Annotated in this window: 57 protein-coding genes (1 of these 57 running past the window's edge); 28 read left to right on the forward strand and 29 right to left on the reverse strand. The window is 63.0% G+C overall.

The genetic code is table 11. The annotated features are described in order from the left end of the window. Nucleotides 1–24: 24 nt before the first annotated feature. On the reverse strand, nt 25–1,359 hold the full coding sequence (locus tag AC6H4Z_RS18900; RefSeq protein WP_497543519.1) for a thymidine phosphorylase: 1,335 nt from the start codon (nt 1,357–1,359) through the stop codon (nt 25–27). Nucleotides 1,360–1,411: 52 nt separating this feature from the next. Here AC6H4Z_RS18900 and AC6H4Z_RS18905 point away from each other — a divergent pair, with 52 nt between their 5' ends. Then, the gene (locus AC6H4Z_RS18905; RefSeq protein WP_497543520.1) at nt 1,412–2,086 is read left to right on the forward strand and encodes a hypothetical protein; all 675 of its coding nucleotides are present in this window, start codon (nt 1,412–1,414) and stop codon (nt 2,084–2,086) included. A 3-nt stretch (nt 2,087–2,089) separates the two neighbouring features. On the opposite strand, the gene AC6H4Z_RS18910 is transcribed toward AC6H4Z_RS18905, so the two are convergent. Then, nucleotides 2,090–2,323, reverse strand: a complete 234-nt coding sequence (locus tag AC6H4Z_RS18910) for a YtxH domain-containing protein (RefSeq protein WP_497543521.1) — start codon at nt 2,321–2,323, stop codon at nt 2,090–2,092. Between the two features lie 280 nt (nt 2,324–2,603). Here AC6H4Z_RS18910 and AC6H4Z_RS18915 point away from each other — a divergent pair, with 280 nt between their 5' ends. From AC6H4Z_RS18915 to AC6H4Z_RS18935, 5 genes are all read left to right on the forward strand, one after another. Continuing rightward, entirely contained in the window at nt 2,604–2,999 is a 396-nt protein-coding gene (locus AC6H4Z_RS18915) for a response regulator (RefSeq protein WP_497543522.1), read from the forward strand. After that, complete coding sequence (locus AC6H4Z_RS18920; protein ID WP_497543523.1) at nt 2,986–4,050, forward strand: diguanylate cyclase; 1,065 nt, start codon at nt 2,986–2,988, stop codon at nt 4,048–4,050. The genes AC6H4Z_RS18915 and AC6H4Z_RS18920 overlap by 14 nt, the downstream gene beginning before the upstream one ends. 22 nt (nt 4,051–4,072) lie before the next feature. Then, nucleotides 4,073–4,801, forward strand: coding sequence for a GAF domain-containing protein (locus AC6H4Z_RS18925; protein ID WP_497543524.1), 729 nt, complete (start codon nt 4,073–4,075; stop codon nt 4,799–4,801). Nucleotides 4,802–4,929: 128 nt separating this feature from the next. Beyond that, entirely contained in the window at nt 4,930–6,960 is a 2,031-nt protein-coding gene (ligA, locus tag AC6H4Z_RS18930; RefSeq protein WP_497543525.1) for an NAD-dependent DNA ligase LigA, read from the forward strand. A gap of 15 nt (nt 6,961–6,975) precedes the next feature. Next, nucleotides 6,976–7,530: a V4R domain-containing protein gene (locus tag AC6H4Z_RS18935; RefSeq protein ID WP_497543526.1), complete on the forward strand. Its 555-nt coding sequence runs from the start codon at nt 6,976–6,978 to the stop codon at nt 7,528–7,530. A 100-nt stretch (nt 7,531–7,630) separates the two neighbouring features. Here AC6H4Z_RS18935 and AC6H4Z_RS18940 read toward each other — a convergent pair whose 3' ends face one another. Beyond that, nucleotides 7,631–7,993, reverse strand: a complete 363-nt coding sequence (locus AC6H4Z_RS18940; protein ID WP_497543527.1) for a four helix bundle protein — start codon at nt 7,991–7,993, stop codon at nt 7,631–7,633. A gap of 169 nt (nt 7,994–8,162) precedes the next feature. Continuing rightward, nucleotides 8,163–8,693, reverse strand: coding sequence for a phosphoribosyltransferase (locus tag AC6H4Z_RS18945; protein WP_497543528.1), 531 nt, complete (start codon nt 8,691–8,693; stop codon nt 8,163–8,165). A 187-nt stretch (nt 8,694–8,880) separates the two neighbouring features. On the opposite strand from AC6H4Z_RS18945, the gene AC6H4Z_RS18950 reads away from it, so the two are divergent. Genes AC6H4Z_RS18950 through AC6H4Z_RS18965 form a run of 4 tightly spaced genes read left to right on the forward strand, consistent with a single transcriptional unit; the run spans nt 8,881 to nt 12,809 of the window. Beyond that, a complete protein-coding gene (locus AC6H4Z_RS18950; RefSeq protein ID WP_497543529.1) occupies nt 8,881–9,333 on the forward strand; it encodes a tetratricopeptide repeat protein in 453 nt (150 codons plus the stop codon). A 1-nt stretch (nt 9,334) separates the two neighbouring features. Continuing rightward, nucleotides 9,335–10,102 carry a ParA family protein gene (locus AC6H4Z_RS18955; protein WP_497543530.1) on the forward strand — a complete coding sequence of 256 codons (768 nt, stop codon included), beginning with the start codon at nt 9,335–9,337 and terminating at the stop codon, nt 10,100–10,102. Next, a complete protein-coding gene (locus AC6H4Z_RS18960; protein WP_497543531.1) occupies nt 10,099–11,004 on the forward strand; it encodes a hypothetical protein in 906 nt (301 codons plus the stop codon). Before AC6H4Z_RS18955 ends, AC6H4Z_RS18960 begins: the two co-directional genes overlap by 4 nt. Continuing rightward, nucleotides 10,959–12,809: an AMP-dependent synthetase/ligase gene (locus AC6H4Z_RS18965; protein ID WP_497543532.1), complete on the forward strand. Its 1,851-nt coding sequence runs from the start codon at nt 10,959–10,961 to the stop codon at nt 12,807–12,809. Before AC6H4Z_RS18960 ends, AC6H4Z_RS18965 begins: the two co-directional genes overlap by 46 nt. 88 nt (nt 12,810–12,897) lie before the next feature. Here AC6H4Z_RS18965 and AC6H4Z_RS18970 read toward each other — a convergent pair whose 3' ends face one another. The 3 genes from AC6H4Z_RS18970 to AC6H4Z_RS18980 are packed head-to-tail and all read right to left on the reverse strand — an operon-like array spanning nt 12,898 to nt 14,679. After that, nucleotides 12,898–13,545, reverse strand: coding sequence for a hypothetical protein (locus tag AC6H4Z_RS18970; RefSeq protein WP_497543533.1), 648 nt, complete (start codon nt 13,543–13,545; stop codon nt 12,898–12,900). 7 nt (nt 13,546–13,552) lie between these two features. After that, a complete protein-coding gene (locus tag AC6H4Z_RS18975) occupies nt 13,553–14,269 on the reverse strand; it encodes an SDR family oxidoreductase (RefSeq protein ID WP_497543534.1) in 717 nt (238 codons plus the stop codon). Beyond that, nucleotides 14,266–14,679: a 6-carboxytetrahydropterin synthase gene (locus AC6H4Z_RS18980; protein ID WP_497547064.1), complete on the reverse strand. Its 414-nt coding sequence runs from the start codon at nt 14,677–14,679 to the stop codon at nt 14,266–14,268. Before AC6H4Z_RS18980 ends, AC6H4Z_RS18975 begins: the two co-directional genes overlap by 4 nt. A gap of 278 nt (nt 14,680–14,957) precedes the next feature. On the opposite strand from AC6H4Z_RS18980, the gene AC6H4Z_RS18985 reads away from it, so the two are divergent. Beyond that, entirely contained in the window at nt 14,958–15,128 is a 171-nt protein-coding gene (locus AC6H4Z_RS18985) for a hypothetical protein (RefSeq protein WP_497543535.1), read from the forward strand. On the opposite strand, the gene AC6H4Z_RS18990 is transcribed toward AC6H4Z_RS18985, so the two are convergent. The 12 genes from AC6H4Z_RS18990 to AC6H4Z_RS19045 form a co-directional block, all read right to left on the reverse strand. Continuing rightward, entirely contained in the window at nt 15,123–16,355 is a 1,233-nt protein-coding gene (locus AC6H4Z_RS18990; protein ID WP_497543536.1) for an anion transporter, read from the reverse strand. The two genes, AC6H4Z_RS18985 and AC6H4Z_RS18990, sit on opposite strands and share 6 nt — an antisense overlap. 6 nt (nt 16,356–16,361) lie before the next feature. Continuing rightward, nucleotides 16,362–16,808: a hypothetical protein gene (locus AC6H4Z_RS18995; protein WP_497543537.1), complete on the reverse strand. Its 447-nt coding sequence runs from the start codon at nt 16,806–16,808 to the stop codon at nt 16,362–16,364. A 96-nt stretch (nt 16,809–16,904) separates the two neighbouring features. Further along, nucleotides 16,905–17,876, reverse strand: coding sequence for a GNAT family N-acetyltransferase (locus AC6H4Z_RS19000; protein ID WP_497543538.1), 972 nt, complete (start codon nt 17,874–17,876; stop codon nt 16,905–16,907). Beyond that, nucleotides 17,876–20,326: an AAA family ATPase gene (locus tag AC6H4Z_RS19005; RefSeq protein ID WP_497543539.1), complete on the reverse strand. Its 2,451-nt coding sequence runs from the start codon at nt 20,324–20,326 to the stop codon at nt 17,876–17,878. The genes AC6H4Z_RS19000 and AC6H4Z_RS19005 overlap by 1 nt, the downstream gene beginning before the upstream one ends. Next, the gene (locus AC6H4Z_RS19010; protein ID WP_497543540.1) at nt 20,327–21,526 is read right to left on the reverse strand and encodes a metallophosphoesterase family protein; all 1,200 of its coding nucleotides are present in this window, start codon (nt 21,524–21,526) and stop codon (nt 20,327–20,329) included. Between the two features lie 82 nt (nt 21,527–21,608). After that, nucleotides 21,609–22,430 carry a hypothetical protein gene (locus tag AC6H4Z_RS19015; RefSeq protein ID WP_497543541.1) on the reverse strand — a complete coding sequence of 274 codons (822 nt, stop codon included), beginning with the start codon at nt 22,428–22,430 and terminating at the stop codon, nt 21,609–21,611. Nucleotides 22,431–22,444: 14 nt separating this feature from the next. Beyond that, nucleotides 22,445–24,430 carry an ATP-binding protein gene (locus tag AC6H4Z_RS19020; protein ID WP_497543542.1) on the reverse strand — a complete coding sequence of 662 codons (1,986 nt, stop codon included), beginning with the start codon at nt 24,428–24,430 and terminating at the stop codon, nt 22,445–22,447. Between the two features lie 29 nt (nt 24,431–24,459). After that, nucleotides 24,460–25,473: a hypothetical protein gene (locus tag AC6H4Z_RS19025; RefSeq protein WP_497543543.1), complete on the reverse strand. Its 1,014-nt coding sequence runs from the start codon at nt 25,471–25,473 to the stop codon at nt 24,460–24,462. Between the two features lie 54 nt (nt 25,474–25,527). Further along, complete coding sequence (locus AC6H4Z_RS19030) at nt 25,528–26,157, reverse strand: O-methyltransferase (RefSeq protein ID WP_497543544.1); 630 nt, start codon at nt 26,155–26,157, stop codon at nt 25,528–25,530. Nucleotide 26,158: 1 nt separating this feature from the next. Next, nucleotides 26,159–26,437, reverse strand: a complete 279-nt coding sequence (locus AC6H4Z_RS19035) for an Lrp/AsnC family transcriptional regulator (protein WP_497543545.1) — start codon at nt 26,435–26,437, stop codon at nt 26,159–26,161. After that, the gene (locus AC6H4Z_RS19040; protein ID WP_497543546.1) at nt 26,434–26,937 is read right to left on the reverse strand and encodes a hypothetical protein; all 504 of its coding nucleotides are present in this window, start codon (nt 26,935–26,937) and stop codon (nt 26,434–26,436) included. The genes AC6H4Z_RS19035 and AC6H4Z_RS19040 overlap by 4 nt, the downstream gene beginning before the upstream one ends. A 118-nt stretch (nt 26,938–27,055) precedes the next feature. Then, the gene (locus AC6H4Z_RS19045) at nt 27,056–28,237 is read right to left on the reverse strand and encodes a pyridoxal phosphate-dependent aminotransferase (RefSeq protein WP_497543547.1); all 1,182 of its coding nucleotides are present in this window, start codon (nt 28,235–28,237) and stop codon (nt 27,056–27,058) included. Nucleotides 28,238–28,407: 170 nt separating this feature from the next. On the opposite strand from AC6H4Z_RS19045, the gene AC6H4Z_RS19050 reads away from it, so the two are divergent. Continuing rightward, nucleotides 28,408–29,952 carry a DbpA RNA binding domain-containing protein gene (locus AC6H4Z_RS19050; RefSeq protein ID WP_497543548.1) on the forward strand — a complete coding sequence of 515 codons (1,545 nt, stop codon included), beginning with the start codon at nt 28,408–28,410 and terminating at the stop codon, nt 29,950–29,952. Beyond that, nucleotides 29,952–30,569 carry a thymidine kinase gene (locus AC6H4Z_RS19055; RefSeq protein ID WP_497547065.1) on the forward strand — a complete coding sequence of 206 codons (618 nt, stop codon included), beginning with the start codon at nt 29,952–29,954 and terminating at the stop codon, nt 30,567–30,569. The genes AC6H4Z_RS19050 and AC6H4Z_RS19055 overlap by 1 nt, the downstream gene beginning before the upstream one ends. A 51-nt stretch (nt 30,570–30,620) precedes the next feature. On the opposite strand, the gene AC6H4Z_RS19060 is transcribed toward AC6H4Z_RS19055, so the two are convergent. Genes AC6H4Z_RS19060 through AC6H4Z_RS19075 form a run of 4 tightly spaced genes read right to left on the reverse strand, consistent with a single transcriptional unit; the run spans nt 30,621 to nt 34,803 of the window. Continuing rightward, nucleotides 30,621–32,630, reverse strand: coding sequence for a hypothetical protein (locus tag AC6H4Z_RS19060; protein WP_497543549.1), 2,010 nt, complete (start codon nt 32,628–32,630; stop codon nt 30,621–30,623). Between the two features lie 11 nt (nt 32,631–32,641). Further along, complete coding sequence (locus AC6H4Z_RS19065; protein ID WP_497543550.1) at nt 32,642–33,820, reverse strand: PilW family protein; 1,179 nt, start codon at nt 33,818–33,820, stop codon at nt 32,642–32,644. 12 nt (nt 33,821–33,832) lie between these two features. After that, entirely contained in the window at nt 33,833–34,264 is a 432-nt protein-coding gene (locus AC6H4Z_RS19070) for a type IV pilus modification PilV family protein (RefSeq protein ID WP_497543551.1), read from the reverse strand. Further along, a complete protein-coding gene (locus AC6H4Z_RS19075) occupies nt 34,261–34,803 on the reverse strand; it encodes a GspH/FimT family pseudopilin (RefSeq protein ID WP_497543552.1) in 543 nt (180 codons plus the stop codon). The genes AC6H4Z_RS19070 and AC6H4Z_RS19075 overlap by 4 nt, the downstream gene beginning before the upstream one ends. A 387-nt stretch (nt 34,804–35,190) precedes the next feature. Here AC6H4Z_RS19075 and AC6H4Z_RS19080 point away from each other — a divergent pair, with 387 nt between their 5' ends. After that, complete coding sequence (locus tag AC6H4Z_RS19080; protein WP_497543553.1) at nt 35,191–35,886, forward strand: helix-turn-helix domain-containing protein; 696 nt, start codon at nt 35,191–35,193, stop codon at nt 35,884–35,886. Between the two features lie 3 nt (nt 35,887–35,889). On the opposite strand, the gene folE is transcribed toward AC6H4Z_RS19080, so the two are convergent. Beyond that, nucleotides 35,890–36,492, reverse strand: coding sequence for a GTP cyclohydrolase I FolE (gene folE / locus AC6H4Z_RS19085; protein WP_497543554.1), 603 nt, complete (start codon nt 36,490–36,492; stop codon nt 35,890–35,892). A gap of 99 nt (nt 36,493–36,591) precedes the next feature. Between folE and coaE the strand changes: the two genes are divergently transcribed. Together coaE and gcvH are read left to right on the forward strand one after the other, a co-directional pair. Further along, nucleotides 36,592–37,230: a dephospho-CoA kinase gene (gene coaE, locus AC6H4Z_RS19090; protein WP_497543555.1), complete on the forward strand. Its 639-nt coding sequence runs from the start codon at nt 36,592–36,594 to the stop codon at nt 37,228–37,230. Nucleotides 37,231–37,299: 69 nt separating this feature from the next. Then, entirely contained in the window at nt 37,300–37,686 is a 387-nt protein-coding gene (gene gcvH / locus AC6H4Z_RS19095) for a glycine cleavage system protein GcvH (protein ID WP_497543556.1), read from the forward strand. 178 nt (nt 37,687–37,864) lie between these two features. Here the strand turns inward: gcvH and gcvP are convergent, their stop codons facing one another. Continuing rightward, the gene (gene gcvP / locus AC6H4Z_RS19100; RefSeq protein ID WP_497543557.1) at nt 37,865–40,771 is read right to left on the reverse strand and encodes an aminomethyl-transferring glycine dehydrogenase; all 2,907 of its coding nucleotides are present in this window, start codon (nt 40,769–40,771) and stop codon (nt 37,865–37,867) included. Between the two features lie 122 nt (nt 40,772–40,893). Between gcvP and AC6H4Z_RS19105 the strand changes: the two genes are divergently transcribed. The 7 genes from AC6H4Z_RS19105 (at nt 40,894) to AC6H4Z_RS19135 (ending at nt 48,952) form a co-directional block, all read left to right on the forward strand. After that, complete coding sequence (locus AC6H4Z_RS19105; protein WP_497543558.1) at nt 40,894–41,616, forward strand: lipoate--protein ligase family protein; 723 nt, start codon at nt 40,894–40,896, stop codon at nt 41,614–41,616. Between the two features lie 53 nt (nt 41,617–41,669). Beyond that, nucleotides 41,670–43,340, forward strand: coding sequence for a peptide ABC transporter substrate-binding protein (locus AC6H4Z_RS19110; protein WP_497543559.1), 1,671 nt, complete (start codon nt 41,670–41,672; stop codon nt 43,338–43,340). Between the two features lie 3 nt (nt 43,341–43,343). Further along, complete coding sequence (locus tag AC6H4Z_RS19115; RefSeq protein WP_497543560.1) at nt 43,344–44,306, forward strand: ABC transporter permease; 963 nt, start codon at nt 43,344–43,346, stop codon at nt 44,304–44,306. Further along, nucleotides 44,299–45,231 carry an ABC transporter permease gene (locus tag AC6H4Z_RS19120; protein ID WP_497543561.1) on the forward strand — a complete coding sequence of 311 codons (933 nt, stop codon included), beginning with the start codon at nt 44,299–44,301 and terminating at the stop codon, nt 45,229–45,231. The genes AC6H4Z_RS19115 and AC6H4Z_RS19120 overlap by 8 nt, the downstream gene beginning before the upstream one ends. Then, a complete protein-coding gene (locus AC6H4Z_RS19125) occupies nt 45,224–46,240 on the forward strand; it encodes an ABC transporter ATP-binding protein (protein WP_497543562.1) in 1,017 nt (338 codons plus the stop codon). The genes AC6H4Z_RS19120 and AC6H4Z_RS19125 overlap by 8 nt, the downstream gene beginning before the upstream one ends. Next, on the forward strand, nt 46,237–47,328 hold the full coding sequence (locus AC6H4Z_RS19130) for an ABC transporter ATP-binding protein (protein WP_497543563.1): 1,092 nt from the start codon (nt 46,237–46,239) through the stop codon (nt 47,326–47,328). The genes AC6H4Z_RS19125 and AC6H4Z_RS19130 overlap by 4 nt, the downstream gene beginning before the upstream one ends. 79 nt (nt 47,329–47,407) lie before the next feature. Continuing rightward, the gene (locus AC6H4Z_RS19135) at nt 47,408–48,952 is read left to right on the forward strand and encodes a peptide MFS transporter (RefSeq protein WP_497547066.1); all 1,545 of its coding nucleotides are present in this window, start codon (nt 47,408–47,410) and stop codon (nt 48,950–48,952) included. A 165-nt stretch (nt 48,953–49,117) separates the two neighbouring features. On the opposite strand, the gene AC6H4Z_RS19140 is transcribed toward AC6H4Z_RS19135, so the two are convergent. Together AC6H4Z_RS19140 and AC6H4Z_RS19145 are read right to left on the reverse strand one after the other, a co-directional pair. Then, nucleotides 49,118–50,728, reverse strand: coding sequence for a BamA/TamA family outer membrane protein (locus AC6H4Z_RS19140; RefSeq protein WP_497543564.1), 1,611 nt, complete (start codon nt 50,726–50,728; stop codon nt 49,118–49,120). A gap of 113 nt (nt 50,729–50,841) precedes the next feature. Continuing rightward, nucleotides 50,842–51,402, reverse strand: coding sequence for a hypothetical protein (locus AC6H4Z_RS19145; protein ID WP_497543565.1), 561 nt, complete (start codon nt 51,400–51,402; stop codon nt 50,842–50,844). A gap of 76 nt (nt 51,403–51,478) precedes the next feature. Between AC6H4Z_RS19145 and AC6H4Z_RS19150 the strand changes: the two genes are divergently transcribed. Further along, nucleotides 51,479–52,210, forward strand: a complete 732-nt coding sequence (locus AC6H4Z_RS19150; RefSeq protein WP_497543566.1) for a gamma-glutamyl-gamma-aminobutyrate hydrolase family protein — start codon at nt 51,479–51,481, stop codon at nt 52,208–52,210. 5 nt (nt 52,211–52,215) lie between these two features. On the opposite strand, the gene AC6H4Z_RS19155 is transcribed toward AC6H4Z_RS19150, so the two are convergent. Continuing rightward, entirely contained in the window at nt 52,216–52,944 is a 729-nt protein-coding gene (locus tag AC6H4Z_RS19155; protein WP_497543567.1) for a hypothetical protein, read from the reverse strand. 324 nt (nt 52,945–53,268) lie between these two features. Between AC6H4Z_RS19155 and AC6H4Z_RS19160 the strand changes: the two genes are divergently transcribed. The 3 genes from AC6H4Z_RS19160 to AC6H4Z_RS19170 are packed head-to-tail and all read left to right on the forward strand — an operon-like array spanning nt 53,269 to nt 55,744. Continuing rightward, nucleotides 53,269–54,009 (forward strand): glycosyltransferase family 2 protein, encoded by a 741-nt coding sequence (locus AC6H4Z_RS19160; protein ID WP_497543568.1) that lies wholly within the window; start codon nt 53,269–53,271, stop codon nt 54,007–54,009. After that, the gene (locus AC6H4Z_RS19165; protein ID WP_497543569.1) at nt 54,006–54,791 is read left to right on the forward strand and encodes a DUF3108 domain-containing protein; all 786 of its coding nucleotides are present in this window, start codon (nt 54,006–54,008) and stop codon (nt 54,789–54,791) included. The genes AC6H4Z_RS19160 and AC6H4Z_RS19165 overlap by 4 nt, the downstream gene beginning before the upstream one ends. Before the next feature lie 17 nt (nt 54,792–54,808). Next, nucleotides 54,809–55,744: a GSU2086 family protein gene (locus tag AC6H4Z_RS19170; protein ID WP_497547067.1), complete on the forward strand. Its 936-nt coding sequence runs from the start codon at nt 54,809–54,811 to the stop codon at nt 55,742–55,744. A gap of 94 nt (nt 55,745–55,838) precedes the next feature. On the opposite strand, the gene AC6H4Z_RS19175 is transcribed toward AC6H4Z_RS19170, so the two are convergent. Beyond that, nucleotides 55,839–56,057 (reverse strand): hypothetical protein, encoded by a 219-nt coding sequence (locus AC6H4Z_RS19175; RefSeq protein WP_497543570.1) that lies wholly within the window; start codon nt 56,055–56,057, stop codon nt 55,839–55,841. Between the two features lie 90 nt (nt 56,058–56,147). Here AC6H4Z_RS19175 and AC6H4Z_RS19180 point away from each other — a divergent pair, with 90 nt between their 5' ends. Next, on the forward strand, nt 56,148–56,829 hold the 5' portion of the coding sequence (locus tag AC6H4Z_RS19180; protein ID WP_497543571.1) for an NAD(P)/FAD-dependent oxidoreductase. The gene runs 362 nt beyond the window's last position; 682 of the gene's 1,044 nt are visible here — the first part of the coding sequence; the start codon lies at nt 56,148–56,150; its stop codon lies beyond the right edge, outside the window.

The raw sequence follows: 56,829 nt of genomic DNA on the forward strand, positions 1-56,829 counted from the left end.
ACGCCTGGTCGACTTGTCAACTCCTCAGGGCGACGGATAAGCCTCGACGCCGGCAGCGCTCACTCGGTGCGAGATGAGCGGCAGGCCTGGATCGGCCTCGTCGGTGATGACGACAGCGGAGCGAAGTGCCTGTCGCCCGCTCGAGATACCGGCTCGATCGCGCGCGAAAATCGTCGCCATCGGTTCGCCTGCCTCGACCCAGTCGCCCGGACGTCCTGTGATGACAAAGCCCACTGACGGGTCCGCGATGTCCTCGACGCGCGTTCGCCCGCCGCCCATTTCGATGATCCCGCGTCCAATCGTCCTCGGCTCGACGCGCGCAATGAAGCCACGGCGCGGTGCTCCAAAGATCTCGCATTCGAGCGCTTGGGGGAGAAGCGCCGGATCATCGACCACACCTGGGTTACCTCCCTGTGCTTCGATGATCTGTTTGAAACGTTCGGCTGCCTGCCCCGACTCGATGGCGCGCTGCAACAGGCGGCGCGCTGCTGCTCCATCCTTGGCAACGCCAGCAAGGAGCAGCATCTCTGCGCCGAGCGCGTACGTGACTTCCATGAGATCGGCGGGGCCTTCGTTCTTGAGCGCGGCGATCGCCTCTTCGAGTTCGAGCGCATTGCCGCACGCGTGGCCGAGGGGGCGATCCATTGCCGTGACGAGCGCGACGACGGGACAACCATGATCCGCGCCGAGTTTAATCATGACGTCGGCGAGTTCGAGCACGCGCTCGAGTTCTGGGAGAAACGCGCCGCTGCCGCGCTTCATGTCGAGCACGAGTCCGGTGAGATCTTCCGCGAGCTTTTTGCTCATGATGCTGGCAGCGATCAGCGGAATGGATTCTACCGTGGCCGTGGCATCGCGCAGCGCGTACATCTTTTTGTCGGCGGGCGCGATCTCTGGCGTTTGCCCGATGAGAACGCAGCCGAGTCGCTCGAGCTGCGCGCGCGCTTCGGCCAGCGACAGGTCGGTGCGAAAACCCGGGATCGACTCGAGCTTGTCGAGCGTGCCGCCCGTGTGGCCGAGCGAGCGGCCGGACATCATGGGCACAGCGACGTCGAGCGATGCAACGAGTGGTGCGAGCACGAGCGAGACCTTGTCGCCCACGCCACCAGTCGAGTGCTTGTCGATTCGTGGGCGACCGAGATGGCGGAGCTCGAGCCGGTCGCCGCTCTGAAGCATTGCCTCGGTCAGCGATGACGTTTCGATGCGATCGAGTCCGCGAAGAAAGCACGCCATGAGCAGCGCAGCCATCTGGTAGTCGGGCACATGCCCTTTCGCATATGCCAACGCGATGGCGCGCCATTCGCCGGGTTCGATGCGTCCGCCGTCGCGCTTACGCTCGATGAGGCGATGTGCGAGCATTGACTGGTCTTTGGGGTATGATCATCCAGCCACCCCGTTGAGATGGAGTCGTATGAAACTGATCCCGGCACTGGTTGCGGTGACGCTGGCCGCGAGTCGAGTTGCGCACGGCCAAGTCGCGACGGACACGACCTACGACTGGTTCGTCAAAGCGGCACACGCCGCCGTGGACAGTGGCGAATTCAATTCGAGCGACGAACGCCGTAAGGCGTTGTATCGGAACGCCGAACAGTATGCGCGGCGCGCAGTCGCGGCAAACCCAAACGACGCCGAAGGGCATTTTCAGCTCGCGCGAGCGATTGGCCGCAACGCGCTCACCATGGGCACGCGCGATCGAATCAAATACGCGGCCGAAGTTCGCGAACAGGCACTCGACGCATTGAAGGCGAACCCGAAGCATGCGGGCGCGATGCATGTGATGGGCGAGTGGAACGCGCAGGTGATGCGACTCAACGGCTTTTCGCGAATGGTTGCCAAGAACTTCCTCGGCGGAAAAATCTTCGGCGAGGCGAGTTGGGAGAGCGCCCAGAAATACCTCGAAGATGCGGTGGCGATCGAGCCAAACCGCATCGTGCATCGCTTGGATCTGGCCGCGGTGTACGTCGACCGAAACCAGAAAGCGAAGGCGATCGAGCAGTACGAATGGATTGCCCAGGCGCCGGTGACAGACTTCAACGACGCCCGGTACAAGGAGGAAGCCGCTCGCCGGCTGAAGGAGCTGCGATAAGGGCTAGACGTTCTCTTCGTGGTCGCGCTTGGCCCGTCCGTTATGGTGCCAGTGCGAACGCCGGCTTTGCATCGCGTCGTGCAGCTCGTCGCGGAGGTCGTCCCAGACGTCTCCGCCGCGATGGGCGAGCCGCCGCCCGCGATTTGCGATGGCGTGGCGGGTATCTTCACCCGACTGGGGCGCGAACAGCAGGGCGATTCCGGCCCCGATCGCGAGTCCAATGGCGATTCCCGCCACCAGAGACGTCGTCCGATCCCGGCTCCCTGCCCGGCTTGGCCAGCGCGGATTGGTTGTTAGCGGAGTCAGATCGGGGGTTCGGAGCCGGCCAGCGAGGCTAGAGTCCATTTTCGGTGCGTGTTTACCGCGGGTGGAAGGGCCGGCGTACGACATCGGTTGACGTCTCCATATTTCTTGGTAAGGATTTTGCGGCTATCCGAGACGAATTGAGCTGTGTGTCGGTCCGGGAGCCGGAACAGATCGTTGATTCCCCCTTTCTCCCGCCCCCTTTGTACTGCCTATGACCGCGAACGGAAAAAAGACGGTTCTTCTCGTTGAGGACAACGAAGACAACCGCATCGTCTATTCCACCATCCTGCGCCACTTCGGTTACGCCGTAACCGAGGCGCTGAATGGCGAGGAAGGCATCGCGAAGGCGCGCGCGGAAAAGCCGGACCTGATCCTCATGGACATCTCGATCCCAGTAATCGACGGATGGGAAGCAACTCAGGTACTCAAGCACGATCCACAGACCCGCGAGATCCCGATCATCGCGCTGACGGCGCACGCGTTGGCGTCGGACCGAGAGAAGGCGATGGAAGTCGGTTGCGATGGCTATCTCGCGAAGCCGTGCGAGCCCAGGGCGGTCGTGGCGGAAGTGCAACGGTTCCTGGGGAAGAGTGATGGATCGCCCTGATCCCGAAGCACCACGCATCCTGATCGTCGACGATCACGAGGACAACGTCGAGCTGCTGCGCGCGCGACTCGAGGCGTGGGGCTATCGGTCGGAAACCGCGGGAGACGGGGCTGAGGCGCTCCGGAAGATCGAAGAGTCGCCGCCGGATTTGGTCCTGCTCGATGTGATGATGCCCAAGATGGACGGCATCGAAGTCGCCCGCCGGGTGAAGGCAAATCAGTCGCTACCATTCATCCCGATCATCATGCAAACCGCGCTCGACGCGACCGAAAACAAGGTCGAGGGGCTCGAGGCGGGCGCCGACGACTACATCACCAAGCCGATCGACTTCGCCGAGCTCAAAGCCCGGCTGACGTCCATGCTCCGGATCAAAGGGCTCCAGGACGAGCTGGAGGAGCGCGAGCGCGAATTACTCGAGGCAAACGAACGTCTGCGATACATGTCACAGACAGATGGCCTCACTGGACTCGACAATAGGAGGAACCTCGAGGAACGATTGGGGGAGATGTTCGAACATGCACGCCGGTTGAACGAATCGTTCTCCTGCGTCATGTGCGATCTCGATCGGTTCAAGAGCGTGAACGACACGTACGGCCACCAGGCCGGCGACGCGGTGCTCAAACAGTTCGCCAAGATTCTCAAGGACGAAGTCCGAGAGATCGATCGCGTTGGGCGGTACGGCGGGGAGGAATTCATGCTGCTCCTTCCCGGCACGGTGCTGGACGCTGCAGTGACGTTCGCGGAAAGGGTGCGAAAACAAGTCGAGTCACATACATTCACGTTCGATCAGACCTCGATCAAGCGCACGGCAAGCTTCGGTGTTTCGGCGTGGCCGCATCCACGAATTGGTAATTGCGATGGGCTCATGCGGGCCGCCGACGATGCGATGTACGTAGCGAAAGAAACCGGTCGAAATCGCGTCGTGCGATTCGACAGCGACGAGTTCAACGAGCATCTCGCAGCGGAAGATGGATCAGAGCAACCCACAGGCGACGTACAGCCCGCCGTTCCCCCTGTCGCCGACGCTGGAGTCCGATGGGAGGGACGATGAAGTAGCTCGGCTCCGCGCCCGCGTGGCCGAGCTGCAGCGCGAGCGCGACCATCTCGTCGCGATCGTCGACATCCTCCAAGAGATTTCGTCCTCCCTCCACTTCGTCGACATTCTGCAAGCGATCGCGCGCAAACTGGGCGATGCCTTTGGCCTCGACCGCTGCGCCATCTTCCTCTCTGGCGATCAGAACGAAGTCCGCCTCGTCGCCAGCTACGAAGATCCAACGATCCGGAATCTCGTCGTCGATCTCAATCGCTATCCTGAGCTCAAGCGCGCGCTCGATTCGGGTGAGACCGTGTTCATTCCCGACGCCGCCAGCGACCCGTCGTTGCGCAGCATCAAGAGCACGCTCGACACGCGCAACGTCCGTTCGATCGTCGTCGTGCCAATTCAGTGGCAGTCGGCGGTCATCGGCGCGATTTTCCTGCGCACCGATCGCGACGCCGAGCCGTTCTCCGACGGCGACGTTCGTTTCTGTCAGGTTGTTGCGTCGCTCACCGCCAAGGCACTGCGCAACGCACACCGCTTCGAAGCCCTGCTTCGCGACCAAAAGGACGCGGCGCATGGCCAGCGGCAGTCAGACCTGCAGCGAATCGCGCTCATCGCCTTCATCCGCCGCCTGCTCGATCGTTACACGAAGAGCGACGATCACATCTGGGCAGAAACACTGCTGCCCAAGGCGTCCGACGAAGAACTCGATCGCCTGGTGACGGTCGCGATGCAAGTGATCGATGAAGAGGCCAAGGGATAGGTCTCAGGTCACTGGTCCCTGGTCTCTGGGTGATATGGCGAAAAGGAGACGGCGAGCACGCGCCTTCTCCTTTTAGTTTTCCCCACACTCGCTAATCGCACTTCCGAGTCCCGCTTTCGATTTTCTCAGTGTCGAGCATCGATCCTACTCTCTCCGCACGCGCTGACACGCTACGACGCGACCTCGAACGCGCGTCGTACGAGTACCACGTCCTAGATCGACCGACGATCTCGGACGCCGAATACGACAAGCTCTATCGCGAGCTTCTCGTACTCGAGGAGAAGTACCCTACCCTTCGCACGGCTGACTCGCCAACGCAGCGCGTGGGCGCCGAGCCAGCGAGCCAGCTCGCCAAGCATCAGCATCTCGTGCCGATGCTGTCGCTCGCCAACGCCTTCAACGAAGAAGAACTCGCGGCGTGGGAAGAACGACTCGTCCGCATGGCTGGCGACGACGTGCTTCGGTCGGGCTACTACTGCGAGCTCAAGATCGACGGCGGCGCGATCAGCCTCACCTATCGCGACGGCGTGCTTGTCGAGGGCACGACGCGCGGAAACGGACAGATCGGCGAGAGTGTCACCGCGAACCTCCGCACGCTGCGCGACATCCCGCTGCGATTGACCGGATCCGGCCATCCGCCGGTGATGGAGATCCGCGGCGAAGTGTACATGTCGTATTCGGGCTTCGAGCGGACGAATGAACAGCGCGCAGCGGCTGGACTTCCGGTCTATGCGAATCCTCGAAACACCGCGTCAGGCGGCATTCGTCGACTCGATCCCAAGGACAGCGCCGGACTGCCGCTGCACTTCTACGGCTATGCGATCGCCCTACCCGACGGTGGCGCGCTGCCCGTATCGACGCAGGCCGCGTTGCTCGAACTGCTCGCATCGTGGGGCATTCCCGTCGCGCCACATCACAGGCGCGCCGAAACGCTCGCCGAGGTACACGCGTGGGCGTCGGAGGTCGAACACAAGATTCGCGGCCAACTCGATTTCGCGATCGATGGCGGCGTCGTCAAAGTCAATTCCCTCGCGCTCTGGCCCGACCTCGGCGTCGTTGGCGGGCGCGAGCCGCGATATGCAATCGCGCGAAAGTTTGCGCCCGACATCGCCGAGACGAAGCTGCTGGCCATTGAAGTGAACGTTGGTCGCACCGGAACGATCAATCCGTTCGCGATGCTCGATCCAGTCGAGATTGGCGGCGCGCAGGTGAAACTCGCGACGTTGCACAACTTCGACCTGATCGCCCGAAAAGATCTTCGCGTCGGCGACACCGTCCAGGTGAAGCGCGCCGGCGAAGTGATTCCGCAGATCATTGGCCCGGTGCCAGAGAAGCGCGAGGCAACGGGCGGTCCCCAGCCGTACGTGCCGCCGACACACTGCCCGTCGTGCGGCACGGCGCTCGTGCCCGGCACCGAACAGGGCATGTTGTACTGCCCAAACTTCGAGTGTCCCGGTCGTCGGCTCGAGAGTCTCGTGCACTTCGCGTCGCGGAACGCGATGGACATTCGCGGATTGTCATACGCGCGCATATCGCAGCTCGTCGACGCCGATCTGATTCGGGACGCGGCGGACCTCTACCACCTTCGCACTGAACAGCTCGTGGCGCTCGACCGCCTCGCCGAGAAGAGTGCGGAAGGCTTGGTGAGTGCGATTGCCGCGTCCAAGGCCCAGCCACTCTCCCGGTTGCTCTTCGGACTCGGCATCAAGGACATTGGCGAGACCGTCGCGAAGCAGATTGCGCGACACTTCGGAGCCATGGACGCGATCGCCGCGGCGTCGCTCGATGACGTGCTCGCCGTGCATGGAATCGGTGAGACGATCGCCGAGTCGCTCGTATCATGGTTTTCTGATGAAAAGGCGCGGTCGCTGATCGATCGGCTTCGTGACGCAGGTCTCACTTTCGATGAGCCGCGGGTCCAAACGAGCGGTGCCCTGAAGGGGCTGACAATCGTCATTACAGGGACGCTTCCGACGCTGTCGCGCGAGCAAGCCAGCGCGTTCGTCGAGGAGAATGGGGGCCGAGTCGCGAGCAGCGTATCGAAGAAAACCAGCTACGTCGTGGTCGGTGAGGACGCGGGCAGTAAGCTGGAGAAGGCGCAGGCGCTGGGCGTGACGATCATCAGCGAGGAAGAGCTCCTGAAACTCGCTGGCGGCTAAACGGAGGAGAACTCGATGTCAGCACCAATCGACTTGCCGGGAAACGCACTGGTCGCGATGACGCGCGACTCGCTCCTCGCCCTGCGCGTATCCCTGTTTCGCGACGTCGGGCCGAACGCCGCCGCTCTGCTGCAGGAAGCCGGCTTCGCTGGCGGCCAGGCGCTGTTCGGTGCCTTCGCGAATTGGCTCTCGTCGCGCGGCCTGCCGGCACCCGAGTCGCTTCCCGCCGGCGAATTCGCCGTGTACGCCACGGATTTCTTCCGGGAGGCCGGCTGGGGCTCGATCGAGCTCGGCGCCCTCGATTCGGTGGCAACGGTCGATTCTGCTGATTGGGCCGAGGCCGATCCGGCTTTTCCGTTGGATTTTCCGGGCTGCTACTACACGTCGGGTGTGATGGCCGATTTCTTCGGCCGCCTCGCGGGCGAAGCGGTCGCGGTGATGGAGGTGGAGTGTCGCTCGATGGGCGGAGAGCGGTGCCGTTTCCTGGTGGGGACTGGGGAGACACTCCAGCACGTATACGACGAAATGGCGCAGGGGGTCGTGTACACCGAGGCTCTCGGCGGGCAGTAACGGGGGCGGTCTTGAACAGGGGTTGAGCGCCAGGCCGACATCGCGAGGGGTACGGCGAGCCCAAGCATGAAGCTGTGAGCCTGAAGCGGTGAGTTGTGAGCTAGTCCTCGTCTTCGAGCAGGCGCTTACGGTAGGCAAACGTCATTCGGCGGATTTCTTCGGCCTCGGACGAGAAGCGGCGCCATTTTGGCTCGGCGAGAGCGCGGCGATCGCGAGCGCTCAGGAGATGGTATTCGGTCTCCGACGCTGATTTGATGCTGATCGCCAGAAAGCGCGCAAATTCTCGCGTGCTCTCCGCGACGCATCCTTCGACGATATTGGAGGGCACGGAGTCCGCGGCCCGAGTGAGCTGCGAACGCAGCGTCGCGAATTCGTTTCCGCGGAGGCTGCGCGCAGCGTCGTGGATCGCGATGGCCAGCGCATGCGCTCGGCGCCAGATCTCGAGACGATGGTAGTCGCGCATGGCGCACGTTGGCACGAAGCCTCGCGTCGACAGCCATCCTGAGAACTCTCACGGAAGCAAATCGCCTCACGGCGCAAGCTGAAAGCTCAGAGCTATCAGCTCAAAGCTTGAAGCTTGAGCTCACGGTACCCGTCGAGAGGCCGGCAGACGCGCGCCAGACACCGAGCAGCTATCGCGCCTTCAACGCGTCCGCGTAAAGCGGATTGGCGAGTAGTTCCCCATCGATGAGCACTTCACGATCCCACGGCAGTACGATCGTGCTCTCGGTGGCCAACGCGTGGAAGTCGGGAACGAAGGGCCCCGTCTGGAACGCCACTGCCGTCCGAACCTCCGACGCGCCGGCGTTCACCATGGCGGCAACTGCAAGGCGGATCGTATCGCCGGTGTCGCACGTTTCGTCGACGACGAGGACGCGGCGGTTGCGGACCGACGGCGGCGCCGCAGACAGGACGGCAGGCGTCTCACGTACGGTGTCGGCGCCGAAACGACGGCTCACCACCATCGAGTGAAATTCGCGCTGGAGAATCGCGGCGATCACGGCGGCGGGCACCACACCAGCCGTTGCAATACCTACCACGACTTCTGGGTCGTAAGTACGCGAGACTTTGAGGGCGAGGCCGCGAGAAAGCTCACCGAAGAGCGGCCACTCCACCTCGAATACGCCCTTCGAATGCTCGATCGTCGTGCGGCGTGGCGACATGTTCGTAACCTACCCGGCCCGGGATACGCGTGGAAGCTTGTATGGTCGAGGCGCACGAGGTGCGTTTCAGAGGGAAATACTGTTGCTCGCATCGGACAGAAGGGATAGCTTTGCCGCACGCCGCGTCGTTCCTCCCGGCTCGCCTCGATCTGGCCGATTTTGTCGTCCTATACCCCTTCCTAGTCGAATGTCTTGGTGGAATCGCCTGACCGGCGGGAAGTCCGAGGGCGCCCCGAAGCCTCAACGCCTGGACTACTTGAGCGAAGCCATGGCGCTGGAGCGGCAGGGAGATTTCGACGCGGCCCTCACTTCGTACAAGCTCGCGCTGCGCGACCGGCCGAACGACACGAAGATCCTGCAGAACATGGCGATCGCTTTCACGAAAACTCATCGCCCTGAAGAAGCGATCCGCTACTACCGCCACGCGCTCGAGATCAATCCGGACCTGTCCGGTGCGAACTACGGCCTCGCCTTCTTGCTGCTGAAGCGCGGCGACCATCCGGGCGCCGAACGGCACCTCGAGGCATTTCTCGCGAAGCCGCCCTCGGGGCCAGAAGCCGAGCGCTGGGTGAGGCACGCGCAGTCCACACTCGAAACGTTGCGCGCCGGCGAAACGATCCCAGACGAACCCGAGCAATAGCGTGGGAAGAGTTCTCGCGGTCGTCAGTCAAAAGGGTGGCGTCGGCAAAACGACGACCGCGATCAACTTGGCGGCCGCGCTCGCCCGTCGCGGGCATAAGACGCTGCTCATCGACGCCGACCCGCAAGGCTCTGTCCGCTTCGGGCTCGGCCTCAGCCAGTCCAACACGCGCGTCGGACTTTCCGACTACCTGGCCGGAACGCACGAGATGCACAAGGTCGTGCGCACGACGCATCTGCCGTGGCTGCGCGTCGTATCTGCCGGTAGCGTGACAGAAGCGACGTCGCACGAGCGATATCACCAGCAATTCGTCGAGTCGCCTCGGACCGCAGAGCTGTTCTCGCGCGCACGGCAGCGCGGCTACACCGTCATCGTCGATACCCCGCCCGGACTCGGCTCCATCGTGCATCGCGTGCTCGCGTATAGTCAGCACGTGCTCGTGCCGCTGCAATGCGAGCCGTTGGCGCTGCAAACCACGACCCAAATTCTGCGTGGCATTCGCGCGTCGCTGGCAGACAATCCCGGGCTGTCGCTCGAAGGGATTTTGCTCACGATGGTCGAAGCCGGAAATCCCGCGTCGGAACGGGTGGCCGCATATGTGCGGGAACAGCTACCCGCTGGACTGGTACTGGATATGTGGGTTCCGCGGACCCCTGCGTCGATCGACGCATTCGCGGCTGGGCAGCCGGTTGTGCTGCGCTCACCCCACGATCCGGCGGCCGAGGCTTATCGCGCGCTCGCCGACCACCTCGCTGGAAAACTCGAGTGATTCCTCGGCACGTCGCATCGGTTTTGTTGGCTGGACTCGTGCTCGCGGTCGCGTGCATCGACATGTCGGCGCCCAAGGGGCCAGCATCGATTTCGGACATCAAGCTGCCGTCGCCGTCCGTCATCGTGAACGACACGATGCGCGACAGCTTGGGCAAGATTGCGCCGATCAGAGTCTTCTCGTACGACGCGAATGGCGTTCCGATCGCGACACAGGGAACCGAGTTCTTCATTACCGATTCCGTTCCCGCCGCACACTTGGGTCCGCTCAGCACATTGATCGGCGACCGAATCGGTACGATTCGCATTCTCGGTCAAGTGAACCAACTGCAGACGACTCTCGTGACGATCCCGGTGACCTTCCGGCCGGCGAAGATCACGCCGATCAAGCCGGACACCGTCCGCGCGCAGGCAACGGGCGACACGTCTGCGAAATTTCGAACGCCAGTAAGCGCTCGAGTCTCCAGCAGTCAGGATAGCTCGTCGTTCGGGATCATCGTGCAATACGGGCTCATCAGCGCGCCTGCGTCGATCGATCCGCAGAACCCGGCCGTGTACATCACCGACGACAATGGCAAGCGGTCGCCTCTCGATACAACCGACGGAACGGGAATCGTGACTCGACAGTTGACCGTCGTCCCCGCGTTTCTTCGCGATACGGCGCTCCTGCTCGGACACACGGTCGGCTTAGCGAAGGTGGTGGTATCCGCATCATACGCTGGCCTGCCTTTAGCGAATTCACCGGATACGATCGATGTTCCGATCAAGGTCACATTTGCGACCTCGTCCATAGTTCCTTTACGTCGCCCGACGACGGGTGACATACTCGCTCCCCTGCGCTCGAAAAGAGGCACCCGATGGGCACGAGCGGTGGTCCCAGGAATTCAGCGCCCGGAACGCTAACCCGTCTCTTCTTCGACGCGGTTACGACGTACCACAAGCCCGACGCGCTTCAGGTCAAGCGCAACGGCAAGTACGAGCCGATCTCGCACGACACGCTCGCGCTTCGCGTGCGCCGCACGTCGCTCGGTCTCGAAGAGCTCGGTGTGCGCCCGGGAGACCGCATCGCGATTCTCTCCGAGAATTGTCCGGAGTGGGCCATCGCCGACTACGCCTGCCTCATGCTCGGCGCCGCCGACGTGCCGATCTATCCGAATCTGCCAAGCGATCAGGCCGCGTACATTCTGCGCGATTCGGGTTCGGTGGCGATCTTCGTCTCGAATGCCGAGCAGGCCGCGAAAATTGCCGCGATACGCGGCGACTGCCCCACGGTCCGGCACGTCATCTCGTTCGCCGAGAACACGCCGGGTGCCGACCTCACACTCGCGGCGGTCGAGGCACTGGGTGCGACCGTAGACAACGAAGCGCGGCGCGGCGTATACCTCGATCGTGCGATGGGCGTGCGTCCCGACGATCTCGCCACGATCATCTACACATCAGGCACCACCGGTGAGCCGAAAGGCGTGATGTTGACGCACGACAACATCTACTCGAACGTCGACGCGTCGCGCGTCTCCATTCCATTCGCTGGCAACGACGTTGGACTGAGCTTCCTTCCGCTGTCACACATCTTCGAGCGGATGTCGGGGCACTATCTCATGTTCGCCACGGGTACGAGCATCGCGTACGCCGAGTCGATCGACACCGTGCCGCTGAACCTCACCGAGGTTCGGCCGACGCTCGTGCTCTCTGTGCCGCGACTCTATGAAAAGATGTACGCGCGTGTGCTCGAGAACGCGCTCTCCGGCGGCGAGATCAAGAAGCGCATCTTCTTCTGGGCGCGGGGCGTGGCTGACCGTTGGGCCGACGTCAAACTCGCCGGAGGCACGCCGACAGGACTGCTGGCGTTGCAATACAAGATCGCGCAGAAATTAGTGTTCTCGAAATTGCAGGCGCGCACGGGCGGCCGGATGCGATACTTCGTGTCTGGCGGCGCGCCGCTCGCGCCGGAGATCAACAAGTTTTTCTACGCCGCCGGCCTCGTGATTCTCGAGGGTTACGGCCTCACGGAAACGTCGCCGGTGATTTCGGTGAACATCCCGCGCGCGTTCCGTCTCGGAACCGTGGGCAAACCCGTGCCTGGCGTGGAAGTAGAGATCGCCCCCGACGGTGAGATTCTCACCCGCGGTCCGCACGTCATGAAGGGCTACTTCAACAAACCAGCGGCGACCGCCGAATCCATCGACACGGCCGGCTGGTTCCACACCGGCGACATCGGTGAACTGCGCGACGGCTTTCTGGCGATCACCGATCGGAAGAAGGACATCATCGTCACTGCCGGCGGCAAGAACATCGCCCCGCAGCCGATCGAGAATAAGATCAAGACGAACAAGTATGTCAGTCAGGCCGTGATGATTGGCGACAAGCGCAAGTTTCCGATCGTGCTCGTCGTACCGAACTGGGATTCGCTCGAGAAGTGGGCAAAGCTCAACAACATCCTCTGGACCGATCGGCGCCAGCTGTTGGCCATGCCGACGGTACAGAAGAAGATGGAGAAAGAAGTGATGGAGGAGGTTTCGGGTCTCGCGCGATACGAGATGCCGAAAAGGATCGCGCTGCTCGAGCACGACTTCTCCGTCGAGCGCGGCGAGCTCACACCGACGCTCAAAGTCAAGCGTCGCATCGTCGACAAAACGTACAAGTCGGTCATCGACTCACTGTACGAGAACGCCGAAGGCGAAGTCGAGGAAGCCGGGGCGCGTCGCTAGCTCAGGTCTCAGTGGCCGGCAATCAAACTGCCGGATGATTGGAAGCCGGTTTCCGGCCGTTTCCAATCATCCGGCAGTTTCCGTTTTACTAGTTCTTGGATTCGTCCTTTGATGGGGCTCGTCGGAGCGAAATAGGCGCGCTCGTCGTTCCCGCCAACTTTGCCGCCGCGACCCACACGTCCTCGTCGCGCGCCAGCTCAACGAGATCGGCCGGCACGGCAACGCTCGCCGGCCCCAACATTCGTCCGCCCGAGCGGAGGCTCGCCACGAGCGACGCGACCATCGCCTCACTCGCATTCGCATCGAACGCCACCGCCTGCGCCGAGCCACGAGCGATCGGAGCGACCTCGGTGCTGACGATCGAAACTCCGTCACCCGACGCAATGCCGACCGGCGGATTGATCAACAACAGTTGCGCTGGCGTGATGCCACGGAGAATCGGCGCATGCGCGCCCCACGCGCCCTGCAGCACTGCCGTCATTCTCGCATCGGTGAGATCGAGCGCCGCCGCGAGACGAATCGCTTCCTCTTCACTCGGCGGGCGAAAGCCTGCATGCGGCACGTTCTCCGCGAAATACACGATCCCATCGCGAATGGGATATTCGGCGAGACACGATGGACAACCAAGCACGCCATCGACGATGTCGCGGTCGTCGGCGCGATCGATCGACGCGACGAGCCAGGTTTCCTCGTGCGGGCGCGGACAGCGGAGCGTATCGACCAACGGAAGAAACACGAACTCCTCAGCTCCGAGAGAGACGCAATTCGTCGACGTTCACGTCCGGCGGCTGCGACACGACGAAGCGCACTGCGTCGGCTACTGCCGTGGAGCGCAGCATGTCGCGACGTGGTGTGAAACCCGGACGAGAATCGGGGTCGATCTCATCCCACAGCTCGGTGTCGACGGCGCTTGGCGATACGAGAGTCGCACGCACACCGCTGCCACGCAGTTCGGCGCGGAGCACCTCGTGCAACGCACGAAGACCGAACTTGCTCGCGGCGTACGCACCGTTCTCGGGGAACGTCACACGATCGGCGACTGATCCAATTGTCACGATGTGCCCGGTGCCACGCGCGCGCATGTCGCGCAGAAAGGCGCGCACGAGAAGAAACGGTGCGACGAGGTTCACGTCGAGCGCCGACCGAAAATCGTCGACCGCGGTGTCTTGCACAGGCGAGAGTTTGAATGCGCCCGCGTTGTTGACGATCACGTCGGGCGCGCCGCGCAACTCGCGCGTGACATTCTCGGCGAGACGAGCTACTGCGGCCTCGTCAGCCACGTCGCACGGCATGGCGACGGCCTGCGCACCGAGTTCCGCCGCATGTGCCGCCAGTGCGCCGGCCGAGCGCGCGACGAGGATCACGCGCATTCCCTCGCCAATCAACGCGCGAGCGATGTCGAGCCCAATCCCTCGGGACGCGCCCGTAACGACCGCGGAGCGGCCTTGCAGCGCGCTCATGCCCCGTTGTACTCGACGTAGTTGTTCGGCGTCTCCCAAAGGACGAGCCGGGTCAAACGCGCCGGCGCGATCGCCGGCTCGAGCACGCGCCACATCTGGACGATGATGTTCTCAGTCGTCGGAATGACGTCGCGCATGAAGTCGACTTCGAGATTGAAATTTCGATGGTCGACCTTGTCGATGACCTCGCGTTCCACGATGCGCTTGAGGACGCCGAGATCGATCACGTAGCCGGTGCGTGGATCGATCTCGCCCGTGATCGACACGTCGAGCATGTAGTTGTGCCCGTGCCAGTTCGGGTTGTTGCATTTCCCGAAAATGGCAATGTTCTCAGCGTCGGACAGCGCTGGATTGTGGACACGATGCGCCGCGTTGAAGTGCAACCGGCGAATGACGGTAACCTGTGGCATGGCATTCATGGCCAAGGGTCGAACAAAGAACGAGCCCCGTGGTCTGCACCACGGGGCTCGAAGAGTCGGTCCGGAGAGGGTTTTGTGAAGCCCGGTCGAATTATGAGGTCCTCACCACCAACCTTTCGCCTTCCCCCGCACTGGGGGCATGACGTCGGTGATAGATTATCGAACCCACCCGAAAGGACTTGTTGGCTCAAAAACTGAGTTCTCCGTCCCGAGTGTTCCTTCTCACTCGTACAGCTACAATTTAAGATCGAACGCGCAACAGGTCAAACATGGATCTCGGTATTCTTGGTGGTATTGCGCTGCTCATCATCTGGGCAGTTGGCGTCTGGTTCGATGGACCAGGGTGGATTCACCTGCTGTTGACCGTCGGCGTATTCGTCATCATTTGGCGCATCGTCGTACGCGGCGATCGGCGTCAACCGACACCGCCATCCTCATGACGCGGTGGCTAGCAGCATAGCAACACCCCAACACAGTGTGAGCAGAGTCACGGGCACACCGGCGCGCAAATAGTCGACGAACCCTATCTGCTCACCACGCGCTTCCGCGCGTTCGGCGACGATCAAATTCGCCATCGAACCGAGTAGCGTGAGGTTACCGGCGAACGTCGAGCTCATTGCCATCACGAGCCACGTGAACGTGGGCTTCGCGACAGTTGGAACAACCGGCAACCACAGAATTACCGCGGGCACGTTCGATACGAGATTCGAGAGCCCGAGCATTGCTGCCGAGGTCAACACTGCGTCGTGCAATGGCGCCCCGCGCAGCTGCGCTCCCGCTGACGATGTCATCGACGCAACGATCGGAAGATCACGCGCGCCGCGCATCACAACGAACAACGCGCCGAAGAACAGAAGCAGCGACCATTCCACTTTGGCGAACGCGAGCACCGGATCTCGCCGCGAAATGGCGAGTAGAACTGCCGCAGCAGTGATCGCCACGAGCGGCAACGATAAGCCAGCGAGCCAACCAATCAACGCCCCGGCAAAAACGATCAGCGAGCGCACGATGAGCGGGCCATCCATCGCTGCCGCGGTCGCCGGCACGGTGCGCTGAAGCGGAACGGCGAGCTCGGCTCGGAACAGAAAGGCCAGTACACCAAAAACGATGACGAGTCCGCCGAGCGACGGCAGCGCGAGCGCAGCAACGAAGTGGGCGAATGGAATCCCACTCGCAACGCCGATGAGCATGTTCTGCGGATTACCCATTGGTGTCATCGCGCTGCCGACATTCGATCCGAGCGCAACCGCGAGCAGGAACGGCAACGGCTTTAATCCGAGCGGGCGAACGACCGCAATCACGAGCGGCGTCAGCACTAGGCAGATCGTGTCGTTCACAAAAAACGCCGACAAGATTCCGCTCGCCGCAACGATGGCGGCGAGCAACGAGCGTGCGGACGTCGAGCGCGCGACGATTCGCTCCGCGGCCCATTCGAAGAAGCCACCAACTTCGAGGAATCCGGTGATGATCAGCACGCCGAGCAGAAAGACCATCACGTCGAGGTCGATCGCCGCGTAGGCGTCGCGCAACGGCAGGCCGCCTATCGTCACCATTGCGACTGCGCCGAGTAGCGCTGCCGCGGGACGGTTGAGCCGGAGACCAGGAACCTGCTGTGCCGCAATCAGCAGGTACGTGACGACGAGTATGACGAGTCGGGCGTTGGCCACCCCGAACTACATCGGCTCGCGAACCACAGCCGTGCTCTGACGGAGCACAGAACCGATATTGAATTCAACTACCTGCCCAAAACCCACGCTCACACCCGGCGACGTGTACGAGCCTCGGCCACCGATCGGTGTTGCTGTGAGCACGATCTGCTGTCCGTTCGCCACCGACCAACTCACCTTGAAATCGGCGCTACCGTTACCGGACACTTGGCCGAGTCGACGCGAAACACCGCCGGCGACTACCGCCACGTTCATGTCGAGAAAATTCTCATTCTTGACGTGCACCGGAATCGGATCGTGCGACGGCTCTATCTCCTCGTCCGGGTGGTTGCGCGCACACCCAGCAACCAACGTCAGCGCGAGCGCCACGAAGGTTCGGCGGACTGCTCGTCCAGCAATGGCGCGTCCCGCGCGAGTGGGGAAAACCGGCATCACGGGTTGGAGGCGCTGCATGTTCGAAGGAAAGTCGTCTGGTCGATGGATACCGTCAGGCGTAACCTATGCCAACAGTGTGCCGCGAGTCCATCGATAGGGGTGAACTGAAAGTGTTCAGATCTCCCAGTTAGACAGCACGATGCCCTGGCTGGGACGCTTTTCCTCATATCCGCCCAGCGACATTCGCAGATCTGTCCAGCGCACATGGCCTCCCAAGGCAATGATGCGCTGATACGTCTCGATGAACTCTCCCTGAAGTCGGAGCGCAATGCGCCGCGTACCGCTTCGACGGGCAAAATCCGCGATGCCGCGTACGAGTTCCTCGAAACGCGTTTCGTCCGCTACCACGAGCTTCAGAACGCGAAGCTCCTCGCGCGCGCGCCCCTCGACGAGCGGCGCCGTGTGCGCGAGCGCGAAACCAACGATCTCGTCGCCCTGGTACATCACGATTGTGTCACCAAGTCCCAGTTCCTGCGTGAGATTGATCTCGCGAGTGTAGTCATATCCGGGCAGCAGCCGCTGAACCAGTGCGCGACACTCGGCCAACGCGTCGTCACGCAGCACAGGTGACAAGCGACTCATGAGACGCGACGGAGAATCGCAGTACGCGGCTTCCAAAGTCGACGTGATCGTGAGACGACCGGGCAGAAATCCGAGGCGAGAGTAGAACCCAATGTTGTCCATGGTTCGCGGCATGGTCTCCAAACCAATCACCGTCGAACCCTGCGACTTGAGCCACTCGACTCCGCGCGTCACGATCTCCTTGCCTGTTCCACCGCCCTGAAATTCCGTTCGGACGGCAAGCGGTCCCATCCATCCTTCGGTGCCCGAGCGATGCACCATGTTGAACGCCACGATGTGGCCGCGGTCATCGCGCCACAGCATCGCTCCCTCGGCAGCGTCCTCGATGGCGTATCGCCAGATCGTGGAGTTCAGAAAGGGAACGCGCACACCGACCATGCCGTCGCGCCGATATCGCTCGGTGAACGAATCGCTGAAGACCTGATTCAGCTCGTCGATCTCGTCGAGTCGTGCGCGGAACGGGCCTTCCACGGGATGCGGGCGCCAGGAACGAGACGTCGCCATTAGTCGGCCGCTCCAGCGTGGAGGTCGAACTGCGCGACCGCGGGCATGGCGAGCGTCTCCGTGTCGACGCTCGACGTGCCCGACTCTTCATCGTACCGAACGGTGACCACGTGATCGAGCCCTTCGCGCACAGATTCGATATGTGTAATGAGAATGACCTGTTCGAAGCGATCCTGAAGTCGGCGCAGCAGGTCCACAACATTATGTCGCCGGGTCTCATCTAGCGAGCCAAAAACCTCGTCGAGAATCAACAGGGAGAAGGGCTGGCCCGCCCGTTCGGCGATCATTTCCGAGATTGCGAGCCGAAGCACCAGGTTCGCCAGGTCCTCTTCGCCCCCGGAGATCACCGGTTTGGGGATCGCGTCCTCGAGAACGATCACGTTGTACTGGTCGTCGAGTTCCAATTCGCCGTACCGGCCGTCGGTCAGCTCGCGGATATACCGACTCGCTCGGTCGGACAACTCGGGCCGAAGCTCCTGATTCAGATCCGTTCGAATGTCGGCAAATGCGCGATCCAGCTCATCGTGTAGTCGCCGCTCGGTGGTCAATTCGGACAGCTGCTTCTCGGCCTTTTCCAAATCGGCTCGCGCCTGCTCCGCGCCGGCGAGCGACACGCGCGCGGCTGTGACCTCGGCATCTACGGCGACGGACGCCAGCTCGGCGTCGCGCACGGCAATTGCCGCGCGTTCGTGCTGCTCGCGCGTGGTAACGAAGACCTGTTCGGAAAACGCGAGCGCCAATCGCCGAGCGGAGAGGTCAGCCACGCGAGCATCGACGTCGGTCTGCACAAGTCGAACGCGTTCGCGCTCCTGCGTGAGCGGCAGCTCGCGCTCGAGCTGCGTCGTCAAACGCGCCGCGCGTGACGCCAGCGGCGCGAGTCGGCCGACAGTCGCTTTGACCTCCTGATGCCGCGCTGGATCGTACGCGACCGCAATCGTCGCCAGCTCGACGGCCAGTGCATCACGACGGCGCTCCTTCGTTTCGAGATCTCTCACGAGTACTGTCATCTCCTGGACGGCAGCCTGCGCCTTCGCCAGACGACGCTCGAGCTTCGCGAGCTGGTCCGGCAGCTGACGCCGGCGCTCGTCCAGCGCGGCAATTTCCGGCGGCATTACCGCGAGCTGCTCGATTCGCGACCGAAAGTACTTCCCGTCGAAGGTGATCGTCTCGATTTGTGCATCGAGTACGTCGAGCACCGACCGAAAGTGCGTCTCGAGCGGCCGAGCACAGATGGGACAGATGCCGCCCTCGCCAAGTTCCACGATCTGATCGCGCTGCTGCTGCACGTCCTTGAGCTGCGCTAGGAGCGACTCGCGTTTGGTCTCCGCTTCCTGTTTGTCGCGAACCCATTCCGTCTGTGCCGTCTCGAACTGAGCCTGTACCTGCTCGAACTCGGCTCGCATGCGCGCGAGCTCCTCGGCGGCTTCGGCTTCGAATGCTGGAGCCGTTTCGATCTTTGCCCGACGTTCGGCAAGTGCCGTCACTTCGTCGCTGATCAGGCGAAGGCCGTCGCTCAGTGTCTTGTGACGCGCCTGCTCGTTCGACGCACGTTCCAGTTCGCGCAACTCGGCTTCGAGCCCCGCGAGCGCGGTCAATTCGCGCGTCAGGCCTTCGAGCTCCTGTCGCGCCGCTGTGATCTCGACGAGTTCCCGCTGAATGCGCTCTAGATCGCGCTGCCGCGCATCGCGCTCACTCTCGGCCACGCGGAGCTCGGCCACGAGTTGCTGTTCGACGTCGCGTTCCCGCTGCATTCGATCCCAATGCGGCGTGACCTCGGCAAGCGCTGCGCGCGCGCGATCGCGACGCTCGGCCGCCGATACGACGACAGCCTCCGCGGCCTTCACGCGGCCCTGCGCCTCGACAAGCGCGCGCTGTACCGCCACGGGATCAGGCATCCCGGATCGCAGTCCCTTGATCTCGGCGTCGAGCGAACTGCGACGCTTGCGGATCAATTCCTGAGCGGTCTTGAGCCGTTCGTAGCCGAGCACGCGCGACAGAAACTGCGCGCGTTCCGACGGACCCATCGCCGCCATGATGCCGAGCTCTTTCTGCCCGGTGAAGTACGTGTTGAAGAATTCATCATGGCTCATGCCGAGCCGGCGGCGAAGCAGATCGCTCACCGCACTGATCGACGTCGCGATCGGAACCGACGACCCGTCGAGGAACAACTCCGCGTTCGTCAGCCCGCGCGAGACGACGTAGCGATGTCCTCCGAGGTCGAAGTCCAGTTCGACCTTGACCTGCGCGCGCGGTGCCGCGGCATACGAACGAATCGAGTCGCGCGTACCGCGTGCCGCCGGCGTGCCATAGAGCGCCCATGCAATCGCCTCGAGCAGCGTCGACTTGCCGGAGCCGTTCGGGCCGATGATGCCCGTGATCCCCGTCTCGAAATCGATCTGGGTATCGATGTGCTGCCGGAAGTTGCTGACGCGCAGTCGATTCAGTCGCATTTAGATCTCGACCGGCGGCGCCGCGGGAACGCCCATCGCTTGCGCTTCGTCCATGTAGCCGATTGCGCGCGCGACGAGTGCGTCACGATCGACGCCTACATCCAACGGACGCATGCGCAACTTGTCGGCCACAATGTCCTTGAGATCCATCTGCCGTCGTCCCGGTCCGCCAGCGGACTGAATGCGGTACACGTCGGGGCGACGAATATCGAGCTGGAAGTTCAGCGCGCGTCGTTTGTAGTCGCGAATCGCGCGATGATCGAGTTCGCGTGCGATGTGGCGCGGTACGTCGCGCACGAGCAGGCGAACGATCTTGTCATCGATGCCGCGACGATGATCGCACGCATCGACAGCGATGCGAATTTTCTCATCGATCTCGGCGGCGGTCATTCCGCGCGCGTTGACCGGCGGAAGATCGATCAGCGGACGCGCCGCCGGGAGCGTGTGATACGTGTGCCGTCCGGTGACGAGATCGCGCTCGATGAACCCCTTCCCTTCCAGACCGGCCGTCCGCTCCTCGTACAACTCGCCCCACGTGTTGACGCTCGTGTAGTCGATCGACCCGCTGTAGTACGCGTTCGGCGCGAGTTCCCGATAGACGTGGTAGTGGCCGAGCGCCACGTAGTCCCAGCGCGACGCATGCAGATCCGCCTGCGCGACCTCGATGGCCGGCCGATCGCCAGGCGTGGAGCCTTCGGGCAACGCCCCAGTGATTCCGGCGTGCATCGCGAGCACGTTGAAGCGTGCGCTGGAGTCGGGGGTCAACGACGGTACTTCGATGCCGTGTACGTCGGGCACCGCAAGAATCGACAGATCGCGATCAGGAAACGACAGCCGACGCGCCTCGCGATCGACGACCTGCATTCCGAGTTGCGCGAGAAGCGGAAGAATCCCGCCCGTTTCTGTCGATCGCGGTGAATCGTGGTTGCCGGCGACGAGAACGATCACGGCGTTCGGCAACGACTGCACGAGCCGCGAGAACTGCATGAACGCGAGCAGGATGGCCTGATTCGTTGGGCGGACGGTGTGAAATACGTCGCCCGCCACGAGCACGACGTCGGGCGCCAACTCGATCACACGATCGATCGCCGCGCGGAACGTCGACGCGATGTCTGCCTCCCGTTGATTGATCCCGCCGGGAGTCAGCCGCTGATACTGCCGGTAGCCGAGGTGGAGATCGGAGAGGTGGACGAGGCGCAAAACAAACCGGGGTTGGGGTCGAGGGTTGGAGGTCGCGGGTCCAATGCCCTGCGCCCCTGACCATCAACCCTGCCTCTACAATTTATCGCGCGAACGTATGCATGTGCTGGGTAATTCGCGTAAGCATATGCATCGAAACCACGCCAGTCGTCAGGGGGGGCGTGACGACGGAACTCATCACGATCGAAAACCACGATTCGGTGAGCCAGCGACGCTTTTGGTCGACCAGCATCGTTCCGTTCACCACACCCTTTTCGAGCGAGGGCCCGGTGTTCACGCCCGAACCCGGGGACGGACGAAGTTCGCCACGCATCGAGATGAACGCCCAGTCGCCACCGTGCGTCAGCGAATCGAAGCGAAAGGTGACGTAGAGCTTTCCGGAGAGCTGTGCGCCGAGCTGCTGGCCTCCAGGAAGCGCCATTTCACGAATCCAGCTCTCGCCAACGTTGATCGGAGCCTTGGGAAAGGCCGCAGGCATGAGCGAAACCACCTGCGCCACGTCGCGCGACGCACCGTCCGTCGACTCGTTCATTCCAACCGAACCATCGGGCGCAACTCGGAAGCGCACGCGTTGGCCGCGCAATTCGATCTCAGCCTGCGCGGCCGCGGCACGACTCCGTTCGTCCGACGTCGCGAGCAACACTGAATCAGTGACCGCGAGCACCGTCGTCGACTTGTCCGACCCAGCTTCGACGATGGCGCGAGAGAACATCTTCATGCTCGTGACGACGATCGCACTCGCCTCACCTGTGCTCGTTCGCTTCACGCCCGTCATTTCGCTCTGCTGATCGAGACGCATTCGGAGCGTGTCGCCCACATGCGGCTTGATCTGGAGCGTGATCGATTGCCCCCACACACGGCTGGCCGTGATTGCCAACAGAGCCAGAATGCGAGATGCCCGCATGCCCGTTCTCGACCTCAGAACCCGTATGGGTCGTCGGCCGGAGCCGATCGAATCGCCGGCGTTGCGGCGCGCGGGATCGACTGAGCCGCGACGACCGGCCGTAGCTGAGCGAGAAAGAACTTTCGCACGTCGGCAGGCCGCTCGCGCAGCGTTGCATTTCGGGCGCGCAGAACCTCCTCGTCTTCACGAATGCCGATCGCGTTCTGCACCCAGCCGAGCGTGACGGCGGGATCGAGCTGACGAAGGCTGCGCAGCACGGCCGTCTCGAGATCGACGTCCACCGCCTGCGGATACTTCTCCGCGCCATCTCGGCCGCGCATCACTGCGGGTCGCGGAAAGCGCACGAAGATCGGCTGTGTGAAGTGCGGATGCCGCACCATCAGCTGCCCCTTTTCGAGCGACGCAAGCTTGGTCTTCACTGCCGGACTCAGCACGGCGTATCCTGGCGTCGCGAGCTCGTCGCCGTCCATGCGGCCGTACAACGCCGTACCGGAATTGCCGACGACGCGTCGGTGGACCTGCGAGCGGAACTGCTGCGCACTGAACAGAACCAATCCGAGATACCGACCGCGCTCTGCGAGATCGAGCAACATCTTTCGGACGTATGTGTCCTGTCCATCGTTCGGCGCATACTTGTTCAGCTCGTCGACGAAAACTATGACATGATTGACGCCCAGATCACGCTTCTCGAGATGTTCCCGAAGCTTGGTGACCACGCGCGCAAAGATCAGATCCTGCGCGGCCTCTTCGAGCGAGGCGACGTCGACTACGTACACCGTGCGATCCTGAAAGCTCCCGAACGGGAGGTCGCTCACGGCACCGTCGTCGGTCACCAAGCCGGCGCAGCGCGTCGAGATATTCGATAGCCGGTTTCGGACCTTTCGGATCGTGGCGACGTGGTGCGTTCGCCAGCCGTCGGCGTTCTTGCCCTCGAGCGCGTTCAGTACGTCGCGGAACCAGGCCTCGAGGTCGGCGAAGGAACGGACGACGTAGCGTTTGTTCCCGAGGAGCGGATCACTGAATTCACGATCGACGATGCGCTCACGAATGAAATCGATCAACGCATCGGCCTTCGCGTCGACGTCATCCTTGTTCAACAATACTTCAGCGTATTGCAACACTTCGCGCAGACCCCACGTGAGCGACGACACATTGTGCAGCAACGCGTCGTTCGATCGAAGAGTGTTCAGCGAAATGCCGTCTGCCTTGTACGGCGCATAGTAATGCACCTTCTCGAACGGACCGGGCGCGACGCCACACTTCTCATATAGCACTGCATCGGCTTCGTCGATCTTGCCGGGCTGATCGAGAAAGCAAAGGTCTGGTCCCTTCACGTTGAAGCACACCGCGGCGACCGATCCCTTCTGCTCCGGAAAGTGCGTGAAAATCGAGCTCATGATCCATTCGATCGCGCTCGTCTTCGTCGCCAAGCCAGACACGCCGGTGATGTTCAGGTGCGCTGCTTCAGGCCCGAGTAGAAAGTCCGCGTCGAGATAGATGGCCGCGTCTGTTCCACCAGCGCGATACACGCCGATGGGAATGCCCGTCCGCGATCCTTCCTTCAGGTAGCCATCCATTCGCAGCGCGATCTCCACGTCGGCGTCGCTGGCGAGATAAACGCGACCCATGGGCACCGGCTGCAGTGGCTCTTCGGGCACCTGGCGCAATACCGCGGCCGTGTACAGCCGAATCTCCGTACGGTCAGTCGAGCCAAGTGATGCGCCGCCCGGCGTGCCGTCGTGTCCGAGGACATCGTGTAGCGGCGTCTGCAGATCGGTGTAGCTGAAGCCGTCCACCACGATGCCGTAGATCTCGGGGATCTGACCGTTTACCGCGTGTGCGCCTTCGACGCGCACGATCGTACCGATGCCGACTGGCGAATCCAACGCCGTCCAGAAATGAAACTCGTGCGGCGTATTGGGCTTTCGCTCGGTGGCAACGACTCGTCCAAGCGCCGGAGAACGCGGCTCGGAAAAGAGGGCAGACGGAGAATCGATCATGCTCGGCAGCTATCGGGAGAGCGCTGGCATCACATCACCGAGCGCAGGAATTCTTCACAGTCGCGAATGCCATACACCATGCGGTCCCACCGCGCGTCCGGCAGCGCGACCGGTGACACCTCGGCGAGAATCTGACGCGAGGCATCGTCGGCGCGCGCGATGAGCGAATTAGTATCTATGTGCGAATAAGGCACTTCCACGCGAACCAGTCCCCACATCGGATCGTGGCCCGACGGATCGCGCAGACGCAGGTACCAACTCGCGACCGTCATGCGTTGGCGCGACGTCACTTGGAAGACGCTCGTTCGTTCGCCGGCGCGAAGTCCGAACACGACTTCGAGTCCACCGCCTTCGACATAGAGTGTGCGATGGTTTTTCACGACGCCGACGACACACTCGCTCGTCGCCAATCGATCGCTGCCGCTGATTCCACCGTCGATGAACAGCGGCTGCGCCACTGTTTCACACCACGCCTCGGCCAGACGATGTTCGACCATCTCCCGGTCAGCCTGCACGCGATGGATGGCGGCGTCGCTCAGCGCAAACGGATGCTCGATCAGTTCTGTTTCGGCACCAGTCGGCGCACTCGTGTCGACGACTGCGACGCCGAGGTCAGCGAGGGCATCGTTCCAGGCCGGCGTCATGAGCCGCTTGGGTGCGTACAGTCGCCGGACGATGTCGTGGCGCCAGGTCGTCATCCGCCGGTCATTACGGACGCGAATCGCCGCGCCGACCGTTCCGTAGATGATTGGCACGCCGCGCGCGACGTACTGAAAGACGTGGCTCTGCTGTTTTCCGTCGAGAAACGCCGCGAATGGGACCGAATTGCCCGCAGGAACTGCGTGGGCTCGGAGGTCGCCTGGTTCGAGGAGCTTGGCGCTGACCAACCGGGGCAGGTCGTCGGCGCTGCTGAACACTTCGATCGGCGCTCCACCTGCGCTCGCACCCGAGACTCCCGCGTCCGGAAGCACCGCCGCCAGCTGTCGTAGCAGGCCGCGAAGACTCACATCCCGTGCAGGCGACGTCTGGGTGGGAGAGGGCACCGACATGGTCAGCATGGTAACGTCGGTGCCGTACAGCGGAAAGGCAATGCGACTCTAGCGGACGACCGCCACCGCCACGCCGTCGTGTGTGGGAACGATGATCCCGAGAACGCGCGGATCGGTGGCCATTCGGCGATTGAACTCGCGGACGCCGCGCGTCCGGTCGTCCGACTCCTGGCTCTCGTACACCCGCCCGCCCCAGAGCGCGTTGTCGCCGATGATCAGGCCACCCGGTCGCACGAGGCGAAGCGCCCAGTCGAAATACGTCGGAAGCGGCTCCTTGTCGGCGTCGAGAAACATGGCGTCGAACCGTTCGCCGTCGAGCGCCGGAAGCACGTCGAGCGCTCGGCCCACACGCACCTCGATTCGGTCGCTGAGATTTGCGCGGTCGACGTACTTCCGCGCGAACGCCGCGTGCTGCTCGTTGATCTCGATCGAGAGCAACCGCCCGCCGGGTGGCAATGCGCGCGCCATACAAATGGCCGAGTAGCCGCCGAGTGTGCCGACTTCGAGCACCCGGCGTGCGTTGATCGAGGTGAGGAGCACCTGCAGCAGCCTGCCCTCGTCGGAAGAAATGGCGATGGGCGGCAGACCGGTGCGATCCGCCTCTTCTCGCAGTGAGGCGAGAAGTTGGTCCTCGGCGCCGAACAATCCGACGATGTAGTCGCCCGCCCGATCGGACATGCTACTCCACTCCGATGTCCCAGGCCTGCTGCAGATCCTTCTTCGAGTAGGCGCGGAAGGCCGTGAGCGTTTGGGTGCGCTGAATGCCCGGAACCGTGGGAAAAATCTCCGTGATGACGCGCGCGATCTGGTCGTACTGTGCTACGCGCACGATGGCGACGAGATCCCAGTCACCTGATACGGAATAGACCTCGGTTACGCCTTCGACGCCGGCCAACATGTTGGCGGCGGTGGGAATGAGCGTCGGGTCGACGCGAATGAGAACGATGGTTGTGATCACGCGTCGGTGGGGCTCGGTGGAACGTTGAGTAGCCAGAGGCCGGAAATTTGGCTTTTGTCGTCGACGTCGAGCAGAATGTCGCGCGCCAAACGGATAGTTCGCGAGAGCTTCGGTCTTCCAAGACGAAAGTGAAAATTGCGCTTGGCGTGATCCGTTTCGGCGATGAGGTGCGTCGCCATTTCCATTGACGCAATGTTGGGCTGCGAGCGCCGAGAGGGAATGGTGACGTGGATATCCTCGATCTTTTCCGGCGGCTGCAGCGCGGAAAGCTTTCGCACCTCCGGCCATACCGCGATCTCAACGCCGTTGATGCGACCCGCCGCGACGTCGAGAATCAACCACGAGCCATCGCTGCCTTCCAAACCAACCGAGCCAGACATTCCTTCGCTCGGGCTACCCGGTGCGAGCTGCGCCGACAGAATCTCGGTATCGGCGTCCCACTTGTATGACACATCAGCGGGGGCACCCGCCTCCGACCCGAGTTGAACGGCAATCTTCACAGCGTGCTCGCCTCCGCTGCAGTCCGATGAGAATTTCGCGCGCGTCGCGTCGCCGCACGGTGCCGAAAGCTCGCGACGGGGACCAAAATTCCGCGTCGAGGCCGCTGCGCGCCAAGGGCTAAGATATACGCCGCTCGATGATCCTCCGCACCCCCTCCAATACCTGATCGTTGGGTGCGGCATACGAGACGCGAATCCATTCCGGAGACCGAAAGGCCGCGCCCGGTACGACAGCGACGTCGGCTTCCTCGAGCAGCCGACGCGCGAGCACCGTTCCCGGCTCTGGATTCTCGGGTGTCGCCGATCCAGCATGGGCATAGAGATAAAACGCGCCGCGCGGATCGATGACGGTCACGCTGGCACCGCGCAATAATTCGAGCGCCGCGTCACGGCGTCGTCGCAGCTCGGCCACCATCGTGTCGATCGTTTCGCGCGCGGCCTGCGCGTCAGATAGCGCGGCCAACGCCGCATGCTGCGAAACCGTGCTCGCGTTCGAAGTGGTGTGCGACTGCAGCGCCGCCATTGTTCGAGCCACTTCCACGGGTGCGATCGACCAACCAATGCGCCAACCGGTCATCGCGAACGACTTTGCGACGCCGTCTACCACGATCAGCCGCTCGAGGCTCGGCGCCACCGAGAGCATCGACGGCGCATCCACGTCGTAAGAGATCTCTCGATAGATCTCGTCGCTCAGAATCCACCAGTCGTTCTCGGCGGCGAGGTCGGCGATTTCCCCCAGGTCTTCGCGCGAATAGACCGCGCCCGTCGGATTGCACGGCGAGTTCAAAATCAGCCCACGAGTGCGATTCGTCGCCGCGCTTCGCAGGTCGGCCGGCGTGATCTTGAACTGACGCTCCACCGATCCCTGCACGGGAACCGCCGTGGCGCGGGCAAGGCCGACCATCTCGTAGTAGCTCGTCCAGCCGGGGGTTGGCACCAACACCTCGTCGCCGGGGCCGAACAGGGAGAAGCAGGCGTTGAACAGCGCCTGCTTCGTTCCGGCACCCACGACCACGGTGGCGGGGTCCAGGGTCGCATTCGGCCGATGGCCGCTGGCGCGGCCGGCGATGACCTCGCGCAGCGGCGCAATTCCTTCCACCTGCGTGTACCGGGTAAATCCGGCCTCGAGGGCCCGCCTGGCTGCCTCTAGGACGTACTCGGGCGTGGGGAAGTCAGGCTCGCCAGCGCCGAGGTCGATCACCGGGCGGCCGGCGGCACGGAGGGCTTTGGCGCGTGCGGACGCAGCGATGGTCGCGGACTCGCGAAGCTGCGCGACATTGTCGGACGGCTGAAACGGCATGATGCGCGATTGGGAACCGGAACGAGCGCGGGCTATACTTCACGACCGCGTGGCAATCTTAACGAGCCACTCCAAGTCGACGCTACAACGCAGGTGAGGGTTCAGTGGAACAAGATGGCCGCGACCTGCCCGGAGCAGGGGTGACTCGTAGTTCAAATTCAGCGTTCGTGATGACGCACGACTGGGCGTCCATCGCTCAGTTTCTCGGCCCGATGCTCCAGCGCATCGACGAGGCCCAGCACGACATTCAGCTCGTCGTCATCACATCGGATGCCGAACTCGCGGCGGCCACTGCCGCAGCCGCGGTCAAGCTCACCGAGGGGCGGGACGTCGGCGTCATTGCGGCTACCTCCGCCAAGCGCGCCGCGCGCCTGATCAAGGCGCGTCCGCCGCACGTCCTTGCTGGCACGGCCGACACGCTGGTCGAACTCCTGCGCGGTGCGGCGCTCAAGCTGGATGCCGTTCGCATGGTCTGCGTTGCCTGGGCCGACGAGTTGGTGTCGACGGGTGCCCTGCCCTCGCTCGAAGCGCTCATGACCGAGCTACCGAAGGATTCGGCGCGCACGATCGTGGCGTCGGAGCTCACGCCGGCCGTCGAGGAAATTCTCGAGCGCTACGCGCGACGTGCGCGTCGCGTGGTGAGTCCAACGGCCGAAGGCGATATGCCGGTGGACCTGGAGTACGTAAGCGTATCGCCGCAGACCAGAGTCTCGACGCTTCGCCGTGTGCTCGACGAGCTCGATCCGGCGTCGTGCGTGATCTTCGTGCGCGACGAGCAGAGCACCGCCGACGTGCGCGGCCTGCTCGACTCGCTCGGCTATCGCGGACCGGATGCGCCGGTGCGCACGGGAATGGCCGCCGCGCCGGGTACCGATCTCGTGATTCTGTTCGACCTCCCGGCGTCGCGCGAGGAGCTGCGTGAAGCGTCGAACGCAGCGACGCGTCGTGTTGCGCTGATTCAACCGCGGCAGCTCGCCAGCCTTCGCACGCTTGGTGCGGGCGGTGCGGTGAAGCCGCTGACACTCGGCGAATCGTCGGTGCGGGCGCGCGGGCGTGATGCACGCATGCGCGCCGAATTGCGAACGCTTCTCACCGACGGTCAGTTCGGTCGCGAGTTGCTGATGCTCGAAGAGCTGCTTGGAGAATTCGACGGCGTCGAGATTGCCGCGGCTGCCGTGCAGCTGCTCGAGCGCGAACGCGCCGCGGCGGCGGCAGTGGCCGAGAGTCGGGCGGCGACGTCTGGCCCTGCGCCTCGCGAACGGAGCACGGGCGCGACCACGCGACTGTTCATGACGATTGGTTCGCGCGACGAAGCGCGTCCGGGAGACATCGTCGGTGCCATCGCGAACACGGCGGGCATCACGAGCAATGAGATTGGCAAGATCGAGATGCGCGAATCGCATTCGGTGATCGAAGTGTCCAGCGAAGTCGCGGATACGGTGATCGAGCGAGTGAACGGCACCTCCATCAAGGGACGTCGCGTCGTTGTTCGTCGCGACGAAGAACGGCCGAAGCGTGAAGGACGCGAGCGTGGTGGCGATCGCGGAGATCGTGGGGATCGCGGTGACCGGCCGCGAGGGGATAGGCCTCGCGGCGGCGAGCGAGGCGGTCCTCGCAGCGATCGTGGAGGACCGCGCGACCGCTCCGAGCGTCGTCCGCCAGCCGGTCGAGGGCGCCCACCGGCGCGCTTTCCGCGCTCTGAGGATCGCGAGTGATCTCGGATGGCTTTCCAGCCGGCGGAAGTGCCGGCTGGATCGAGGTCATTTGCGGCGTGATGTTCAGCGGCAAGAGCGAAGAGCTCATTCGCCGGGTGCGCCGAGCGATCATCGCGCGAAAGAAGATCCAGGTGTTCAAGTCGCACCTGGATGAGCGGTACTCGGGCATCTACCACGTGTCGAGCCACGACGGGCGCACCGTAGAAGCAGTGCCGATCGACACTCCGGAGCAGATTGCGCGGCTCGTGCTGCCCGACACGCAGGTCGTCGCAATCGACGAGGCGCAGTTCCTGGATGCGACGATCGTGGACCTCGTCACCGATCTGGCGAAAAAGGGCCGCCGCGTCATCCTCGCCGGAACGGATTGCGATTTTCGCGGTGAGCCGTTCGGCCCGATGCCACAGCTGCTTGCCATCGCCGAGATGGTGGACAAGCTGCACGCCATCTGTGTGATCTGCGGAAACCCCGCCAGTCGCAATCAGCGCCTCATCGGCGGCAAACCGGCGCGCTACGACTCACCGACCATCATGGTGGGCAGCAACGAGGCGTACGAGGCGCGCTGTCGCGCCTGTCACTCGGTTCCCCGACGCGACGAGGACCAGGTGCGGCTGCTCTAGGCAGCGGCACCTGGCCCCGATCGATCATTCTAGTTTGCTAAAGCCATCCGATCACGGACCGTCGGGCGTCAGGCTCAAGTAGAGTTTACGAATCGATCCCGAGACCGAAGAGTTCACGCGATTCGGATCGAGCTCGTAGTACCGGTTGTCGAGGAATCGGCCAGTGGTTGGGAAGTACGGCGGCGGATTGACGATGGCGCAGCGGTCGTAGCTGTACCGTTTGACGTAACCCTCGCCGCTCGTGAGTCCAACCGGGCCGCGGCGATTCTGGATCAAGCCGCCAGTGAGGTAGAGGCAACCGCGTCCGTCATTCGACGTCTGACAGGTCAACGCAGCCGACGGACCCTGGTCGTAGTTCTCGACCTGGAAGGACGTTCCTAGAGCCATGACGACGTCCTGAACATACAGGTCGGGCGTATCATCGAGACTACGATACGTCGCCGGACTGCCTGGCTTGATCACCTGCGGAGTGTTGATGGAGTTATCCGCGACCATGGTGTTGTCACCAGAGATCGTTCCCAGAATGTCGACGCAGACGCCCTTCGACGGATCGTTCGCGTATCGAAGGTCGTCGAGAATGACGATGGATTTTGGCGAGTACAGCGTAACGACACCTCGAACCACACCGCTGATTCCGATCGTTCCGCTCGCGTAGATCACGCCCTTCGTCGCGGTGTTGTAGCCGCGATACAGCGGGAACAGATATGTCGCATCGTTGGGGCGCTTCGTCGACACGACGCTGTTCGGCGTCGAGCCGTAGGCCACCCAGTCGCCGTAGTTGTCGTGCGCGGTGAACGTAGTATCATCACCGCCCTTGTGGATTTGTGCGGCCGTGTAGGTACCCGTCGGACGCGCGACTGCGACGAGGTGCGGATCGCCGCCGAGGTAGCAGCGAACGTTTGCGTGTTGCAGAATCTTCGTGAATTGGGCTCCGCCCGCCTTGACCGAGTCTGCTTCCGAGCGCGCGGCCGCAACCGTGCGACCGACCGCCGTGACCGTGTCGAACCAAGTATTCGCGGACGTGGCGTGATAGTGCGCCGCGAACGGGAAGAACTTCGGGAAGGTATCCACGGCCGTCTTATGCCAGTCGCCGCAGTTCAACACTTGGTCGCCAGTCGGAAGCGTCGACGCCGTACCCGGCCAATTGGCACGCAGCCAAGCTGCCTGGCCCGTCTTCGCCTTGTACACGCGGAAGAAGCCCTCGGCGTCGCCGGTGGAGTCTCCGTTGCCATCGAGATCGATCGCGAGGAATTCGAGACGCGTACGCACCGTGTCCGACGTTCCCGCGTTCTGCGTCGTGATATTGAATCCGCTGACCGTTGCCAGCGCGCTCAAACTCGAGAGAGTCGATAGCGATGGAAGCGTGATCGGCTTCTGTTTGACCTGATAGCCTTTGACGAAGGTCGCCGAGCTCGCACTGACGATCACTGGCGCCGCCGTGCCGACGTCGTCGTGGAACGTGGCGCCACCGGTACCGATGGTGATCGTATCGTTCGACCATACCGGCCCCCAGAGCGCGTCGCCGTTCGCGAACACGATCGTTCCACCCGATGCGTTGTTCTCGCTATTCGTCCAATACGCAAACTTTGCAAAGCTCTCCTGCGACAGCTCGAGGCGTCGCACGAAACCCGTGCCGTTCGCATCGCGCGCTTCAGCCACGACGCTCGCGAAACGACCGAACTGACCGCTCGTCGAGCCGCTCGGCCCAGCGAACAGGTTGACCTTGAGGCCGGGAACAGTTTGGCCGTCGGCCGTAGCCAAGGACTTGTTGAGCATGAGCGCGACGTAGCTCGAATTCGGCAGTGCGGCCGGATTGAAATTCAATTCGGCCTTGCCGATCTGCAGCGCCGCCTCGGAGATGTACTTGAGATCGTCTTCCTTCTCGTACGTCTTGCTCAACAGCGTTGCGTTCGCCGTGAGGTAAATCGCCGAAAGCGCGAGCGCGCCAATGCCGGCGACGAAAAACATCGACACGAAGAGCGCAATGCCCTTTCGCGCACGCATCGCCTGCGCGCGCATGCCAGCGCGCGCGCGACGCCCAAGTCGGGAACGGGTTTTCATTGAATGAATCCTCACGGAATGACCACTTGTGGTGCTGAAGCGGCGGATGAACTCGCCGGCGTGCAATCCTGCGATGCTACGGCGTAAATCCAGGTCTGACCCGACAACACGTCGGTGTCGCGGAACGTGTACGAGCTGGCACCACCAGGCACGCTCGCAAACGGTTCATCGAACGTCGAAACACTCGAGAGTCGCCGATACAGCGCGTATCGCTCGACGTCTTTTTCGCCGGCTCCGTCATCGACCGACTTCGTCCACGTGATCGTCACGTATGACTGGGGGATGGTTCCGCCGTTTGCCGCTGTAGCCACAGCGGAGACTGAAGTCGGCGCAATCGGCGGCTGACCGCACGTCGCGTGATGCAGCAAGCCGGCGTTCATGAGATGAATCGTCAACGTCTGCGGACGCAGCGTCGAATCGTTCGGCGTGCGCGGATCGCGGAAGATGCTCGTGAACTGCACGCGTACCTGTTTGATGCTGTCGGTCAGCGCCGATTTGCCCGTGTCCGACTGAAGTCCATGAATCGGCGCCGTATGAATCAGCGGAAGCGCGGCCTGCGGAATCTCGACGAGATTGCCGATCGTGTCGGTCTTGTAATAGTGAAAGATCACGTCGCTGGCGCCGTTGTAGACGAGGCCGCGCGCCACGAGGCGCGCCGGTCGCGCATTCACACGACGAAACAACGCGTATTCGTTCGACCTCGTGCTCGTCGAGTCACGCTGCATCCAGTACGAGATCGTTTCGGCATGACTCGGGATGCCGGCATTCAACATGTAATTCGTGTCCGGATACTGCTTGGTCGTTCCCGGAAGAGTGATCTTGGATGTCGTGCGCAGTAGATCAACGCCAGCCGAGTCGGCATCGGGGTTGATGTACACGGCACCCATGTCGCCCGTGTCGAGCGACGCGAGATTCGCATTGAACGTGATGCCGAGCGTATTGGCCATCACGACGAGTGGTTGCTGATCCGCAACGCCAACACCGGCCACGCGAAGCTCACGTTCGAGCATCGACACCGCGAAGCGCGAGTTCTGCTGCGCATCGAGGCGGCCAGTCTGCGCCGACACGGAGTTCGACTGTTTCCGGAACATCTGCGTGCTCAGTCCGATGACGGTCAACATCAGCGTCATCGAGACGAGAATTTCTGGGAGCGTGAAACCGCGCCGCGCGCGGAGAGTCGGGGAATGCACGATGATCTCCGGTTAGAAGGGGGCGATGGTAGTAGTCTTCCGGATGTTCCCGGCGAGCTGATTGTGCGTCACCTGCACCGTCACGATTTTATAATCGATCGTGTCGGTCACCTGTCCACCGACGCGCGTGACCCACGTCTGGCGTTTGTAGCCTGGGTTATTCGCGACGTTCGTCTCGGTCGCCACGTAGAGGCTCTCGATCGCGGTGTACCGCGGCGCGCCCTTCACGGACTCGAGGCGGTCCGCCGCGAGCTGCGCACCCTGAATGCGGATACGCGACGACGTTGTCGACTGCGACAGACGCACCGAGAACATGCCGAGTGCGATCAGCACGCCGCCGAGGATCGAAAGCGCGACGACGACTTCGACGAGTGAAAGACCGCGTCGAGCGCGAAGCGCAAAGCGACGGACGCGCGACAAAACCTGCATTTGCGACTGTGTCATTGATTCGCCTGAATCCATTTGCCGGTCGAAGCGTTGAGGCGGTACCAGTCGACGCGCCCCGTCGACTGCGTCAACGAGATGGCGCGATACCAGGGTGGACCATGCGCCGCGACCTTGATGTAGATCTCGGCATCGGTGCTGACCGAGCCGTCGCGGTGGAAGGTGACCGTGGGATATCCGCCGAGCGTCGCGATCGCCGCGCCGCTCACCGGTACGTGGATGGCCGTTCCCGATACGCCGTTGACTGCCGGATCGGTGAACAGAATCCCGACGTCGAGACCTCGCCACGTGACGCGTTCAGTGCCAGTGATTGTCCCGCTGTTGTCCGCATCCCAGAACGTGCGAATGCGCTCACCAGTGGTGTCGAAGCTGACCACCATGTCGTGCTGACGCGTGATCGCCTGTCGCTGCGCATACTGCAGCGTCGTGCGCACGATCGTCGCGATCGCGTCGGCCTTGATCTTCGTGGTGTCGATTCGCGGGATCGCGAGCACGATCATCAATCCCGAAATGACGACCACCACCATTACCTCGGCCATCGTAAACGCTGGCCGGAGAAAGGTTTTTCGGGCTGAGGATCTGCGGTGTAGAAAACGCATAAGGGAGTCCTTGGATTGCCGCACGTAGTAAGGACGACAAGATCCGCCTCGACGGTATCGCGGCATGTGATGGTGGCCATCACAGTATCGGCAGGAACCGTCATTTTCTGTTGCGTGTCGCCACCGGCGTGACGATGGGGGCGCTAAGGTCGTCGCACGCGGAATCCATCTCTCGCGTCGAACACGCGGACACCCATGGGCGTCATCGCGACCCTGCTGCCAACCGCAGCACATCTACAGAGACTACGAACCGCTATTCGTGATCGTCACCAATTGGTGGCGTGTGACGATTGGAGCGCGCTGTTACGCGTTTGTGAACGGCAGCCGGTGCGCGTTGCCGTCATCGACCTGTTCGCCGGCAACCAGGCGAACTTCGATCGTGTTCGTCACCTCAAGCAGCGGCTTCCTCGCTTGACGCTGATTGCGTACATCGGCTTCACGCCCGATCGCGCGCACGATCTGTTCGATGCCGGCCGTCAGGGAATGGACGGCCTCGTGCTCGCCGATCAGGACGACGCGCCGCGCGCTCTACTTTCCCTCATAGAACGCGCAGAGTCACGCAGCCTCGGCGCGGTGGTACGCGCTGCGCTCGACGGAGTCGATCCGACGACACGCGACGCGGTGCTGCTGGCGGTGACGCGAGCGCACGAGCGCCTTTCGCCGGAAGGACTCGCGCGACTGCTCGCACTTCCCCGCCGCACCGTCTCTCAGCGATTGGCGAACGCCGGCTTTCCGCCACCACAACGCTTGCTCTCGTGGGGCCGGCTCATCGTCGCCGCGCACCTGCTCGAGGATCGACATCGCAGCGCCGACCGCATTGCTGTTGCGCTCGACTTCCCGTCGGGAAGCGCGCTGCGCAACATCTGCCAACGCTATCTCCAGGCGACGCCGAGCGAAATTCGCGCGCGCGGCGGTGCCGCGTTCGTGCTGCGAACGCTGCTGCACGAAGTCGGCGCATCGGACCGCGCGCTCGCTCTCTTTACCGACGCACTCGCGAGCGACGCGATCGCCGCAGACGATTGACGATCAGCGCGGCGCGTATGCGAGCGTGAGGAACTCATCGCGCGTTCGCTGATCCGACCGAAAGAGTCCGCGCACCGCGCTCGTAATCGTCTTGGAATTTTGCTTTTCGACGCCGCGCATCATCATGCACAGGTGATACGCCTCGATCACGACGCCAACGCCCTGCGGATGCAGCGCGTCGTCGATGGCCTGCGCGATCTGTTCGGTGAGACGCTCCTGAACCTGCAGGCGTCGGGCGAATACTTCGACGACTCGCGGCAGTTTGCTCAGGCCAACGATCTTGCCGTTCGGGATGTAGGCGACGTGCGCCTTTCCGAAGAACGGGAGCATGTGGTGTTCGCACAGGCTGTACAGCTCGATGTCGCGAACCATGACCATGTTCGACGCGCCTTCTGCGTCGAAGATGCCCTTTCCGATCACCTGCTGGACGTCCATCTCGTAGCCGCGGGTGAGCCAGGCAAGCGATGACGCCACGCGCTGTGGCGTTCGTTGTAGGCCCTCGCGGTCGGGATCTTCTCCGATGAGCTCGATCTGGCGTCGAATGAGCTGGCGGAATTCTTCGTTCCAGGCCTCGTCCCCGAGGCCTTGTTCTACGGAAGCGGTCACTCCTTCTCCCTCCTGTGACGTTGACGCCGAATTCCCTGGCCGGTAGCTTGGGCTCGCCTGTTGCAGTCCTGGCGCCGGACTACGAGAAAGGAATCCGTCATGCTCCTGGTTGGACTCACGGGCAACATTGGCAGCGGGAAGTCCACGGTCGCGCAAATGCTGTCCGAGCGCGGCGCCACGATCATCGACGCCGACATCCTGGCTCGTCGAGCCGTGGAAACGGGCACCGCGACGTTCGACAAGATCGTGCGGCGGTGGGGGGCGGACGTGCTTTCCCCGGATGGCCACCTCGACCGCGCAGCCCTGCGTCGCGTCGTGTTCGCTGACCACGACCAGCTCGAAGAACTTAACCAGATCGTCCACCCCGAAGTCGAGCGGCTGCGCATCCGTTTAGTCGATCAGGCGCGGAAGCGCGGCGATCGCGTCGTGATCTGCGACATTCCGCTGCTGTTCGAGCGGCACATGACGGATCGCTTCGACCGAATCGTGCTCGTGGACTCGCATCGTGCGGTGCGGCTGGAACGTCTCGTCAAAGAGCGTGGCCTGCGCGAGACGGAAGCGATGGACATGATTGCCGCGCAGATGCCGGCTGAGCTCAAACGTGCGCGGGCCGACTTCGTCATCGACAACGATGGGACGCTCACGCACCTCGAGCGACGGGTCCATGATGTCTGGGCGGCGCTCATGCACGATGCGACCGACGGCATGCAGGGACGGAGCGCGGCGATTCTTCCTTGACACTGTTTTTCGGCCCGGGTAGACTCGGGGCTTACCCACGTTCGCTACTCACGCCCCGCTTCCCGCTTCATGTCTGATATTCCGAAGGACCTGCTGTACACGGAAGACCACGAGTACGTGAAGCCGACCGACGACCCGAACGTGGTCGCAATCGGCATCACGGATTACGCCCAAGGCGAGCTCGGCGACATCGTCTTCATCGAGCTGCCGAAAGTTGGCGCGAGCTTTTCCAAACACGACGTCTTCGGAACGGTTGAGGCCGTGAAGGCGGTGTCGGAACTGTATTCACCAATCAGCGGCGAGGTCGTGGCGGTGAACGACCGCCTGGACAAGGAGCCGGCCCTCGTCAACTCGTCGCCCTATGGCGACGGTTGGATGGTGAAGGTTCGCCTCAAGGATGTCGGCGAAAAGTCCGCCCTGATGAATGCGGATACGTACGGCGCGCATCTGGGCTGACGCTGGGCGCTAGGCGCTAGGCGCTAGGCGCTAGAAATTCGGACTCGTGTTTGATGGATGAACGGCCCCGCGGAGACATCTCTGCGGGGCCGTTCGCCATATAGATCCTTCCGAATTTCTAGTGCCTAGTGCCTAGTGCCTAGTGCCTAGTGCCTACTGCCGCCGTACGCCTCACTCGCTAATGACTGGCGGTCGGTTCCTCGACGTACGCATCGGTCGGCGGGCACGAACAGACCAGATTCCGATCTCCGTACGCGCTCTCCACACGGCCCACTGACGGCCAGAACTTGTGCTCGCGCGTCCATGGCGCCGGAAACGCGGCGCGCTCGCGGCCGTACGCATGCTGCCACTTGTCTGACAGCACGCGCCCGAGCGGGTGCGGTGCATGCTTGAGCGGGTTGTCCTGACGATCAGCGATCCCTAATTCAATTTCGCGAATCTCCTCGCGAATCGACACGAGCGCATCGCAGAACCGATCGAGCTCGGCCTTCGACTCGCTCTCCGTGGGCTCGATCATCAACGTGCCGGCCACCGGGAACGACACCGTCGGCGCGTGGAAGCCATAGTCCATCAGCCGCTTGGCGATGTCTTCGACCTCCACACCGGCGGACGCCTTGAGCGGGCGCGGATCCACGATGCATTCGTGAGCGACCATGCCGTTCTTTCCCTTGTACAACACGGGATAGTGCGGCTCGAGACGCTTCGCGATGTAGTTGGCGTTGAGGATCGCAACCTTCGTCGCCTGCGTGAGGCCTTCACCACCCATCATGTCGATGTACATCATCGAGATGGGTAGAATGCTCGCGCTGCCCCACGGCGCGGCGGATACAGCACCCACGCCATGTGCGCCACCGGTGCTCACGATCGGATTCCCGGGCAGGAAGTCGACGAGATGCGCCGCAACGCCGATCGGTCCCATGCCCGGACCGCCGCCACCATGCGGAATGCAGAACGTCTTATGCAAATTCAAATGGCATACGTCGGCGCCAACGTCGCCCGGGCGCGCCAGACCAACCATCGCGTTCATGTTCGCGCCGTCGAGATACACCTGGCCGCCGTGCTCGTGGACGATTCGGCAGACGTCGCGAATCGACTCGTCGAACACGCCATACGTCGATGGATAAGTCACCATCAACGCAGACAGACTGTCTGCGTACTCGTTGGCCTTCGCCTCGAGGTCGGCCATGTCGATGTCGCCGGCCTCGGTATTCTTCACGACCACGACCTTCATGCCCGCCATCACGGCGCTGGCGGGATTCGTTCCGTGCGCCGACTGCGGAATCAAGCACACGTTCCGCTTGAGGTCGTTGCGCGACTCGTGATACTGCCGAATCACGAGCAGACCCGCATACTCACCTTGCGATCCCGCGTTCGGCTGCAGTGATACCGCAGCAAATCCGGTGATCTCGGCCAGCGCCTTTTCCAAACGCGTGAACATCTCACGATAGCCCTTCGTCTGCTCGACGGGGGCGAAGGGATGCATCTTGCCGAACTCCGGCCACGTCACGGGATACATCTCCGCGGTGGCATTCAGCTTCATCGTGCACGACCCCAGCGGGATCATCGACGTCGTCAGCGACAGATCCTTCGTCTCGAGACGCTTCAGGTAGCGAAGCATCTCGGTTTCAGAGTGATAGTTGTTGAAGACCGAGTGCGTGAGAAACGGCGTCGTCCGCGAGAAGCGTTCGTCGTACCGCGTATCGACGGAACTCGAAAGGCCCTCAAACGTCGGCGCGTCACCAATGCCCGCCGCGAAAATCTCGAGAAGCTCGTTGACGTCCGCCGGAGTCGTCGTTTCGTCGAATGCAACGACGACGCGCGACGTGCCAAGCGCGCGCAGGTTGATTCCGCGACCGCGCGCCGCACCGATGACGTCCGTTGCCGGACGCTGCCCCATCTCAACACAAATCGTGTCGAAGTAATCGTTACTCGAGAGCGAGTAACCCAGCTTCTCCACGCCAGCAGCAAGCGTCGCAGCCATTTCGTGAATGCGCGTCGCAATCGCCGTCAAACGCTCCGGACCATGCCACACGGCATACATGCCCGCGATCACGGCGAGCAGCACCTGCGCCGTGCACACATTGCTGGTCGCTTTTTCACGACGGATGTGCTGTTCGCGCGTCTGCAGCGCCATGCGCAACGCAGGCTTTCCGTCGGCGTCGCGCGACACACCAATGATTCGTCCAGGCAACTGGCGCTTGAACTCATCCTTCGTCGCAAAGAACGCAGCGTGCGGACCGCCGTAGCCCAGCGGAACGCCAAAGCGCTGCGAGTTGCCGACGCACACGTCTGCGCCCCATTCACCTGGCGGCGTGAGCAGCACGAGACTCATCAGGTCTGTTGCAACCGTCACCAGCGCGCCAACGGCATGGGCACGTTCGCAGAACTGGCGATAGTCGTACACGGCTCCATCTGTGGCCGGATACTGGAGCAGCGCGCCAAAGACCTCAGCACCGAGTGGCGCCTTGCGCCAATCGCCGACGACGACGGATACGCCGCGCGCGTGGGCGCGCGTCTTCACGACGTCAATCGTCTGCGGATGACACTCGTCGGAGATGAAGAACGTCTCCTTGCCGGGCTTTCCATGCACCGCGTACGACAGAGCCATCGCCTCAGCCGCGGCCGTTCCCTCGTCGAGCAGAGACGCATTCGCGATCTCGAGGCCCGTCAGATCCATCACCATCGTTTGGAACGTCAGCAGCGCCTCGAGCCGACCTTGTGCGATCTCAGCCTGATATGGCGTATACGCCGTGTACCAGCCCGGATTCTCGAGAATGTTCCGCTGAATCACCGGCGGAGTAACGCAATCGTAGTAGCCGAGGCCGAGGTACGAGCGCGAAATCTGATTGCGGCGGGCGATGGTGCGGAGGTTCGACAGCGCCTCGTATTCTGACATCGGCTTGTGGATGTCGAGCGGGCGCTGGAGGCGAATTCCCGCCGGCACCGTCGCGTCGATCAACGCGTCGAGCGTGTCATAACCCAAGAGGTCGAGCATCGCGCGAACGTCAGCGTCCGATGGACCGATGTGCCGCGGCACGAAGCTCATCGCACTCTCGGCCGACAACACCTTGTTTTGATTGGTCATCCCTGAATTTATGTTAGGGTCAAGCCACGCGCCTCGACTCTCACACCAGCTTCGCCGGAATGGATTTCCCTGGCCCGTCCTGGCGCCTCATCACGACTCCGCCCGCGCGCGGAGCCGAAAATATGGCACTGGATGAGGCGTTGATGTACCGAGCCGCCGCAACTGGCGAATGGGTCCTTCGCGTCTACTCGTGGGGCACTCCGACGATGTCGCTTGGCCGGAATCAGACCGCCCGTGGCCGATATGACCTCGATCGGCTGCGCGACGACGCGATCGACGTTGTTCGCCGTCCCACCGGGGGCCGAGCGATTCTGCACCACCGCGAGATTACCTACAGCGTTACCGCGCCGTTGTCGACGGCCGGCGATCTTCGGACGTCGTACGAGCGGATCAACAGACTCCTGTTGCACGCCCTCGGCGCGCTCGGGGTTCAGGCGCGATTGGCGTTGCCCGAGCAACGCACCATGGCGCCCGGCGACGCCCCGTGCTTCGACCGCCCATCCGCCGGCGAAGTGATGGTGGACGGTCAAAAGCTCGCCGGCAGCGCCCAGTGGCGCACGGCCGACGCACTGCTCCAGCACGGGTCGATCCTGGTGGCCGACGATCAGACCAGACTCGCGCGGTACGCCATCGACGGCGGCCGGACGATTCCTGCGCCCGCCACCCTAGCCGACATCCTCGGGCGCACGCCATTGATCGAGGATCTCGCCGCTGCCCTGGCGAATGCGGTGCGCACCATCGAAGATCCGAACGCGACACCGCTCGATCTCGACGACGAAGTTCGTGCCCGAGCCTCGGCCCTCGTCGTCCGTTACGTAGACGACGCCTGGACCTGGCGACGATGATGCGTCCGACCCCGGACCTTTACGTCTCTTTCCCGCCCAACCGCTCCCGTTCAATGCGCCCAACTCGCCTCCTGCTCGCAACGCTGGCTCTCGCGGCCGCGTGCAAGTCGAAGGAAAGCTCGACTTCGTCCCAATCGCCGGTCGGCGGAACGCTGATCGTCGCTCCGGCTGGTGACGCGAACGATATCCTCCCGATCTTCGTCAACGACGCGACCGGCCGTCAGGTGTCGGACCAACTCTTCGACAAACTGGCTGATATCAAGTCCGACATGCAGACGATTGGCGATAAGGGGTTCACTCCCCGCCTCGCCACCAAATGGGAATGGGCGCCCGACTCGTTGTCGATCGCGTTTTCGCTCGATCCGCGTGCGCGCTGGCACGACGGCAAGCCCGTCACCGCTCGCGACGTGAAGTACAGCGTGTGGGCGTATAGCGATTCCACGGTCGGCTCTCCTGTCCGCCCACTCGTCGCGAACATCGATTCCGTCTCGATCCGCGACTCGTTGACGCCCGTCGTGTGGTTCAAGAAGCGCACGCCCGAACAGTTCTATGACGTGGCGTTCCAGGTGTACGTCGTCCCGGAGCACGTGTACGGATCGATTGCCGCGAAGGATCTCCGCACCGCGCCGCAGACGCGCACTCCGATCGGAACTGGTCGTTTTCGTTTCGTGAAATGGGAGCCGAGCGTGCGACTCGAGCTCGTCGCCGACACGACCAACTACCGTGGTCGCGCGCTCCTCGATCGGGTCATCTTCGCACCGGCTATTCCGCCGACCGCGTCTACGCAGGTCCTGACGGGTCAGGCGGATTTCATGGAAGCGTTTCCCATCGACCGCGCACCCGAATTGGAAAAGAGCACGGTCGCGCGGGAGATCGTCTTTCCGAGCCTGGGTTACGTGTTCCTGGCAATGAACCAATTCGAGCGCACCTCGAAGACCAAACCGCATCCGGTCTTGAGTGATCGTCGGGTGCGTCAGGCATTATCGATGGCGGTGGACCGCGCGTCGATGTTGAAGAACGTCTTCGATACGACGGGGCATCTCGCGCACGGCCCATTCCCGATGACTGTGCCGTATGCTGACAGCACCATTCACCTCCCGCCATTCGATACGACTGCAGCGAAGGCGTTGCTCGATTCAGCCGGCTGGCGTGTTGGCGCAAACGGCGTTCGTTCAAAGGGCGGCCGTCCGCTGCGCTTCAGCATCATCGCCCTCACGTCGAGCAGTCCACGTCAGCGCTATGCGGTGCTTCTCCAGGAGGCTTTCCGCAAAATCGGAGCGCAGGCCGACATCGACGCTCTGGACGCCGGCGCTGCCTATCAGCGATCCCTGCGCGGCGACTTCGACACCATTCTCTGGGCGTTCAATCCGGATCCCAGTCCGGCAGGATCGCGGCAGAATTGGGGCACGGCTGGCATGAGTGCCGGGGGTCAGAACTTCCTCCGCTACTCGAACCCGAAGGTCGACGCTCTGCTGGACAGTGCCACCGGATCGTTCGATCCCGCGAAGATGCGCGCGTATTCGTCGCGTGCCTTTCAAGCGATCGCCGACGACGCGCCCGCCATCTTCCTCTACGACATGGCCACGATCTTCGGCGTGCATCGCCGAGTGAACGTCGCGCAGTTCCGAACGGATGCCTGGTGGGCGAACCTCGCAGACTGGTCGATTCCGACAGAACGGCGTATCGACCGAGATCGCATCGGCCTCAGGCCCACGAAGCCCTAACCAGTGCGGCGACGCCTCGTCGCACGGCTGTGGCAATCGCTGATCGTCGTCCTCATCGTGACGACGATCAGCTTTTTCGTCATCCGCGCCGCGCCGGGAGATCCATTTTCGTTTGACGGAACTGGAATGACGCCGGCGTTGCACGCGCATCTCCGCGAGGCATTCGGCTACAACAAGCCACTGTGGGAGCAGTATGTGCGCTACATCGTGAACGTGGCGCACGGAGAAATGGGCTGGTCCTTCTCGCGACGCGTTCCCGTGTCAGAGGCCCTCGCACAGGCGATTCCGCGTACGCTGCTGCTCGCCGGCCTCTCGTTCGTTCTGGCCTTTTTCCTCGGTGCTGTCGTCGGCGTACTGCAGGCCGTGCGCGTCGGCACCTGGTTTGATCGACTTAGCTCCACCGTGCTGCTGTGGTTCTATTCGCTCCCTGATTTCTGGGCGGCGATCATGATACTTCTCATATTCGCGCACTGGTGGCCGATCTTCCCTGCTGGGCACATCGTCGATCCTGTGCTGCACGACTACTTCGGCCCATGGGAAGCGTTCGTCGACCGCGTAAAACACCTCGTGCTTCCGGTCGCGTCGTTGACGGTGGTGACGATGGCCGGGGTGTCGCGCTTTCAACGCGCCGCGATGCTCGAAACGCTTCCGTCCGAATTCATTCGCACTGCACGCGCGAAGGGACTCCCCGAGCGCGACGTGATCTGGCGGCACGCACTGCGAACGGCGCTCACCCCAATGGTCACGCTGCTCGGTCTCATGCTTCCGGCATTTCTCGGTGGCACCGTGTTCGTTGAGGCGGTGTTTGACTGGCCGGGGATGGGGCAACTTGCCGCCAACGCCGTGTCGACGCGCGACTACGATACAGTCACCGCAACGGTGATTGTCGGCGCGATCATGGTCGTCGTCGGCAATTTCGTCGCTGACACGCTGCAGATGGCCATCGACCCGCGCGTCCGTGCATAGCACGCAGAGTTCGACCTCGTCCGTCTGGCGAAAACTCCTTGCGCATCCGTCTGGCCGACGAGCGCTCGTGGTCGTCGCGCTTCTCGTGATTGCCGCTTTGATTGGCGCTTTGATCCCGAGAGATGCGATTCGACAGCAGCTCGACATTGTCGGGATGAAGAGTCAACCGCCTTCCTGGGCACACCCGCTCGGCACTGATCGGTACAGTCGCGACGTGTCGCTGCGTTTTCTCGCTGGGTCCACGCTTTCGCTCTCGATCGCCACCCTCGCGGTTCTGTTTTCGATGACGCTGGGAACCGGCTACGGACTCGTGTCCGGCTACTTTGGCGGGCGCGTCGACTCGATCATGATGCGTGTGCTCGACGGGTTTCTCGCCATCCCTCGCGTTCTGCTGCTCCTCGCTGCGCTCACGCTCTGGACGCACGTCGGACTGCCGAGGCTGATCCTACTGATCGGTGCGACAGGATGGTTTGGCGTTTCGCGGTTCGTCCGCGCCGAAACGCTGGCCGCCCGACAGTTGGACTACGTTGCCGCGGCGCGGTCGCTGGGCGCTCCAGACTTTCGAATTCTCTGGCGCCACATTCTGCCGAACGTGCTCGCCCCAGTCATCGTTACGGCCACGCTCGCCGTCGGCAATGTCATTCTCCTCGAGGCCGGCCTCTCCTATCTCGGAGTGGGCGTGCAGCAGCCCGACGCCAGTTGGGGTACGATGTTCCAGGACGGTGTCGACGCGTATATCGGCAATTGGTGGCTGGTACTCTTCCCCGGACTCGCCATCGCCGGGACGGCCATGGCCTTCAATGTGCTCGGCGACGCCTTGCGCGACGTCCTCGATCCGCGGCAGCTTCACGGCGCTGGCGGGTTGTCGTCGATGACGGCGCTCGCGTCCGCTGGACCTCGCACTCAATCATCGGAGAATGGCTGAGCCGCTTCTTCGCGTTCACGACCTTCGCACCTACTTCTACACCGAGAACGGCGTCGCCCGAGCGGTCGACGGCGTCAGCTTCGAAATCGGCGCAGGCGAAACGGTCGGTGTAGTCGGCGAGTCGGGGTGTGGTAAATCGGTTACGGCCTTTTCGCTTCTCCGGCTCGTGCGTCCACCCGGACGAATCGAGCCGGGCAGCGAAATCCACTTCGAGGGGAAGAACCTCGCGTCGCTCGACGAACGCGAGATGCGTGAAATCCGCGGCGCCCGCATGGCGATGGTGTTCCAGGAGCCGATGACCGCTCTGAACCCCGTCTTCAAGGTCGGCGAGCAGATCGCCGAGGTCGTTCGTGTGCACCATGCCGGCACGAAGAAGGAAGCGTGGGACCGCGCGGTGAAAATGCTCGAGACGGTCGGCATTCCGTCTCCTGCGCAGCGTGCGGACGAGTATCCGCATCAACTCTCGGGCGGGATGCGGCAACGCGTCGTCATCGCCATGGCGCTGGTGCTCAATCCCGCACTGGTGATTGCCGACGAGCCGACCACGGCACTCGACGTCACCATTCAGGCGCAGATCCTCGAGCTGCTCCGCGATCTCCAACAACGCTTCGGCACATCGATCCTGCTCATCACGCACGACTTGGGCGTCGTGGCCGAAACGGCGTCGCGTGTCATCGTGATGTATGGCGGCGAAATCGTGGAAGAGGCATCAGTCAACGATCTGTTCGCGCGCGCTCATCATCCCTACACCGAGGGCTTGTTGAGCGCGATGCCGCAGGTTGGTCAGCAGCGCGAACGACTGGCGACGATTCCGGGTTCAGTTCCTCCGCCAACAGCATGGCCAAAGGGCTGTCGCTTCCACGATCGGTGTCCGTATGCGTGGGAGCGCTGCGCTACTGAGCATCCGCCGCTGTATCAGATCGGTGCATCGCATACGTCGCGCTGTCATTTGGCTGAAGAGCCACAGCGCCGCGCCGAGAAGCACGATCCAATGGTCGCGCGCACATGACAGCTCCGGTGCGATACACGCCGACTGAAAAGCAGCCGCTCCTTTCGGTGCGCGGACTCGTGAAGCATTTCCCGATGCGAAAAGGTCTGTTCGGGAAACCCGCCGGAGTGGTTCGCGCGGTCGAAGGCGTTTCATTCGACGTGATGCCGGGCGAGACGCTCGGCCTCGTCGGCGAATCGGGCTGCGGAAAGTCGACGACTGGCCGCATGATCCTTCGCCTCATCGAACCCACTGCAGGATCGGTGGAGTTCGACGGCGTCGATCTCGTCTCACTCGGCTCGAGCGAGATGCGCAAGCTGCGGCGCAAGATCCAGGTAATCTTCCAGGATCCGTTCTCGTCGCTCAATCCGCGGATGACTGTTGGCGCGATCGTGCGAGAAGGACTCACGATCCACAAGCTCGCCGAAGGGGCGGCCGCCGACGCTCGAGTGAAGCAACTGCTCGATGAGGTCGGACTTCGCTCGGAGTACGTGTCGCGCTACCCACACGAATTCTCCGGCGGACAGCGTCAGCGCATTGGCATTGCGCGCGCACTCGCTGTCGAGCCGACGTTCATCGTTTGCGACGAGCCAGTCTCGGCGCTCGACGTGTCGGTCCAGGCACAGGTGATCAACCTGATGCAGGACCTTCAGCGCGATCGCGGACTCGCATATCTGTTCATCGCGCACGATCTCTCAGTCGTCGAACACATCGCCGATCGCGTTGCGGTGATGTACCTCGGCAAGATCGTCGAGCTGGCGACGTCAGAGGATTTGTATCGCGAGCCGTTGATGCCGTACACGCAGGCACTGCTGTCAGCGGTGCCGGTCGCGGATCCAACCGTCAAGAAAACGCGCGTGGTGCTCACGGGCGACGTGCCGTCGCCGGCGAATCCGCCGTCGGGATGCGTGTTTCATCCGCGCTGTCAGCATCCAGCCAAGGACGCGGCGTGCGCGCAGATCGTGCCGCCGCTCGAAGAAAAGGCGCCCGGGCACTGGGCGGCTTGCATCAAACAACCGCCCACAGGGGTAGACTGGGGCGTGCAACAAGCGGCTGGCGGTACGAAGCCTCCTGCTCGGTACCTCCCGGTGATCGCCTCGCAAACCTGATTCACGGACCGGACTGATGACGACTTCGAACAAGAACGTGTTCGATCAACCCGCCGCGGGCACGATCACCCACGACGAGATGCCACCGGGCTTCCGAAATCCGCAGGACGATCGCGGCTTCTTCGGCCACCCGCGCGGGCTGTCGACGCTGTTCTTCACCGAGATGTGGGAGCGGTTCTCGTACTATGGACTGCGCCCGCTCCTCGTCCTGTTCATGTCGGCCGCGCTCGCCCAGGGCGGATTCGGCTTCGACCGCACGCAGGCCTCGTCGATCGTCGGCATCTACGCAGCGAGCGTGTACCTCGCATCGCTTCCGGGCGGCTGGGTCGCCGACCGCATCCTCGGTTTGCGCCGCGCCATTTTCGTCGGCGCCCTGCTCATCTCGCTCGGCCATATCTCGATTGGTGTATCAGCATTTGCTCATGGGCGAGTGCCGTTCTTTCTCGGTCTGATCTTCATCGTGCTGGGCACGGGCTTGCTCAAGCCCAACATCTCGGCGCTGGTTGGCGATCTGTACCCTGAGGGCGGTGCTCGTCGCGACGCCGGCTTCTCGGTGTTCTACATGGGGATCAACTCGGGCGCCTTCTTCGGCCAGATCGTCACCGGCTCGCTGGGAGAATCGGTTGGTTGGCACTGGGGCTTTGGCGCTGCGGGCGTCGGCATGCTGCTCGGCTTGATCACCTACGCCATTCGCGCTCCCAAAACGCTCGGCCACCTTGGCCTCGACATCACGCGCAACCCGGATCCGGTCGCGCAGGCTCGTGAAATCGGCCGAGCGAAGCTGATGCTGTGGATTGGTGTGGCGCTTCTCGCCGCGGTGGTCGTTGCCGCTGCGACCGGAATGGTGACGGTCAATCCGAAAGCGATTGCGTCGAACATGACGTTCATCCTCGTCGGACTCGCCGTGCTGTACTTCGGCTACATCTTCTCCGCCGGCGGTCTGTCGACCGATGAGAAGAAGCGCGTGCTCGTGATCTTCGTCCTGTTCGTCTTCTCCGCCATCTTCTGGGCAGCGTTCGAGCAGGCGCCGACGTCGCTGAACCTGTTTGCGCGAGACTTTACCCGTCGCAACATCGGCGGGTTCGAGGTTCCGGCGACCTGGTTCCAATCGATCAACTCGGCGTTCATCATCATCTTCGCGCCGGTGTTCGCAGGCGTGTGGCTGTGGATGGCGAAGCGCGGTTTCGAACTCTCGAGTCCCGCGAAGTTTGCGCTCGGTCTCGCGTTCGCCGGAATCGGATTCGCGCTCATGATCCCACCGTCGAACGCGCTCGTCGCGAGCCAGGGCGCGCTGAAAGTGTCTGCGTGGTGGCTGACGATCAGCTATTTCTTCCAGACCCTCGGCGAACTGTGTGTGAGTCCTGTCGGCCTGTCGTCGATGACCAAGCTTTCGCCACGCAAATACGTCGGACAGATGATGGGCATCTGGTTCCTCGCGACGTCAGTCGGCAACCTGATCGCCGGCTTGGTCGGCGGTAATGTCGATCCAGAAAAGCTCGAGCAGACTCCGGCGCTCTTTACTGGAACGACCGTCGCGCTGTTTGCATCCGCGGCCCTGCTCGCCGTTCTGGCTATTCCGATCCGACGAATGATGAAGAACACTGAGGACGTGCGGGCGGCGTGAGGAGTGGAAGTGCTAGGCGCTAGGCACTAGGCACTAGGCGCTAGAGATTCGGACTTGGTTCCATATGTGAACGGCCTCGGGCAGATGGGTTTGCCCGGGGCCGTTATCACATAAATCTTCTTCCGATTCTCTAGCGCCTAGCGCCTAGTGCCTAGCGCCTAGTCGTTACCGCGGCCACCGGAAAATGCTGGACGGCACCGTGCGTTCACGCGTCGCCGCAATGTCCGACGGTTCGGGCAGGAAGAACGTCGTCTTGTCCGTATTCCCGAACCGGATCTCGATGTGGTGGCCGTGGTCTTCCGGATTCACGGCGAAGGCGAGGTCGAGCCGCCACATACGGGCCGATGCCGGTGGGACGGTTCCAAGAATACTAAAGCCCACCGCGGTGCGGATCGGCGTGTTCACGCCATACGGAATGTCGCCAGCCCAGAGGCGGCCCGCGTCGGCAAACACGCCGAAGCCGAGATCTCCCCAGTTGTTCGGACGGCCGACGAACTGACGATCTTCGACGCGCGCCACGAAACGCTGTCCGCCAGGCGTGTTCGATGCGGCGTAGCCGCGAACACCGCCATCGGGATCGCTCAGTGACAGGTTGAACGGAATGCGCTGACGCCACCCGCCGCTGAATTCGAGCGAGACGGTCGCCGTGTTCGATACGCCAGCCTTGATGTATTCCACCGCGCGCGCGTTTGTGAGAATGCCATCCCACAAGCCGTTGTCGTCGTTGCTCTGACGCCCTTCGCCCTGAAGCTGAAAGCGCAGCGCGTTGTTCCGACCAACCGCGCCGATGTAGAGGTCGCCCGCCATGAAAATGTCGTCGTCGCGCGACCCGAGCACCGATAAGCTGCGCCCGAACATCGTGCCGAGCTGAAAGCCGACCGGCATGTCCTGCGTTGCAGTCAACGCATCGAAGCCGACCACGCGAGCGAATCCGATGTCGCGCACGCCCCACAGTACGTTCGCGCGCGCGATCCGGTGCGACACGAATCGATTGATGAGCTGTGAACCCGTATCGGGAGCGAAGCCCTTGTTGGTGATCAGCACGGGTGTAGACGCCGGACGCTCGTCGTCGCCTGAGATCGACGCGCCAAACAGACTCAATCGGCCAGGAGGGCCGACGCGCACGATACCGCCGACGTCGAAATAGTTGCGCGCGACACGAATCGCATGGCTCGAATTGACGTCGTTCTGATACTGCACGTAGTCGTCGACGGCACCGGCGCGGCCACGCCAGGCAAAGCGCTGAATGTCCGTGTAGAACGGGTGCGTCATGTCGACGAGCCATTCGTCGCCAAGAGGATTCTGATATCCCTCGGCGGTGAGCGTGTACGGGTGTCCCAGGAATTGATTGTCGACGAACCGGGCGCCGAAGCCATCGCGAAACGCGCCGCCATCTCGCCACACGCCTGCGAGAAAAATTCCTTCGCCACCGAGATTCGCGTCGCCCACGCGCAGGAGACGCAGCGGCGGGCTGCCGCCGCCAATCGCCGCGCCGAGAACGAGCGCGACTTCGTCCGTGGTCCGCACGTCGAGCGTGACTTCATCGGCCGAATCGCGCACGACACGAATTTGCGCTTCGGCAATGAACGGTTGCGCGCGAAGAATGCGCTCAGACTCGGCGCGTCTCAGCTCGACGCAGCGATCGCCCTCGTGCAGCAACAGAAAGCGACTGATGACGTCAGGATCGGTCGTGCGGTGAACCGCGCTGGCAACCTTCGCCAGCGTCGGAACACGCTTGAAAATCGCGACGCTCGGCGCGGCCGAATGAATCGACACGCCGGCGATCCTCTGACCGGCACACCGGACAACGCTCGTGTCCTGCGCTTTCGCGCTCGCCGCGACGACGACCGACAATGCCGCCGCCGCACAATACCGTGAACCGAAGATGACTATTTCCCCATCCGACGCTTCAGCTCGTCGAGGCGCCGCGCCGCGTCCGCCTCACGATCCGCGTGGGCACGCGCGCGACCAAGCGAGTCGATCTCGTCGCGCAGCTTGCCTGATTCGGCCGTGGGATCGTTCTGCTCGTCGAGCACGGCGGCAGCCGGCGCCCGCGGGTCGGTGCCCGCCATGACGGCTTTGAGCTCGGCTGACATCGCGTCGACGTCGCGCTCGGCCAGCATTAGCTCCGCTTCCTGGGCGGTCACTTTTTGCCGGAGAACGTCGACGCGTTCGACGTGCATCTCCTCGTATTTCGCGGCAATGTCCACCGTTTCGCGGTCGTTGATCCCCTCGGCCAACTGCTTGCGACGACGGATGGTCTCGAGCTCCTGCTGCTCGCTGGTGAGCCGCTGGCGAGCCTTTTCGAGGCCTTGGCGCAAGTCGTCCAAGCCCATCCGGGCCTGCACGAGCGTGTCTTTCATACGGGATGCCACGATCCGGCGCTCCTCGGGGCGAGTAGCGCGACTCAATAAATCGTCGAAAGACCGTCGAAAACCGTCGAATACCATCGGTGCGTTGGCTCGGTGTGGCGAACCGGTGTACGATATAGGTCGTGTTAGTCGCAACGCAACCGAACACGCTCCCATGACGTTTGCGCCTTTTGTCATCGTCACCGCTACTACCGAAATCATTCGGGGTCGTTCCCGCGTCCGCGTGAACGAGGCCTATACCGACGCACTGGCGGCGGTCGGGCTCATACCGGTCATCCTTCCCCCGCTCGATCCCGTGCTGGCGGTGGCCTCCCTGCGGGATGTCGCGGGCCTGGTCCTCACGGGTGGCGAGGACGTCGATCCTGCGCTCTTCGGGCAAGCTCCGCACCCAAAAACCGGCGCGGCCCATCCCGGGCGCGATGCCTACGAAATCGCCCTCGCGCGTTCCGCGTACGAACGACGCGTTCCGACGCTCGCAATCTGTCGTGGAGCCCAGGTGATGAACATCGCTCTGGGTGGGACACTCGTGCAGCACATTCCCGAGGAACTGCCAAGCGCGGTCGACCACGACGCCTCGGAGCAGCGCGCCGACCGTGTTCACCGCGTGGCCATTGAGCCGGCGTCGCGTCTCGAACGCGTGATCGGGGAACGCGACATTCGCACGAACTCCTCTCACCATCAGGCCGTGGCGACCGTTGCCCAAGGTCTGCGTGTGAGCGCCGTGAGTGAGGACGGAATTGTCGAAGCGGTGGAGGCCCGCGATCCTGCCTGGTGGATGCTCGCGGTCCAGTGGCACCCAGAAGAGCTGACGGCGACCCCGGAGGACTGGGATCGCCGTCTATTCGCTGGCTTTGCCGACGCGGTGCGCGCAGCTGGCCGCGATTAGGATTTTCAGGTCACGCGCCAACGCGCTTCGTCCAGAACCTGGCGCATCAAGCGCTCTGGCGTTTGAACCGATGGAAAGAACAGCGTGTCGCTCACCGCGTTGAGCGCACAACGTAGAACGCCAAAGCGGTCCGCGGCCGACGCGTACAGCGACGACAGTCCGTGCTCCTCGGCGAGGCGATGGTCGGCGGCGAGTTGGAAGCCGAGTCGTCCCATTTCCTCGTAGTAGTCGAGATCGGGGCCGCCGCGTCGCCAACGACGCTGCTCGATGTAATCCGGAAAGATGCCACTCAGCCAGAGCGCATAGTTTCCGAGATGCGTCTGCACGAGGAATCGCCGGCGCGCGTCGGGATCATCGAGATCGCCGCAAAGTTGAGCGATGGCATCGTACACTTCGTCGTCGCCGGCACCAACGCGATGTGCGCGATCGCGGAAGCCGAAGTGAATGACGATGGCACTCACGTAATCGGCGAGTGCGCGGTCGCCTTCGCCCGCTTTGCGGAGCGCGTGACGAACCATCACATACGCGAAGAGCGTAAATGACGCGTGTGCGCCACGCGGATGGCGAAGCAGTGCCGCCGGTAAGCGCGGATCGTCGAGGACTGCGTCGATCCCCTCATCCGCAATGCGCGACTCGAGCGTAGACAGCTCGTCGCCCGAGTCTCGAGCCAGAATCCGCGCGGCGAGCTGTGCATCGTCGCGGGTCAAATGATGACGCGTGTCGGCGAGAATCATCTCTCCTCCAGTTCACCCAGTCATACACCGGGAGTATCGGCCTGGACGCACAAAAGTCCAAGCGGTGGGGAGAAACTCGGCAGCACTCGGGGGGCGAAACTGCCAATTCACCTGTGTTCACCGACTCCACTATGTCGCGAACCGTGCCAGCGGCACGCGGGAAAGCGAGGCCACGCGCAGTCCGCGACGGACGGACCCGCCGCTAGCGGAACGTGTATTACAGGGGGAACAGCCGTGGATGGGCTGCATGGCTGGGTGGTCCGAAGATCACACCGTCCCTAGCTTTCTTCGGGCGATCGCGGCCGTCGAACCTCCCGAGGACTCGTGCTGTACATCTGCATTCCCGCATTCAACGAAGCACAGACCGTTGGCGTGTTGCTCTGGCGCATCCGAAAGGTGTTCCAGGAGTACTCGCGCGAATACGAAGTCCTCGTCTACGACGATGGAAGCACTGACACCACCGCGGAAACGCTCGAACCATACCGCGACGTCATGCCGCTTACGGTGCTCGGGGGTCGCGAGCACCTTGGCTACGATCGCGCGCTCGATGCGCTCGCCCGCGAGGTGTCAGCGCGCACGCGCTATCCGCGACGCGACGCGATGATCACGCTGCAGGCCGACTTCACCGATCAGCCCGAGCACCTGCCAGAGCTGATCAAGCGCTTTGAGGGCGGCGCCGATCTGGTGGTAGCGGAACGCACGATCTCGCCGCTGGCGCCCACTCCGGTGCGTCGCCTCAAGTGGGTCGCCGGTTGGGCCATGCGAGCCGCGGGAGCCGTACCTGGCGTGACCGATCCGTTCGGGACGCTGCGACTCTATCGCATTACCCTGATCCGCGATCTGATCAAGGAATCGGGTGACGCACCGATCGTGCAGGGCCAAGGCTGGGCCGCGAATCTCGACCTGCTCCGCCGCACCGCGCCGCTCGCGCGGCGCATGGAGGCAGTGCCGCTCGAGTCTCGCTACGACGTTCGCGCACGAGAGACGCGCATCCGTCCGTGGTCCGACGGTCTCGCGCTCTTCCGCGCCCGGCGAACGTCGATCCCGCGAAAGGCTGGATCATGATCCGAGGCTTCGGCCGCCTCCTCGCGACGTTGCTCGTCAGCGCGTTTCCGGTCGCGGCACAGGATACTTCGCATACCGCCAGCAAACCCGTGCCGTTCGGCGTTGGTGAGCGGCTGGAGTATCAGGTCAAGTTCGGCAAGCTGCCCGTTGGCTCGGGTGACATGGAAGTCATGCCGATGGACACGGTGCGCGGCCACGACACGTGGCATACGGTGTTCAACATTCGTGGCGGAATTCCGTTCTATCGCGTGAAGGACAAGTACGAGGCGTGGTTCGACATGCGCACGCTCGCGTCGCTTCGCTACTGGCAGGACATCGACGAAGGCAGCTACGAACCGAAGCGGCACTACGAGATCTATCCCGACAAGCGCGAGTACATCGAAGACAAAAAGGAACCGCAGGAGAGCGTGGAGCATCCGCTCGACGAAGCGTCCTTTCTGTACTTCATCCGAACGCTTCCTCTGCGCGTGGGAATGGACACGAGCTTCAACGACTATTTCAAGGCGAAGGGAAATCCAGTTCGCCTGCGAGTCCTGCGGGCCGACACGATCGAAGTGCCGGCTGGCAAGTTCGCCGCAATCGTCGTCCAGCCGATGTTCGCGTCCAAGCTGTTCTCCGAAGGCGGAAACGCCGAGGTCTGGCTTTCGGACGACGAGAATCGCATCATGCTGCAGATGAAGTCGAAGCTCAGCTTTGGATCCCTCAGCCTCTTCCTCAAATCGTACCAGCCGTCCCCGGCGAAGACCGCCCCGCTGAACCGGATCACCAAACCGCACCACTAAGTCCGCGCGAAGCGGACCTGTCGGCGGTTCGAACCATCCCGGTAGCCCGCCGACCGAACAAGGTGAGCGCGTCCGAGTTCGCTCACCCGCCAGGCGCTGACCGTTCGTTCGCCGCCTTCGTCGCCGCGCTTCCAAACGTTCTCGTCGCGCGCGATTTCCGCGCTGTCGTCGACGCAATCGCCAACGCTGCGACCCGCAAGCGCGGCGTCGTACTCATGCTCGGCGGCCACGTCGTGAAGACCGGCCTCGCGCCGATCATCATTGATCTCGTGCGTCGCGGCATCGTCACGCACCTCGCGATGAACGGCTCAGCGGCGATTCACGATTACGAAGTCGCGCGCTTTGGTGCGACGTCCGAGGATGTCGCCGCGGGCCTGCGCGATGGCACATTCGGCATGGCGGATGAGACCGGTCGCGAGCTCAATGACGCGTTCACGCGCGGCATGAAAGCCGAACAGGGCATGGGCGAAGCTGTCGGGCGAGCGCTCGACGCGCGGTCGGATCTCGTCAATCCCGAGCTGTCCGTTCTGCTCAACGCCTTTCGACTCGGTGTCGTCGCCACGGTTCACGCGGCGCTTGGAGCTGAGATCATCCATCAGCACCCGGCGGCAAATGGCGCCGCCATCGGCGACACGAGTCACCGCGATTTCCGCCGTCTCGCCGCGTCGCTGCAGGACATCGACGACGGCGGTGTTGTGTTGAACGTCGGCAGCGCCGTGATCATGCCTGAGGTTTTTCTCAAGGCGCTGACGGTCGCGCGCAATCTCAACGACGGCAGCCCACGCAACTTCGTGTCTGTAGATCTCGACATGCAGCGACACTATCGCCCGCGCGTGAATGTCGTGCAGCGCCCCACGCTGGAGAGCGGCAAGGGCTACGAGATCACCGGACACCACGAAATCATGGTGCCGCTACTTGCGTGGGCCGTGGTTGAAAGACTCTCCGCAGTTTAGCGCACAAAAAAAGGCGGGCGCGTGAGCGCCCGCCAGTCCGAATTTCTAGCGCCTAGTACCTAGCGCCTAACACGTAGTACCTAGCGCCCATTTCTCAGACTCCAGACCAGCGCTCCCGAAGCTTCCGCGCCGTATCGGGACTGACGATTCGGATGATGAAGTACAGCACGAGTCCCACCAGCGCGACCTTCAGCGCCACGAAGAACAGCCACAGAAAGATGCCGACGGCAAAGCCGAAGATGCCGAAGATGAACTTGAGTGCGACCAAGCCGAGAACCGCAAACAGGCCGATCGAAAAGATTGTGCGGAGCATTGCCGGTCTCCCAAAAGTCGAAGGTACTTCTCGTAGAAGCGTACGGCGGTCGACAAGTCCTGGTTTCACCGAGTATCGACCGGCAACGGCATGAATTCGCGCTTGCCAGACGCCGTGGTAATCGGCGACGGCGTGATCGGTCTGTCAACTGCGTATGAGCTCGCTAGCGCGAGAATTTCCTGCACGCTCGTCGGCGCCAAGCGCGAAGGCACCGCATCTGGCGCAGCGGCTGGGCTGCTCGCTCCCTCAGTCGGCCAACTGAACGCCGAGGTCGCCCAGTTCTTTCACGCGAGCTTGGATCTCTACCCGCCGTTGATCGACGCACTGCGAGAGTTCGATCCCAAGCTGCAGCTTCTTACTGGCCTGATCGACCTTTCGACCGCGCACAGCGTAAGCGGTTCTACTCTCTCGCCCGGCCTTCTCACGGCGCTCGAACCCGGCATTGGCGCTCGCCCCGGTGCGGTTTTCCACGCGCGCGACGGCGCCATAGACAACGTGCGGCTCGTCGCCGCGCTGCGCCGCGCCGTCGAGCGAGAATCGACCGTTCAGTACATCGAGAACGACGAAGTGGTTCGCGTCGACCTCGAGGCAACACATCCGTCTGTCACGCTCATGAGCGGGCGTATACTCAGCGCCCACTATGTCGTCGTCGCTGCCGGCGCGTGGTCGACGAGGATCGCGGGGCTGCCGCGAGCGATTCCCGTCATCCCGCTTAAGGGCCAGATGCTGTCGCTCGACTCCGACGCCATTCGCCACCCAGTCATGGGCGACG

Source organism: Leucogemmata humicola (assembly GCF_055379415.1).

Excerpts from the sequence above, each read along its gene's own strand:
- AC6H4Z_RS18900 (WP_497543519.1), bottom strand. The coding sequence starts at position 1,359 with ATGCTCGCACATCGCCTCATCGAGCGTAAGCGCGACGGCGGACGCATC.
- AC6H4Z_RS18905 (WP_497543520.1), top strand. The coding sequence starts at position 1,412 with ATGAAACTGATCCCGGCACTGGTTGCGGTGACGCTGGCCGCGAGTCGA.
- AC6H4Z_RS18915 (WP_497543522.1), top strand. The coding sequence starts at position 2,604 with ATGACCGCGAACGGAAAAAAGACGGTTCTTCTCGTTGAGGACAACGAA.
- AC6H4Z_RS18920 (WP_497543523.1), top strand. The coding sequence starts at position 2,986 with ATGGATCGCCCTGATCCCGAAGCACCACGCATCCTGATCGTCGACGAT.
- AC6H4Z_RS18935 (WP_497543526.1), top strand. The coding sequence starts at position 6,976 with ATGTCAGCACCAATCGACTTGCCGGGAAACGCACTGGTCGCGATGACG.
- AC6H4Z_RS18940 (WP_497543527.1), bottom strand. The coding sequence starts at position 7,993 with ATGCGCGACTACCATCGTCTCGAGATCTGGCGCCGAGCGCATGCGCTG.
- AC6H4Z_RS18945 (WP_497543528.1), bottom strand. The coding sequence starts at position 8,693 with ATGTCGCCACGCCGCACGACGATCGAGCATTCGAAGGGCGTATTCGAG.
- AC6H4Z_RS18950 (WP_497543529.1), top strand. The coding sequence starts at position 8,881 with ATGTCTTGGTGGAATCGCCTGACCGGCGGGAAGTCCGAGGGCGCCCCG.
- AC6H4Z_RS18965 (WP_497543532.1), top strand. The coding sequence starts at position 10,959 with ATGGGCACGAGCGGTGGTCCCAGGAATTCAGCGCCCGGAACGCTAACC.
- AC6H4Z_RS18975 (WP_497543534.1), bottom strand. The coding sequence starts at position 14,269 with ATGAGCGCGCTGCAAGGCCGCTCCGCGGTCGTTACGGGCGCGTCCCGA.
- AC6H4Z_RS18980 (WP_497547064.1), bottom strand. The coding sequence starts at position 14,679 with ATGCCACAGGTTACCGTCATTCGCCGGTTGCACTTCAACGCGGCGCAT.
- AC6H4Z_RS18985 (WP_497543535.1), top strand. The coding sequence starts at position 14,958 with ATGGATCTCGGTATTCTTGGTGGTATTGCGCTGCTCATCATCTGGGCA.
- AC6H4Z_RS18995 (WP_497543537.1), bottom strand. The coding sequence starts at position 16,808 with ATGCAGCGCCTCCAACCCGTGATGCCGGTTTTCCCCACTCGCGCGGGA.
- AC6H4Z_RS19000 (WP_497543538.1), bottom strand. The coding sequence starts at position 17,876 with ATGGCGACGTCTCGTTCCTGGCGCCCGCATCCCGTGGAAGGCCCGTTC.
- AC6H4Z_RS19005 (WP_497543539.1), bottom strand. The coding sequence starts at position 20,326 with ATGCGACTGAATCGACTGCGCGTCAGCAACTTCCGGCAGCACATCGAT.
- AC6H4Z_RS19015 (WP_497543541.1), bottom strand. The coding sequence starts at position 22,430 with ATGCGGGCATCTCGCATTCTGGCTCTGTTGGCAATCACGGCCAGCCGT.
- AC6H4Z_RS19020 (WP_497543542.1), bottom strand. The coding sequence starts at position 24,430 with ATGATCGATTCTCCGTCTGCCCTCTTTTCCGAGCCGCGTTCTCCGGCG.
- AC6H4Z_RS19030 (WP_497543544.1), bottom strand. The coding sequence starts at position 26,157 with ATGTCCGATCGGGCGGGCGACTACATCGTCGGATTGTTCGGCGCCGAG.
- AC6H4Z_RS19045 (WP_497543547.1), bottom strand. The coding sequence starts at position 28,237 with ATGCCGTTTCAGCCGTCCGACAATGTCGCGCAGCTTCGCGAGTCCGCG.
- AC6H4Z_RS19050 (WP_497543548.1), top strand. The coding sequence starts at position 28,408 with ATGACGCACGACTGGGCGTCCATCGCTCAGTTTCTCGGCCCGATGCTC.
- AC6H4Z_RS19060 (WP_497543549.1), bottom strand. The coding sequence starts at position 32,630 with ATGAAAACCCGTTCCCGACTTGGGCGTCGCGCGCGCGCTGGCATGCGC.
- AC6H4Z_RS19070 (WP_497543551.1), bottom strand. The coding sequence starts at position 34,264 with ATGACACAGTCGCAAATGCAGGTTTTGTCGCGCGTCCGTCGCTTTGCG.
- AC6H4Z_RS19075 (WP_497543552.1), bottom strand. The coding sequence starts at position 34,803 with ATGGCCGAGGTAATGGTGGTGGTCGTCATTTCGGGATTGATGATCGTG.
- coaE (WP_497543555.1), top strand. The coding sequence starts at position 36,592 with ATGCTCCTGGTTGGACTCACGGGCAACATTGGCAGCGGGAAGTCCACG.
- gcvH (WP_497543556.1), top strand. The coding sequence starts at position 37,300 with ATGTCTGATATTCCGAAGGACCTGCTGTACACGGAAGACCACGAGTAC.
- gcvP (WP_497543557.1), bottom strand. The coding sequence starts at position 40,771 with ATGACCAATCAAAACAAGGTGTTGTCGGCCGAGAGTGCGATGAGCTTC.
- AC6H4Z_RS19105 (WP_497543558.1), top strand. The coding sequence starts at position 40,894 with ATGGCACTGGATGAGGCGTTGATGTACCGAGCCGCCGCAACTGGCGAA.
- AC6H4Z_RS19110 (WP_497543559.1), top strand. The coding sequence starts at position 41,670 with ATGCGCCCAACTCGCCTCCTGCTCGCAACGCTGGCTCTCGCGGCCGCG.
- AC6H4Z_RS19125 (WP_497543562.1), top strand. The coding sequence starts at position 45,224 with ATGGCTGAGCCGCTTCTTCGCGTTCACGACCTTCGCACCTACTTCTAC.
- AC6H4Z_RS19130 (WP_497543563.1), top strand. The coding sequence starts at position 46,237 with ATGACAGCTCCGGTGCGATACACGCCGACTGAAAAGCAGCCGCTCCTT.
- AC6H4Z_RS19135 (WP_497547066.1), top strand. The coding sequence starts at position 47,408 with ATGCCACCGGGCTTCCGAAATCCGCAGGACGATCGCGGCTTCTTCGGC.
- AC6H4Z_RS19145 (WP_497543565.1), bottom strand. The coding sequence starts at position 51,402 with ATGGTATTCGACGGTTTTCGACGGTCTTTCGACGATTTATTGAGTCGC.
- AC6H4Z_RS19150 (WP_497543566.1), top strand. The coding sequence starts at position 51,479 with ATGACGTTTGCGCCTTTTGTCATCGTCACCGCTACTACCGAAATCATT.
- AC6H4Z_RS19155 (WP_497543567.1), bottom strand. The coding sequence starts at position 52,944 with ATGATTCTCGCCGACACGCGTCATCATTTGACCCGCGACGATGCACAG.
- AC6H4Z_RS19165 (WP_497543569.1), top strand. The coding sequence starts at position 54,006 with ATGATCCGAGGCTTCGGCCGCCTCCTCGCGACGTTGCTCGTCAGCGCG.
- AC6H4Z_RS19175 (WP_497543570.1), bottom strand. The coding sequence starts at position 56,057 with ATGCTCCGCACAATCTTTTCGATCGGCCTGTTTGCGGTTCTCGGCTTG.